The organism is Paraburkholderia polaris (assembly GCF_012927345.1).
Classification (GTDB): domain Bacteria; phylum Pseudomonadota; class Gammaproteobacteria; order Burkholderiales; family Burkholderiaceae; genus Paraburkholderia; species Paraburkholderia polaris.
On the sequence record NZ_JABBGJ010000024.1, the window covers coordinates 55,479 to 110,195 of the forward strand.

The window sequence follows — 54,717 nt, forward strand, 5'->3', positions numbered from 1 at the left end:
GCGACCCCGCTTCGAGGTTTCCAATGCGGGCGTCGCACGCTTGACGAGCGCGGCGAACGCGGCCGGCATGGCGGAGAAGGCGGCGCTGAATGCATCCGCGTCGAGTGCGTTGAGCGTTTGCCGTTGCGCGTGGCCGGCGTTCGCGACCAGTTGATCCAGCGCGCCGAAGCTCGCGAGCGTTTGATGAATCACGTGTTCGGCGGCGCCGCGTTCGGCCAGGTCGCCGAACACCGTCGCGCAGCGCGCGCCGTTCGCGCTGCAATCGGCTGCGACCTGTGCAAGACGCTGACGCGCTTCGTCGTCAGCGCCGCGTGCGTGCAGCATCAACGCGGTGCGCGGCGCGGCGATGCGCCGGGCCAGTGCGGCGCCGATGCCGGAGCCCGCGCCGGTGATCAGGACGACGCGATCGAGCTCGGCGCTCCTCATGCCAGCCGTGCTGCTCGCGTCACCGGTGCCGCTCATGTCGCTCACGGTGTTCACGCTGCAATCGCTTCGCCCGAGCGCTCGACGTCGAGCGTTTCGCCATGGAACGCCGCCAGCGATTCGCGATGCGCGACGCTGACGATCGCCGCCTTCGGCAGCCGCTCGGTGAACAGGTGATACAGACGTGCTTCGTTTTCCGCATCGAGCGCGCTGGTCGCTTCGTCGAGGAACAGATAGTCCGGCTTATGCAGCAGCACGCGCGCGCCGGCGAGACGTTGTTGTTCGCCCGGCGAGAGGACGCGTGTCCAGTGCCCCGATTCCTGCAGGCGGTCGGCATATTCCGACAGGTGGCAGGTGACGAGCGCTTCGCGGCATTCTTCGTCAGTGTAGGTGTCCGAAGAGGACGGATAGGTGAGCGCGGCTTTCAGCGTGCCGATCGGCATGTAGCTGACCTGCGGGATGAACATCATGCGCGCGTTGACCGGTGCGTCGATCGAGCCGTCGCCGAACGGCCACAAGCCTGCAAGCGCGCGCATCAGCGTGCTCTTGCCCGAGCCGGACGGACCACGCACCAGCCAGCGCGAGCCCGGCGTGATCGCGATATCGCGGATGCGTGACAGCGGGTTGCCATTCGGCAGCGCAAGCTGGAGGCCGTCGGTGACGAGCTTGTCTTCGTCGACAAAATGCAGCTTGATGCCGCCATGCGCGGTACCGGGCGACACCGATTCCTTCAGACGCGGCGCATGCACGATGCGCTTGAATTCACGCAACCGGTTCACGGTAGCGCGCCACTCGACCAGGGTGCCGTAACTGTTGATGAACCACGAAAACGAATCGCTGACGGTACCGAATGCGCTCGAAATCTGCATCAGCACGCCGAACGTGAACGCGCCCGCGAAGTAACGGGGTGCCGCCACGACCAGCGGAAAGATGATCGCGATCTGACCATAGAAGCTCAGCACGAAGGTGAGCCGCTTGGTGTACTTCATCACCTGCCACCAGTTGTCGCGGATGCGGGCGAACAGCGTGTGCGTGCTCTTCTTTTCGGTCTCCATGCCGTCGTAGAAGGCGATCTGCTCGGCATTTTCACGCAGACGGATCAGGCCGAAACGGAAATCCGCCTCGACTTTCTGCGCCTGGTAATTGATCGACACAAGCGGATGGCCGACCTTCTGGATGATCAGCGAGCCGACCACCGCGTACAGCGCCGCGGCCCACACCATGTAGCCCGGAATCTGCACCGGCATGCCGCCGAGCGAAACGGTCAGCGCGCCGGCCAGCGACCACAGGATCGTGATGAACGAGACCAGCGTGACGACCGTGGAGAGCAGATCGAGCGTCAGCGAGAGCGTGGTGGTGGCGAACGATTGCAGGTCGTCGCTGATCCGCTGGTCGGGGTTGTCGGCGAGCCGGTCGCGTTCGATCCGGTAGAAGGCGCTGTCGTGTAGCCACTCGTTGAGATAACGCGTGGTCAGCCACTGGCGCCAGCGAAAGCCGAGCATCTGGCGCAGATAGCGGCCATACACCGCGAGGATGATGAAGCCGAACGCGAGTCCCGAGAACACCATCAGCAACTGCGGGAAGTCGTGCACGTTCTTGGTCTGCAGCGCGTTGTAGAAGTCGGCGCTCCAGCGGTTCAGGCGCACGTTGATCCACACGACGAGCAGATTCATCACGATGATCGCGATGAGCAGCACCCACGCCGTTTTTCGTTCTTCGGAAACCCAGTAAGGTTTGATCAGGCTCCAGGCGGAGACTTTGTCGTCCGGCGGCAGCGCGGGTCTGGAAGCGGTATTCGGTGTCATGAGCATCCTGGTGAAGTGCTGGCCCATGTGGGCTGGCCCATGTCGGGCTGGCACCAGTTGGGCCGGCCCCACGGCGGGTTTGCGGTGCGTGACCCGGGCGTCGTGCTCGACGAACGCACGTCCGGGTGAGCGTCCGATTCTGGCGCGAAGCCCTTAAGTGAAAATTAATTTCCGTTCAGCGGCCTTGCCTCGGGGCCGCCGTCGCGCATGGCGGCTAAGCATGCAGCCCGCGCGTAGCTCCTGCGGCATCCGGTCTTGGCATTGTGCCAGAGCGCTGCGTTCGGCCGTATTGACGAATTGAAAGATGGTGCCGGATCAACTGCGCGCGATTGCATGGGCCACTGGTTTGCGGGCGCCGCGCCTTTTATGGTCTAATGACCTTCGACGAAACAGGGGTGCTTTGCCCACAGGCTGCGTGATTCTCACGCAGCGGCGGCGAGGCTGAGAGAGACCCTTTGCACCCGATCCGGGTAATACCGGCGCGGGAAGTTTCCGGAAGAAACCAGTCTTCCATTCCCCGCCGGGCGGCGTCCGTCATTGGACGCGCGTATTGCCCGGCCGGCCTCACCCGCCGGTTTCGTCCTGGGTACGTGCGTTTTTTTGCCGTACGGAAAGGATTCGATGACCGCCTATTCTTCATACATGTGTTTTGCTCGTCGCCACGCTCTCGCCGGTTATGTCGGCGCGCCGTGCTGCTTTAATGTTGCTTGCCGTTGCGACTCGGAGTGGGCGCGATGAACCGTCCTGCCCAACCTGATTTCGCCGTGCTTGGCGGCGGCCTGTGCGGGCGCCTCGTTGCATGGCGTCTCGCCGGGCAAGGGCATCGCGTGGCGCTCTATGAGCGCGGCGATGCCGCGGGTACCCAAGCCGCCGCCTGGGTTGCTGCCGCCATGTTGGCGCCGCTGGCCGAAGCCGCCAGTGCTGAACTGCTGATCACGCGCCTCGGCGCCAGTTCGCTCGACAGCTGGCCGCAAGTGCTGGCCGAATTGCCCGAACCGGTGTTCTTTCAGCGCAATGGCACGCTCGTCGTATGGCATCACGCCGACCGGACTGAAGCGCCGTTGTTCGAACGCCGCGTGCGCTCGAACGCACCTGCCGAATTGCTCGACGGCGGCTTCGTGACGCTTGCCGGTGCCCAGCTCGGCGCCGCCGAGCCCGCCTTGGCGGGTCGCTTCAATCAGGGCTGGCTGCTGCCGCGCGAAGGCCAACTGGATAACCGTCAGGTGCTCGCCGCGCTCGCTGCGGGTCTTGCCCAGCGCGGTGTCGAAACGCACTGGAATACGCCGGTCGACGATCATGCGCTACCGCCCGCGCGCGTCACGATCGACTGCCGGGGTTTGGGCGCGAAGTCCGTGCTGCCCACGCTGCGCGGCATCCGCGGCGAAGTCGCCCGAGTGCATGCGCCCGGTATCAAGCTGACGCGGCCGGTGCGGCTGCTGCACCCGCGCTATCCGCTGTATATCGCGCCGAAGCCGGACGATCTCTACGTGATCGGCGCGACCGAAGTGGAAGGCGAGGACATGTCGCCGGTCAGCGTGCGCTCGGCGCTCGAACTGCTGAGCGCGGCGTTTTCCGTGCATCCCGGCTTCGGCGAGGCACGCATCCTCGAACTGAATTCGCAGTGCCGCCCGACTTTGCCGGACCACCGTCCGGCTTTGCTGTGGGATGGCGCGCAGACGCTGCGCGTGAACGGCCTGTACCGGCACGGCTACATGATCGTGCCCGAAGTCGCCGATGAAGCCGTGCGCTTCGCCGCGGCGCTGCTCGACGGCCGCATTGGCGACGCCGATGCGTTCGCCGACTGGCAAAGTGCCGCGCGCTGGAGCGAGCTGTTTCAACTGGATTCCACGCGGGAACCGGCATGAGCGTTGCGCGCCTGTTGGTGAAATGACCACAGGCAAACAAGCTCGCGCCAAGCCGCTACCGCCATCGATTGAACCGTATTCGAACACCATGGACATTCATATCAATCAGAAGCCGTTGTCGCTGCCCGAAGGCGCGACTGTCGCCGATGCGCTCGCCGCGTTCGGCGCGCGTCCGCCGTTCGCGGTCGCGCTGAACGGCGATTTCGTCGCACGTACCCAGCATGCGGCGCGCGCGCTGCAGCCGGGCGACAAGCTCGATGTCGTGCAACCCGTGGCCGGCGGCTAAGTGCCGCGCCATGCATTGCCGGAGACCAGGACTATGCAAATGACTTCCCCCCAAACGGCCGACGCGCTCACGCTCTACGGCCAAACTTTCGCGAGCCGCGTGCTGCTCGGCACCTCGCGCTATCCGTCGCTGCAATCGCTGTCCGATTCGATCGACGCGGCGCAGCCCGGTATGGTGACCGTCGCGCTGCGCCGGCAAATGAACGAAGGCGGCGCCGAAGCTGGTTTCTTCGACCTGCTCAAGCGCCACGGCGTGCCGCTGTTGCCTAACACCGCCGGCTGCCTGACCGTCGGCGAGGCGGTGACGACCGCGCACATGGCGCGTGAAATCTTCGACACCGAGTGGATCAAGCTCGAACTGATCGGCGACGACTACACGTTGCAGCCTGATCCGGTCGGTCTGATCGAAGCAGCCACACAGTTGATCAAGGACGGTTTCAAGGTCCTGCCGTATTGCACCGAAGATCTCGTGATCGGCCGCCGTCTGCTCGATGCGGGCTGCGAGGCCCTGATGCCCTGGGGCGCGCCGATCGGCACCGGCAAGGGCGTGATCAATCCGTACGGCCTGCGGGTGTTGCGTGAACGCCTGCCAGATGTGCCGCTGATCGTCGACGCGGGCCTCGGCGTGCCGTCGCACGCGGCGCAAGTGATGGAGTGGGGCTTCGACGGCGTGCTGCTGAACACCGCCGTTTCGCAGGCGACCCATCCCGACGCGATGGCGCGCGCCTTTGCGCTGGGCGTCGAAGCGGGCCGCCAGGCTTTTCTGGCGGGGCCGATGGCCGAGCGCGAAAGCGCGCACGCGAGCACGCCGGTGGTCGGCATGCCGTTCTGGCATCAAGACGGGAGCGCCGCATGACGCAAACTTTGCCTTTGACCGGCCGCGACCTCTTCTGGCCGCCCGCCGATGAACTCACCGAAGCCGCCGAGCGGATCCGCGCCCGCCTGGGCGAGTGGCCGCCGACGCATGCGCCGTGGCGTATCTGCCTGACCGCGCCGGACGAGCCGAACGGCGGAGACCTGATCATCGTCGCCGACGCGCAGCAGCATGGCGAGCAGGTGGCGCGCTGGCTGGTGCAGGGCGCCGGCGTGATCGTCGCTGCGGAAAATACGGCGGCGCTCCATCTGGGCGGCGAGAAATACCGCCTGGAAGGTCATCTGGCGGAAGACTGGATTCCTGCGCTAGCTGCGTTTCTGGACTGCGGCTTCGATCCACATGACGCGCTGGTGCTCGCTCTGGCGTGGCGCGACGGCGACGAAACCAAAGCAGACGACGCATTTCCGGCGGATATCGCGCATTTCCCGCGCCTCGCCGGCCTGCCGGCCGCGCCGGCGCAAGCGTTCGCGCGTTGCCCCGACCGGCTGGGTCTCTATCCAGTGCTGCCGACCGCCGAGTGGGTCGAACGGGTAGTGGGCTTTGGCGTGAAAACGGTCCAGTTGCGCCGCAAATCGGCCGAGCCTGCCGACGAACTGAAGCGCGAAATCGCTCGCTGTGTCGTCGCGGGCCGTGAGCACGATGCCCAGGTTTTCATCAACGATCATTGGCAAGCCGCGCTGGAAGCGGGCGCCTACGGCGTCCACCTCGGCCAGGAAGACGTGCATACGGCCGATCTGTCGGCACTTGCCACCGCCGGCATCCGGCTCGGTCTGTCGACACACGGTTTCTACGAGATTCTGAAGGCTCTGCACTTCCGGCCCAGCTACATTGCCTTGGGCGCGGTGTTCCCGACCACCACCAAGGTCATGCCGACCGCGCCGCAGGGCCTCAAGCGTCTGGCACGCTATGTACGCCTGCTCGACGGCGTCGTACCGCTGGTGGCGATCGGCGGGATCGATCTGCAGGTGCTGCCGGACGTGCTGGCGACGGGCGTAGGCTGTGCGGCTGTGGTGCGCGCTGTGACCGAGGCCGCCGATCCGGCTGCCGCGGTTTCTGCGCTGCAACATGCGTTTACGCAATAATCGTCAAGTTCAGTAAAGGGACAGGGCACCTCACGGCAGCTTTTGCATGATGGCCCTATAATTCGGCCTTCCGTGTAAAAGGACTGTCAGTTTCGTGTCTTCCTCCCCCGAGACCTTACTCGAGCTGCGCGACGTCGACTTCGGTTATGGCGACCGGCTCGTCCTGTCGAAACTGAATCTGCGCTTCAAGCGTGGCCAGGTCGTCGCGGTTATGGGCGGCTCGGGTTGCGGCAAAACCACGGTGCTGCGTCTGATCGGCGGTCTGGTGCGCGCGCAGCGCGGCCAGATTCTGTTTCAAGGCCAGGACATCGGTGCACAAACGCGTGACGGCCTCTACGCGCTGCGCCGCAAAATGGGCATGTTGTTTCAGTTTGGCGCGCTGTTCACCGACATGTCGGTGTTCGAAAATGTTGCCTTCGCGCTGCGCGAGCACACCGACCTCCCCGAAGAACTGATTCGCGACCTCGTGTTGATGAAGCTCAACGCGGTCGGGTTGCGCGGCGCGCGCGACCTGGCGCCGTCGGAAATCTCGGGCGGCATGGCGCGGCGTGTGGCGCTGGCCCGGGCGATCGCGCTCGACCCCGAGCTGATGATGTACGACGAGCCGTTCGCCGGCCTCGATCCGATCTCGCTCGGCATCACCGCAAACCTGATTCGCGCGCTGAATCAGGCACTTGGCGCGACCTCGATCCTCGTCACGCACGACGTGCCGGAATCGTTCGCGATTGCCGATTACGTCTATTTCCTCGCCAACGGCGGGGTGCATGCCGAAGGCACGCCGGTCGAGCTGCGCGCGTCGACTGATCCTACGGTGCGCCAGTTCATCGACGGCGCGCCGGATGGCCCATTCAAATTTCACTACCCCAGCAAGACGCCGCTCGCGGCGGACTTCGGCATCGGCGGAGGTCAGTCATGATCAGTTCGATCGGCCGCTCGGTGCTCGACGGGTTGGGCACGGCCGGCTATGCCACGCGTTTCTTCTTCCGGCTGCTGCTCGAGTTTTTCCCGCTGCTGCGCCGGCCGCGCCTTGTCACGAAGCAGATCCTCTTCGTGGGTAATTATTCGCTGGTGATCATCGCCGTCTCGGGGCTGTTCGTCGGCTTCGTGCTTGGCTTGCAGGGCTATTACACGCTGAATCGCTACGGCTCCGAGCAGGCGTTGGGACTGCTGGTCGCGCTTTCGCTGGTGCGCGAACTCGGGCCAGTGGTCACGGCGCTCCTGTTCGCGGGCCGCGCCGGCACGTCGCTCACGGCCGAGATCGGCTTGATGAAGGCGGGTGAGCAATTGACCGCGATGGAAATGATGGCGGTGGATCCGGTCAAGGTGGTGGTGGCGCCGCGCCTGTGGGCGGGGATTATTTCCATGCCGATTCTGGCCGCGATTTTCAGTGCGGTCGGTGTGTTCGGCGGTTATGTGGTGGGCGTGCTGCTGATCGGCGTCGATTCCGGCGCGTTCTGGTCGCAGATGCAAGGCGGCGTCGATGTCTGGCGCGATGTCGGCGCCGGGGTCATCAAGAGCGTGGTGTTCGGCCTCGCGGTGACCTTCGTGGCGCTGTTTCAGGGCTACGAAGCCAAACCGACGCCGGAAGGCGTGTCGCGCGCTACGACCAGGACGGTTGTGTACGCGTCGCTTGCGGTGCTCGGCCTCGATTTTCTGCTGACCGCACTGATGTTCAGCTAAAACTGCGCTGCACGTTTTCGCTCAACGGGCGCGCCTCGGGTTGCGCGTGACGAAGAGCGGGAGCAGCGTGGCGGATTCACTTTGGGATGACGATGAAAAAGACTGCTCTCGACTTCTGGGTCGGCCTGTTCGTGGTGTTGGGTTTCGTGGCGTTGCTATTTCTCGCGCTAAAGGCCGGCAACATGAGCTCGTTGTCGTTTCAGGCAACGTACCCGGTCAAGCTCAAGTTCGACAATATCGGTGGACTGAAGGCTCGCGCACCGGTGAAGAGCGCGGGCGTGACGGTCGGCCGGGTTGCCTCGATCGGCTTTGACAGCAATGCGTATCAGGCTGTCGTCACGATCGACATCGACAAGCAATACCCGTTTCCGAAAGACACCTCGGCGAAGATCCTGACCTCGGGTCTGCTCGGCGAGCAATACATCGGGCTCGAACCCGGGGGCGATAGCGAGATGCTTAAAGCGGGTGACACGATTTCGATGACACAATCGGCGATCGTGCTGGAAAACCTGATCGGACAATTCCTGTATAGCAAGGCCGCGGACTCTGGCGCATCCAAGCCGGGCGCGGGTTCGGCCGCACCTGCGGCTGCCCCCGCCACGGCGCCCGCGCCGGCGGCGCCGACTTCGCCCGCCTCTGGCGCGGCCGGTCAATAAGGAGAATAAAAATGCAGACCCTACGCAAACGAGGCGTGCGCACCGTCCAGATAGCGACGTTCGCGCTGGCGGCTGCTACGCTCGCCGGCTGCTCGACTGTGCAGACGCCGACCAAGGGTGATCCGCTCGAGGGCTTGAACCGCACGATCTTCACCGTCAACGACAAGCTCGACCAGTACGCGCTGAAACCGGTCGCGAAGGGCTATGTCTGGGCGACGCCGCAACCGGTACGCGACAGCGTCACTAACTTTTTCTCGAACATCGGCGACGTCTACATCGCGGCGAACAACCTGCTGCAGTTGAAGATCACCGACGGCGTCGAAGACATCATGCGGATCGTGATCAACACGACGTTCGGTGTCGGCGGTCTGTTCGACGTGGCGACGCTCGCCAAGCTGCCCAAGCACGACAACGACCTCGGCCTGACGCTCGGCCACTATGGCGTGCCGGCGGGTCCGTACCTCGTGCTGCCGCTGTTCGGGCCGAGCACGGTGCGCGACGCGGTCGGCTCGATCGGCAACTACTATGTGAACCCGCTCAGCTACATTCATCCGGATGGTCTGAGCTGGGCGCTGTACGGCCTGAACGTGGTCAACACCCGCGCGAATCTGTTGAGCGCGAGCGACGTGCTGGAAGGCGCCGCGCTGGATAAGTATTCGTTCGTGCGCAACGCGTATCTGCAGCGTCGCCAGTATCTGCTGTCGGACGGCAAGCAGTCGCAGGGGCTGCCCAACTATGGCGACGAAGCGCCGCTGCCGAAGTACGACGACGTCGACGGCGGCGCGGCTGCGGCGCCGACAGGCGCGGCAGGCACGCAGGGCGCCGCCGCGAAAGCATCGGCCGCGTCCGGTACGGCCGCCGCAACGCCGCCGCAAGCTGCTTCGGCAACTGGCGCCACCACGGGTGCGACCGGCACGGCGGCTGCCCCCGAAGCCGCCTCCGGCAGCGCCGAAACGCCGCCGCTCGACCTGAACGGCGGTCCAGAAACGACGCAGATCCCGGCCGGCCAGTTGGTCCCGCCGACGCGTTTCAACTTCCCGTCATTTAAATTGCGTTGATCGTGCAGCCGTAACACCTCGATACGACTCTCGCAGTTTGCGCATGGATTGCTGCTGAACTCGCGTGCTAATGTCGGTTCAAACGGTTGCACTATTTTTAAGGCAAGGCTCGATATGAAAAAATTCTTCCTGATTCCGTTGTTTGCTGCGCTGTTCTCGTTCGTTAGTGCCGGTGCATCGGCACAAACGGTCGACTCCAATTCTCCGGACGGCCTGATCAAGACCGTCACGCAGCAGGTGATCGATGCGGTGCGCAGCGACAAGTCGATCCAGCAAGGCGATATTTCGCACATCACCCAGCTCGTCAACGAAAAGATCCTGCCGTACACCGATTTCCGCCGCACCACGCAGCTGGCGATGGGCCGCAACTGGCGCACCGCGACGCCGGAGCAGCAAAACGCCGTGGTCGAGCAGTTCAAGATGCTGCTGATCCGCACGTATTCGGGCGCGTTGGCGCAAGTGCGCGACCAGCAGATCCAGTACAAGCCGTTCCGCATGAACCCGGACGACACCGACACGGTGGTGCGCTCGGTGGTGATGAACAACGGCTCGCCGATCGAACTCGACTACCGTCTGTACAAGACGCCGAACGGCTGGCGCGTGTATGACATCAACGTGCTCGGCGCGTGGCTGATCCAGGCGTATCAGCAACAGTTCAACGAGCAGATCCAGCAGAAGGGCGTGGACGGACTGATCCAGTTCCTCACGCAGCGTAACCAGCAACTCGCCGCGGGCAAGCAGTCGTGAGCGAAGTGCTGAGTACCGTCGCAAGCCGCTTCGACAGCGGCGCGACGCTGACCCACGAGAGCGCGAAAGCCGCGTTCGAGGCGGGTTTGCAGCGCATCGCTGCGGGCGCGAACGGCGTGGATTGTGCGCCGCTCGCGCAATTCGACTCGTCCGCGCTTGCTGTCCTGCTCGCGTGGGAGCGTGCCGCCCAGGCACGCGGCATCGCGTTCGAGATCGTCAACCTGCCGGCTGGTCTCGCCAGCCTCGCACAAGCCTACGGCGTCGACACCCTTATCTGTCGACCGGAGTTAGCGCTTTAGCGCTTATGTCGATCCGGAGTTAATGCTTCAGCACCTACTCCGGTCCCACGCAGCGCACTCCGGCCCCATGCTGCTTGCAGCGCGCGCGACATTGACGCTCCAATAGCGTCACTTCCAATCGCCCCGGCCGAGCCGGGGCTGCCGATTTTTGCCCTATAATCAAACGTTTTTTGGGGCATATGACCGGCCCCAATTTCGTCCCTTCCAGCACTTTTGCGCCCCTTCAGGGCTCCTTTAGGCGCCGCGACGCACGCGGCCCACAGTCATGTCAGCCATAGAAATTCGTAACGTCAAGAAGCGCTACAAGGACTTGCAGGCGCTCAAGGGCGTCAGCCTCACGGTGGAAGAAGGCGAGTTCTTCGGACTGCTCGGTCCGAACGGCGCGGGCAAGACGACGCTCATCAGCATCCTCGCTGGTCTCGCGCGTGCCGATGAAGGCAGCATCGCGGTACGCGGCCATGACGTAGTCAGCGATTTCCGCGCCGCGCGCCGCGCGCTCGGTGTGGTGCCGCAGGAGCTCGTGTTCGATCCGTTTTTCACCGTGCGCGAAACCTTGCGCATCCAGTCCGGCTACTACGGGCTGCGCAATAACGACGCGTGGATCGACGAGATCATGGCCAATCTCGACCTCACCGACAAAGCCGACGCCAACATGCGCGCGCTGTCGGGCGGCATGAAGCGCCGTGTGCTCGTGGCCCAGGCGCTGGTGCACCGGCCGCCGGTGATCGTGCTGGATGAGCCGACCGCGGGCGTCGACGTCGAGCTGCGTCAAACCTTGTGGAAATTCATCTCGCGCCTGAATCGCGAAGGGCACACGATCGTGCTGACCACGCACTATCTGGAAGAAGCCGAATCGCTGTGCGACCGCATCGCGATGTTGCGGCGCGGCGAGGTCGTCGCGCTTGAGCGCACCAGCACGTTGCTGCAGCGCTTTGCCGGCATGCAGCTGTTCCTGCGCTTTGCACAAGGCGTGTTGCCGGCGGAGTTGCGTCCGCTCGAAGTGGAAAGCGGCGTGGGCAACGGCAACGGCCGTCAGCATCTGCTGCGTCTGGCGAGCTATGACGACGTCGAGCGGATTCTCGCGCAGTGCCGCGCAGCGGGTTGTACATTCGAAGAAATCGAGGTCCGCAAGGCTGACCTCGAAGATGTGTTCGTTCAGGTGATGAACGGTCCGGAAGTCATCGAGGGGCTTGCATGAGTGGCTTTCGCACGCTGTTTTACAAGGAAATCCTGCGGTTCTGGAAGGTGGCGTTCCAGACCGTGCTGGCGCCGGTTATTACCGCGCTGCTGTATCTGACGATTTTCGGCCACGCGTTGCGCGGTCACGTTCAGGTCTATCCGGGTGTCGAGTACACGAGCTTCCTGATCCCCGGCCTCGTGATGATGAGCGTGTTGCAGAACGCATTTGCGAATAGCTCGTCCTCATTGATCCAGTCGAAGATCACCGGCAACCTGGTGTTCGTGCTGCTGCCGCCGCTGTCGCACTACGAGATGTTCGGCGCGTATGTGCTCGCCGCCGTGGCACGTGGTCTGGCGGTCGGCTTCGGCGTGTTCATCGTGACGATCTGGTTCGTGCCGGTCAGCTTCAGCGCGCCGCTTTACATTATCGCGTTCGCGATTTTCGGCGCGGCGATTCTTGGCACGCTCGGTTTGATCGCCGGCATCTGGGCCGAAAAGTTCGATCAGCTTGCCGCATTTCAAAACTTTCTGATTATGCCGCTCACGTTCCTCTCGGGCGTGTTCTACTCGACGCATACGTTGCCACCTGTGTGGCGCGAAGTGTCTCGGCTCAATCCCTTTTTCTACATGATCGACGGCTTTCGCTACGGTTTCTTCGGGATGTCGGATATCAATCCGCTCGTGAGCCTTGCGATCGTTGCCGGTTTCTTTGTGGTGCTGGCCGTGGTGGCGATGCGCATGCTCGCCTCCGGCTACAAACTGCGCCACTGATCAGGAGCTTCTCTTATGTTGCCGACTCCCGAACAGGTCAAGCAATACATCGCGGCTGGGCTCGCTTGCCAGCATCTCGAAGTCGAGGGCGACGGTCAGCATTTCTTTGCGACCATCGTTTCGCCGAGCTTCGAAGGCAAGCGTTTGATCCAGCGCCATCAACTCGTGTATGCGGCGCTCGGCGACCGCATGCGCGAAGAAATCCACGCGCTCAGCATGAAGACGCTGACGCCCGCCGAATGGCAGAACGCGTAATCTGGAAATTTAGTGCGAATTACTCAAGAAGGGCGCGACGCCGGTAGCGGCGCGTCGAACACAGTCAAAGCAGACCCGGTTGAAGTCCGGGTCAATCAGGAACTGACAGGCATGGATAAACTCGTCATTGAAGGTGGCTACCCGCTGTCGGGTGAAGTCGTCGTCTCAGGTGCCAAGAACGCGGCGTTGCCGATCCTGTGCGCGGGTCTGCTCAGCGCGGAACCGGTGCATCTGGATAACGTGCCCGACTTGCAGGACGTGCGCACGATGCTCAAGCTGCTCGGCCAGATGGGCGTGCGCATCGAGAGCGGTGAGGGGCGAGTGTCCCTGGATGCGTCGAAGGTCGATAACCTCGTCGCGCCGTACGAAATGGTGAAGACCATGCGTGCGTCGATCCTCGTGCTCGGGCCGCTGCTTGCGCGGTTCGGTCACGCCAGGGTGTCGCTGCCGGGTGGCTGTGCCATCGGCGCGCGTCCGGTGGATCAGCACATCAAGGGGCTGCAGGCAATGGGCGCCGAGATCACGATCGAGCACGGCTTCATCGAAGCGCGGGCGAAGCGTCTGAAGGGCGCGCGCATCGTGACTGACATGATTACCGTCACCGGCACGGAAAACCTGCTGATGGCAGCGGTGTTGGCCGAAGGCGAGACGGTCATCGAAAACGCCGCGCGTGAGCCGGAAGTCGGCGACCTCGCGCATCTGCTGGTCTCGATGGGCGCCAAAATCGAAGGCATCGGCACCGACCGTCTGGTGATTCAGGGCGTCGACAAGCTGCATGGCGCGAAGCACACGGTGATTCCGGATCGCATTGAAGCCGGCACGTTCCTGTGCGCGGTCGCTGCGGCCGGCGGCGATGTCACGCTGCGTCGCGTGCGTCCGCTGATCCTTGAAGCCGTCACCGAAAAGCTGCGTGAAGCCGGCGTCTCGATCGAAGAGGGCGACGACTGGATGCGCGTGCGTATGGACAAGCGTCCGAGCGCGGTCAGCTTCCGCACGTCCGAATACCCCGCGTTCCCGACCGACATGCAAGCACAGTTCATGGCGCTCAACACGATCGCAGACGGCACCTCGCAAGCCGTCGAGACGATCTTCGAGAACCGCTTCATGCACGTGCAGGAATTGAACCGCCTCGGCGCGAACATCACGATCGACGGCAACACCGCGCTCGTGACCGGCGTCGAAAAGCTGTCCGGCGCAAAGGTGATGGCGACCGACCTGCGTGCTTCGGCGAGCCTCGTGATCGCGGCGCTGCGTGCCGAAGGCGAAACGCTGATCGACCGTATCTATCACCTGGATCGTGGTTACGACCGGATGGAGACCAAGCTCAACGCCATCGGTGCCAAGGTGCGCCGCATCGCCGGGAGCCAGGCATGAGTTCGATGCCGCAAACGTCGTCTTCGCCGGCCGTGAGCGCACCGCTTACGCTGGCTTTGTCGAAAGGGCGTATCTTCGAAGAGACGCTGCCGCTGCTCGCCGCAGCCGGTATCGAAGTTGCCGAAGATCCGGAAACCTCGCGCAAGCTGATTCTGCCCACGACGGACGCGAACCTGCGCGTGATCATCGTGCGCGCCACGGACGTGCCGACCTACGTCGAATACGGCGCAGCCGACTTCGGCGTGGCCGGCAAAGATGTGTTGCTCGAGCACGGCGGTAGCGGGCTGTATCAGCCGGTCGACCTGGATATCGCGCGTTGCCGGATGTCGGTCGCGGTGGCGGCCGGTTTCGACTACGCGAACGCGGTGCGCCAAGGCGCACGCTTGCGTGTGGCGACCAAGTACGTTGAAACCGCACGCGAGCATTTTGCCGCCAAGGGCGTGCACGTCGACCTGATCAAGCTGTACGGATCGATGGAACTGGCGCCGCTGGTCGGCCTTGCCGACGCGATCGTCGACTTGGTGAGTTCAGGCAATACCTTGCGCGCCAACAATCTTGTCGAGGTGGAAGAGATCATGCAGATTTCGTCGCGCCTAGTTGTGAACCAGGCGGCGCTGAAGCTCAAGCGCGCCGCGCTGCGGCCGATCCTCGATGCGTTCGAACGCGCGTCGAAGGCCGGCACTGCGGCGGCCTGAATAGTTTGACCACGCTCGTTTGACCACGCTTAAGCGCGCCTTACCGAAACGGATACCCGTATGTCTATCAAGATTCGCAAACTCGATTCCAGCGCGCCCGACTTTCAAAAGTCGCTGCACGCGGTGCTCGCGTTCGAGGCGAGCGAAGACGAAGCAATCGAGCGCTCGGTTGCGCAGATTCTGAACGACGTGAAGGCACGCGGCGACGCTGCGGTGCTCGAGTACACGAACCGCTTCGACCGTGTCGAGGCGAAGAGTGTCGAGGCGCTCGAGTTGCCGATGTCCGAACTGGAAGCGGCGCTCGAAAGCCTCGAGCCGAAGCGCCGTGCGGCGCTCGAAGCGGCGGCGGCGCGCGTGCGCGGTTACCACGAGAAGCAGAAGATCGAATGCGGCAGCCATAGCTGGCAGTACACGGAAGCCGACGGCACCGTGCTCGGCCAGAAGGTGACGCCGCTGGATCGCGCGGGTATCTATGTGCCGGGCGGCAAGGCCGCGTATCCGTCGTCGGTGCTGATGAACGCGATTCCGGCGCGCGTGGCCGGCGTGCGCGAAATCGTCATGGTCGTCCCGACGCCGGACGGCGTGAAAAATCCGCTGGTGCTGGCGGCAGCCTTGCTGGGCGGCGTGGATCGCGTGTTTACGATCGGCGGTGCGCAGGCGGTGGGCGCATTGGCGTACGGCACGGAAACGGTGCCTGCGGTCGACAAGATTTGCGGCCCGGGCAACGCCTATGTCGCGTCGGCCAAGCGCCGTGTGTTCGGCACGGTCGGGATCGACATGATCGCCGGGCCGTCGGAAATTCTCGTGCTGTGCGACGGCACGACGGACCCGCGCTGGATCGCGATGGACCTGTTCTCGCAGGCCGAGCACGACGAGCTCGCGCAATCCATCCTGCTGTGCCCGGACGATGCATTCATCGCCCGCGTGCACGACGCGATCAACGAACTGCTGCGGACCATGCCGCGCCAGGACGTGATCCGCGCGTCGCTCGAAGGCCGCGGTGCGCTGATCAAGGTGCGCGATATGGCCGAAGCCTGCGCGATCGCCAACGACATCGCACCGGAACACCTCGAAATCTCCGCGCTGGAGCCGCATCAATGGGGCAAGCTGATCCGCCATGCCGGTGCGATCTTCCTCGGCCGCTACACCAGCGAAAGCCTCGGCGACTACTGCGCGGGGCCGAACCACGTGCTGCCAACGTCTCGTACCGCACGGTTCTCGTCACCGTTGGGCGTCTACGATTTCTTCAAGCGTTCGAGTGTGATCGAGGTCAGTGCGGACGGCGCGCAGACGCTCGGCGAGATCGCCGCCGAACTCGCTTACGGCGAAGGCCTGCAGGCCCACGCCCGCAGCGCCGAATACCGGATGCGGCATAACGGCTGAAGCTGAGGCACCAGCGCCTGAATGCGGCGAACCCGATGAGGGAGCAGGCGGGCATCGAACCGAGGCCCGCGAAGTTCACCGACGGATTTCGCGTGGTTTCCCGTTAAATAACGACAATACAGACCAACCTGGCGCGGCCATCGTGGCGCCGATGCCAGGCCAGCATCTCCCTTGCGGACCGCTCCGCTGACTTATGACGACACCTCAAGACATCATCCGCCGCGACGTGCTCGCGATGACGAGCTATCCGGTTCCTGACGCCACGGGCTATATCAAGCTCGATGCGATGGAAAATCCGTTTCCGCTGCCACCGGTGCTCGCCGCGCATCTGGGCGAGCATCTGGCCGGTGTTGCGCTGAACCGCTACCCGGCGCCGCGCCCGGAAGCGCTGATCGAAAAGATCAAGCGCGTGATGGGTGTGCCCGCGGGTTGCGACGTGCTGCTCGGCAACGGTTCGGATGAAATCATCAGCATGGTGTCGGTGGCGTGCGCGAAGCCGGGCGCCAAGGTGCTCGCGCCGGTGCCGGGTTTCGTGATGTATCAGATGTCAGCGAAGCTGGCGAATCTGGAATTCATCGGCGTGCCGCTGAAGCCCGATTTCACGCTCGACACCGAAGCGATGCTGGCGGCGATCGCCGAGCACGAACCGGCGGTCGTCTATCTGGCCTATCCGAACAACCCGACCGGCACGCTGTACGACGACGCGGACATGGAGCGCATCATCGCCGCGGCGAACAAAAGCCTGGTGGTGATCGACGAGGCGTACCAGCCGTTTGCGCAGCAAAGCTGGCTGCCGCGCGCCGATGCGTTCGACAACGTCGTCGTGATGCGCACCGTGTCCAAGCTTGGTCTGGCCGGCATCCGCCTGGGTTATCTGGTCGGCAAGCCCGCCTGGCTGACCGAATTCGACAAGGTGCGCCCGCCCTACAACACCAATGTGCTGACGCAAGCCGCCGCCGATTTCCTGCTCGACCACGTCGATGTGCTCGACACCCAGGCGGCGCAATTGCGCGAAGAACGCACGAAACTCGCGCAAGCCGTGGGCCAATTGCCGGGCGCCGAAGTGTTCCCGAGCGCCGGCAACTTTCTGCTGGTGCGGGTGCCTGACGCATCGGTTATGTTCGAAACGCTGCTGGCCGCACGGGTTCTGATCAAAAACGTGAGTAAAATGCATCCATTGCTGGTCAATTGCGTGCGTTTGACCGTCGGTTCGCCCGAAGAAAACGCCCAATTGATCGCCGGACTGAAACTCGTGCTGCATTGAACGGCGTGCCAAATGGCCGCGTGAGCGCTTTTCCCAACTGCGAAAAGCGCGCGCGGCCCGCCGTTTTCCCATCCCACACTACTATCGCTTTCTAGCTAGATTCGAGGAATTACCATGCGCCTTGCGGAAGTCGTTCGCAATACCAGCGAAACGCAGATCCGTGTGAAGATCAATCTGGACGGCACCGGTCAGCAGAAGCTGGCCACCGGTGTGCCGTTTCTTGATCACATGCTCGACCAGATCGCACGGCACGGATTGTTCGATCTCGACATCGAAGCGCATGGCGACTTGCATATCGACGACCACCATACGGTCGAAGACGTCGGCATCACGCTCGGCCAGGCCGTCGCGAAGGCAATTGGCGACCGCAAGGGCATCCGCCGCTACGGTCATTCCTACGTGCCGCTTGACGAAGCGCTGTCGCGCGTCGTGATCGACTTTTCCGGCCGTCCGGGCCTCGAATTCCATGTGCCGTTCACGCGCGCGCGCATCGGCACGTTCGACGTCGATCTCTCCATTGAATTTTTCCGCGGCTTCGTGAACCATGCCGGCGTCACGCTGCATATCGACAACCTGCGTGGCCTGAACGCCCATCATCAGATGGAAACGGTGTTCAAGGCGTTCGGGCGTGCATTGCGCATGGCCGTCGAACTGGACGAACGCGCGGCGGGACAGATTCCGTCGACCAAGGGCAGCCTTTAAGCGCTCATTTACCAGCTCATTAAACAAGACTACGACCAGGACCGGCTGCGCTTCCACGCGGCCGGTGTGCGATGGACATTCTGAAGTCGTTTATTTCGCTGCTGGCGCTGATCAATCCGGTCGGCGCCATCCCGTTCTTCATGAGCCTGACGGCGCTGCAGAGCGACGCCGAGCGGCGCAGAACCATCCGCATCGCGGCGATTTCGGTGTTCTGTGTGATTGCGGTGACTACGCTGCTCGGACAGCAGATCATCAGCTTCTTCGGCATTTCGGTCGGGTCGCTCGAAGTGGGCGGCGGGATCATCATGCTGCTGATGGCGATCAACATGCTGAACGCGCAGATCGGCAACAGCCGTTCGACGCCGGAAGAGCGCCATGAAGCCGAGCAGAAGGACAACATCGCGGTCGTGCCGCTGGCGATCCCGCTGTTGACCGGCCCGGGCGCGATCAGCACCACGATCATCTATGCGGCCGGCTCGGTGCATTGGTACGACCGGCTGAGCCTGATTGCGATCGGCGCCGTGCTGGCGGCGATCTGTTTTTTTTCGCTGCGGCTCGCCGAACCGATTGCCCGTTGGGTAGGTCGCACAGGTATCAACATCGGTACGCGGCTCATGGGTTTGATGTTATCGGCGCTGGCGGTGGAATTCATCGTCGATGGATTGAAGGCATTGCTGCCTAACTTGAAATGAAAACTTCGATAGCGATTGTGGATTACGGAATGGGCAACCTGCGCTCGGTCGCCCAGGCATTGCGCCGCGCCGCGCCGGACGCGGACGTGGCGATCGTCGATCGGCCCGAAGCGATCCGCTCGGCTGATCGCGTGGTGCTGCCCGGTCAGGGCGCCATGCCCGACTGCATGCGCAGTCTGGCCGAATCCGGCCTGCAGGAAGCGGTCGTGGAAGCCTCGCGCTCCAAGCCGCTGATGGGTGTGTGCGTCGGCGAACAGATGTTGTTCGACTGGAGCGCCGAGGGCGATACGCCCGGCCTGGGTCTGTTGCCGGGAAAAGTGCTGCGCTTCGACCTGGAAGGCCAGGTGCAGGACGACGGCTCGCGCTTCAAGGTCCCGCAAATGGGCTGGAACCGCGTGCGCCAGGCCAAGCCGCATCCGCTGTGGGACGGCGTCGCGGACAACGCGTTCTTCTACTTCGTGCACAGCTATTACGTCGTACCGGACAACGCTGCCCACACGTCGGGCGAAACGGTGTACGGTGTGCCCTTTACCTCGGCGGTGGCGCGGGATAACATCTTCGCGACCCAATTCCACCCGGAAAAGAGCGCTGAAGCGGGGCTGCGCGTGTATCGCAACTTCGTGCACTGGAACCCGTGAGCGCCTTTCTTCATCCCGTTGCCGTGCGTCGTTCCGCCACAAGCGGGGCGTCGGCTGTACGCTACAACCGCAGCAAGACGATTTCGCTTCAATACGGCGCTCCGCAAGGGCGTCGAAAGAGTTGTACTAAACTAGCGAAACGGCGCTGTGGCGGGCTGGTTTGTCAGCCGCTGCCGCCGACCTTCAACCACCTCCCAGACAACACCCGATTGCTATGCTGCTGATTCCCGCCATCGACCTGAAAGATGGTCACTGTGTACGCCTCAAACAGGGCGATATGGACCAGGCGACGATATTTTCCGAGGAACCGGCGGCGATGGCCCGACATTGGGTCGACCGCGGCGCCCGTCGTCTGCACCTTGTCGACCTGAATGGCGCGTTCGCCGGCAAGCCGAGAAACGAAGACGCGATCCGCGCGATCATCGAGGAAGTAGGTGGCGAGATTCCCGTCCAGCTGGGCGGCGGCATCCGTGACCTGAACACGATCGAGCGCTATCTGGACGACGGTTTGTCGTACGTCATCATCGGCACGGCCGCGGTGAAGAATCCGGGCTTCCTGCAGGACGCGTGCACGGCTTTCGGTGGCCATATCATCGTCGGTCTGGATGCGAAAGACGGCAAGGTCGCCACCGACGGCTGGAGCAAGCTGACCGGTCATGAAGTGGTCGATCTGGGACGCAAGTTCGAGGACTACGGCTGCGAGTCGATCATCTACACCGACATCGGCCGCGACGGCATGCTGCAGGGCATCAACATCGAAGCGACGGTGCGTCTCGCACGCGCGGTGAAGATTCCGGTGATCGCGAGCGGCGGTTTGTCGAACCTTACGGACATCGAGTCGCTGTGCGAAGTCGAGGACGAAGGCATCGAAGGCGTGATCTGCGGCCGGGCGATCTACTCGGGCGATCTGGACTTCGCGGCGGCGCAAACCCTCGCGGACCGGCTGCGCGAATCGGACGACGCTTAAGGTTCGACGCCTGCAGCGTCGCATTCGCCGCGGAATCGGCGTTTAGAGCCGGGCGTAAAGCGGGCCTAAGCGGGCATCAAGCAGGCGTAAAAGCGGACGGCAAGCGGACGCGACGGCGCGTCCTGAAAGCGCGTCACGCCGCGTGCATGTGCCTTCGGCACATTTCCGGCCTGACGCGGCTTGCCGCGCCGGCACTGTGCCGCTCGTGAAGATTCAGGCGAGCGGCCTCATCAGCGGTATTGGCAGAATTGCAAGATCATGGCTCTAGCTAAACGCATCATCCCCTGTCTCGACGTCACGGCTGGACGCGTGGTCAAGGGCGTCAACTTCGTCGAACTGCGCGACGCGGGCGATCCGGTCGAAATCGCGCGCCGCTACGACGATCAGGGCGCCGACGAACTCACCTTCCTCGACATCACCGCCACCTCCGACCAGCGCGATCTGATCCTGCCGATCATCGAAGCGGTCGCCTCCCAGGTGTTCATTCCACTGACGGTCGGCGGCGGCGTGCGCGCTGTCGAAGACGTGCGGCGCCTGTTGAATGCGGGCGCGGACAAGATCAGCATGAACTCGTCGGCAGTTGCGAATCCGCAACTCGTGCGCGACGCGACGGACAAATACGGCTCGCAATGCATCGTCGTTGCAATCGACGCGAAGCGCGTGTCCGCGGACGGCGAACCGCCGCGCTGGGAAGTCTTCACGCATGGCGGCCGCAAGGCCACCGGTCTCGAAGCCGTCGAATGGGCGCGCAAGATGGCCGAACTGGGCGCGGGCGAAATCCTGTTGACGAGCATGGACCGCGACGGCACCAAGAGCGGCTTCGATCTTGCCCTCACACGGGCGGTGTCCGACGCGGTGTCGATTCCGGTGATCGCCTCGGGCGGCGTCGGCTCGCTGCAGCATCTGGCCGACGGCATCAAGAACGGCCACGCGGACGCGGTACTGGCCGCGAGCATCTTCCACTACGGCGAACACACCGTGGGCGAGGCCAAGCGCTTCATGGCCGATCAAGGCATTTCGGTGAGGTTGTGACGTGGTGAATCCCTCTGCAGTAGATTGGCTCGACAAGGTCAGGTGGGACGCGAACGGCCTCGTGCCGGTGATCGCGCAGGAAGCGTCGACCAACGACGTGCTGATGTTCGCGTGGATGAACCGCGAAGCCCTGACGAAAACGGTGGAATTGGGCCGCGCGGTGTACTTCTCGCGTTCGCGCCAGCGCCTGTGGTTCAAAGGCGAAGAGTCCGGCCACGTGCAGCACGTGCATGAAGTGCGGCTCGATTGCGACGAAGACGTCGTGCTGCTGAAGGTCGAGCAGGTGTCGGGCATCGCGTGCCACACCGGCCGTCATTCGTGCTTTTTCCAGAAATTCGAAGGCTCGGTTGAAGACGGCGGCTGGGTCGCCGTCGATCCCGTGTTGAAAGACCCCGAACACATCTACAAATGACGCAATCCACGCAATCCACGGAACCCTCTTCGTCCACCAACGACACGCTGCTGCGCCTCGCGGCCATCATCGACAGCCGCAAGGGTGGTGATCCGGACGTCTCGTACGTGTCGCGCCTGTTCCACAAGGGCGATGACGCGATTCTCAAGAAGATCGGCGAAGAAGCCACCGAAGTCGTGCTGGCCGCCAAAGACACGCGTCACGGCGGCGCACCGAAAGCGCTGGTCGGCGAAGTGGCGGACCTGTGGTTTCACTGCCTGGTGATGCTGTCGCATTTCGACCTGAGTCCGGCTGACGTGCTTGCCGAACTCGAGCGCCGTGAAGGCCTGTCGGGCATCGAGGAAAAGGCGTTGCGCAAGAGCCGCGAGCGCGAGGAGAACGGCGACTGATTGTCGCCACGTCTTGAAGTGGCGAACGTCGGCACCCACATTGCACTGAACGCATCGGATCGCATCCTCGGGAGGACGCAAGCATGGAGCAGTCGCATGGAAATTATCCGCCGCCGGTCTACCGCAACGCGATCGAGCCCGAGCGCGAACGCAGTCTGCGCACGCTCACGCATGTGCTGTACGCGCTGTATGCGGTCCATTGGCTGACGGGTGGTCTGACGATTCTGATCGCGATCATCATCAACTATGTGAAGCGGGCCGATGTGGTGGGCACGCCCTACGAGGCGCATTTCGAGTGGCAGATCCGCTCGTTCTGGATGGCCTTGCTGGGCTATGCGATCGGTGGCGTGTTGCTGTTCGTGGTGATCGGTATCCCGGTTCTGTGGGCCGTCAGCATCTGGATGTTGTACCGTATTATCAAGGGCTGGCTGTATCTGTACGATAACAAGCCGCTCGCGAATCCGCGGGGCTGGTTTTGAGTTGAGTCCGGTCGCGGCCGGGAGGGACATTAGCCGTGCCGCGCCACGCTCCGCGCTCTAGCCATACTGTGTCAGGAATACGATGAGTCACGACCCAAACTGCCTTTTCTGCAAGATCGCCGCCGGCGAGATTCCGTCGACCAAAGTCCATGAAGACGAAGAGTTTGTTGCCTTCCGCGACATCCGTCCGGCAGCTGAAACGCATGTACTGGTGATTCCCCGCAAGCACGTCGCCACGCTGTCGAATTGCACCGAAAGCGAGGCGCCGCTGCTTGGTAGAATGCTTGTTCTGGTGGCGCGTCTGGCCGACCAGCTCGGCGTGGCGTACACCGGTGGCGAAAGCGGTTTTCGTACGGTAATCAATACGGGTCCGGGCGGCGGGCAAGAGGTGTATCACCTGCACGCACACATCCTCGCAGGGCCGCGTCCGTGGCAGCGAATGGGCTGACGAACGGGCTGACAGAATGGGCTGACAGCGCGGGCTGATCGCGCGGGCTTACAAATAACCGCGGACTGCGAGGCGCGCGGCGAGTTTTGGTGGTCGACAATAGCTGGGTCGTGGTTTTTGCTGCACTGTAACGACGCCGACGCGATCGTCAGGTCAGAATGGCACACCGTGTCGCGGGTTGAATCGGAACTGCTCGCGGCAACGTATAGATGGAGCGTACGCGCTTCGATTCACGCCGCAAGGCGCACGAGTTTTGCCGCATCAAGGTGCGGTGTCGGGGTTAAGGAGAGTAGTCATGGGTTCGTTGAGCATTTGGCATTGGCTGATCGTGTTGCTGATCGTGGCGCTCGTGTTCGGCACGAAGAAACTGCGCAATATCGGCACCGATCTGGGTGGCGCGGTGAAGGGCTTCAAGGAAGGCATGAAGGAAGCCGAAACACCCGCAGGTGAAGCGCAGCAGCGCGAACTGCCGCGCAATGGCACGGTAGATGTGGATGCGAAGGAAAAGACGCCGCGTTCCGGCGATTACCGCTAAGCCGCGGCCCAACCGCGTTACTGACGGACACTCCACTTCATGCTGGACCTCGGTCTAACCAAGATGGCGCTGATCGGCGTCGTCGCGCTGGTCGTACTCGGGCCTGAGCGCTTGCCTCGCGTCGCCCGCACGGCCGGCGCGCTGTTCGGCCGCGCGCAGCGGTATATCAACGACGTGAAGGCCGAAGTCACCCGCGAAATCGAACTCGACGAATTGCGTCGCATGAAAACCGAGTTCGAAGCGGCGGCGAGCAACGTCGAAACGAGCGTTCAGGACAATCTGCGCAAGCATGAAACCGAACTGAACGACGCGTGGAATAGCGGCACGTCGGTGTCGCCGAGCATTGCCGGCGGCGCGCTTGAAGATGTCGGCAATTCGTCGTGGCAGATCAGCACGCCACCGGCAGGCCCCAAACGCAAGAACTGGCGCGTCAAGCAGACGGCCATGCCCACCTGGTACAAGCGCGCCACCACGCGCCGCACGCGCGTGCAGTCGGGGGCGGCGCGCGTGGCCCGGCATACGCCGACCACCATGCGTCGTCCGACGCGGTTCTTCTGATGATCAGAACGACAATCTCTAACCGAGGGCCGGCGTGAGCGACCCCCAGCAAACCCAGGACGAAGGCACTGAAGAGACCTTCATTTCCCACCTCGTTGAATTGCGCGACCGTATCATTCGCGCCGGCCTTGCCGTCATCGTGGTGTTTGTCGGGCTCGTGTATTGGGCGCCGGACATCTTCCGGCTGCTGGCGCGGCCCTTGATGCAGAATCTGCCGAAGGACGGCAAGATGATCGTCACCGACGTCACCGGCTCGTTTTTCGTGCCGATGAAGGTGACCATGATGGTTGCCTTCGTGATCGCGCTGCCGGTCGTGCTGTATCAGATCTGGGCGTTCGTCGCGCCGGGTCTGTATCAGCATGAGAAGAAGCTGGTCGGGCCGCTGGTGGGCAGCAGCTACACGCTGTTCCTGTGCGGCATGGCGTTCGCGTATTTCGTGGTGTTTCCGACCATCTTCCGTGTAATGGCGCACTACAACGCGCCGCTCGGCGCGGAGATGAACACCGATATCGACAACTATCTGAGCTTCGTGCTGACCATGTTCCTCGCGTTCGGGGTGACGTTCGAAGTGCCGATTGTCGTGGTGTTGCTGGTCCGCATGAACGTGCTGACCATCAAGAAGCTCAAGGAAATCCGTCCGTATGTGATCGTCGGCGCTTTCGTGATTTCGGCGGTAGTGACGCCGCCGGACGTGTTCTCGCAGCTGATTCTGGCGATTCCGCTGATCGTGCTGTACGAAGCGGGCATCATCGCGGCGCGGTTGATTGTCGGCAAGCAGCAGGTAGTCGTCGAAGATGCGAGTCCGCCGAATTGAAGTAGTGCGCATCGGGCACTTGTCGCGCTAGCGGGAAGGCCGAGCGCAAACAAAAAGGGCAGTCCATTGCGGACTGCCCTTTTTGTCTTTGGCGGCGGTGCCGTTTGGCTTGCCGTGTTGCTGGCTGCTTTGGCCAACGGCGTCGTCTTATCTCCCGCTTCGGCTAGCGCCACCTTGCTGCTGTGGCTGTGCATCAAATTAACCGCCGCCGTGCTGCTGGCCACCGCCCCCGTTTCAACCGCCGCCATGCTGCCGACTGCCGCTCCGTATTCAACCGCCGTCGTCGTCCTGCTGATCGCCGCCGCCGTTGTCTTCGGCTGGTTGCTTCGGCGGAGGCGGGCGCTTGCCGATGGTCACGTCAAGATCCATTTCGCGGCTCTTGCGCACCAGGTGAACCTTCGCCGCCGTGCCCGGCTTGATCTGCGCGATGACATTCAACAGACGCGTGGTGTCGGTGATCTCCTGGCCGTTCACGCTCACCAGGATGTCGCCCGGCTTGATGCCCGCACGGTCGGCCGGTCCGTTCTTCAGGACGCCCGCGACAATCGCGCCCGACTTCTGCTCAAGCCCAAACGATTCGGCGATTTCCGGCGTCACGTCTTGCGGCTCCACGCCAATCCAGCCGCGCGTGACCGAGCCCGTCGTGATGATGCTCTCGAGCACGCTGCGCGCGGTCGAGACAGGAATCGCAAAGCCGATGCCGAGCGAGCCGCCCGAGCGCGAATAGATGGCGGTATTGATGCCGAGCAGATTGCCGTTCACGTCGACCAGCGCGCCGCCGGAGTTACCCGGGTTGATGGCCGCGTCGGTCTGAATGAAGTTTTCGAACGTGTTGATGCCGAGGTGATTGCGCCCGAGCGCGCTGACAATGCCCATGGTCACCGTCTGGCCGACGCCGAACGGGTTGCCGATCGCCAGCACCACGTCGCCCACGCGCGTCTGGTCCATGCGGCCGAGCGTGATGGTGGGCAGGTTGGTCATGTTGACCTTTAGCACGGCCAGATCGGTCTCAGGATCGACACCGATCACCTTTGCATTGGTGGTGCGGCCGTCGGCGAGCGCGATTTCGATCTGATCGGCGCCGTCTACGACGTGCTGGTTCGTTAGAATGTAACCTTCCGAACTCACTATCACCCCCGAGCCGAGATTCGACGCGGGTTGCTCCTGCTGCTTGCCTTTGTTCTTGTCGCCGAAGAAGTAGCGGAACAACGGATCTTTCGCGCGCGGATCGGGCGGCAGTGAGCCATCCTTGCTGGAGAACACATTGACCACCGCGGGCATGGCCTTTTGCGCGGCGTCTGCATAGGACGCCTGGGCGGGGCCCGTGCCGATGCCTGGCGCCACTTCCCGAAGGGCGACGATCGGTTCGGCGAGTTGCTTGCCGAATTGCCCTTGACGCTGGAGCCACTGCGGTTTGAGGGTCGCAACGATGAACATCAGCGCCAACAGCACAGTCACCGCTTGGGCAAAGAACAGCCAAAAGCGTCTAAGCATCTGAAGACTAGAGGTTTATATGGATCGGATCGAACTTGAATTGTACTTGAACAATCTCCTTGAAACCGCGCGCTTCAAGGACTATTGCCCCAATGGATTGCAGGTGGAAGGGCGCCGCAAGATCAATAAGCTCGCGACCGGCGTGACGGCTTCGGTGGCCTTCCTCGAGGCCGCGCTCGACTGGGGCGCGGACGCAGTGCTGGTCCATCACGGCTACTTCTGGCGCAACGAGGCGCCGCAAATCACCGGGCGCAAACACGCGCGGCTGAAGCTGCTGATCGCCAACGACTTGAACCTGTTCGCCTATCACCTGCCGCTCGACGACCATCCTGAGTTCGGCAACAACGCGCAGATCGGCGCGAAGATGGGCTGGATCAGCGACGCTCGCTTCGGCGAGAACGATCTCGGCTGGCTCGCCACGTTTCCGATGCCGATCACGCTCGCCCATTTCACCGCGCAAGTCGAGCAGACGCTCGGCCGCACGCCACTCGTGTTCGGCGACCCGGATCGCGAACTGCGCCGAGTGGGCTGGTGCACGGGCGCCGCGCAAGGCATGTTCGACGCCGCCATCAATGCCGGCGCTGACGTCTACCTGACCGGCGAAGTGTCGGAGTCGGTGATGCACACCTCGGCGGAAAGCGGTGTAGCGTTCCTCGCCGCCGGCCATCACGCGACCGAGCGTTTCGGCGTGCAGGCGGTGGGCAAGCATCTGTCCGAGTCGTTCGATATCGAACACGTGTTTATCGATATCCCTAATCCCGTTTGAATTGAAACGCGGCATTAGATAAGGAAAAGGCACGAATAACGCAGAGGGCACTTAAAAGGAGGTGCAAAAAAGTTTGCGATCCGTACGGAGAAACCCTGACTTATCAAGGGCTTCGCACGGTTTTTGGCAATGGGGCCTTGTAAATGCCGACTCCATTCGCGCAAACTAGCGGCGGTAGAAGCGACGTGAAGGAAAAATCCAACTCAGAAGTGGGGCGTGTAATGCGAGACAAGGAAGATGAACGCGTCGACGGCGGCCGCCGTACCTGGCTGATAGCGACGACCGTAGCGGGTGGCATAGGAGGCGTTGCCACTGTCGTACCCTTTGTTAGTTCGTTTGCACCATCTGAAAAGGCCAAGGCGGCAGGCGCCCCGGTCGAAGTCGATATCAGTGATCTCAAGCCCGGCGACATGAAGACAGTCGCCTGGCGCGGTAAGCCCGTCTGGATCATTAACCGCACCGACAGAATGCTCGCCGATGTCCAGAAAGCCGATAACGAAGTAGCGGATCCCCACACCAAAAATCCTTTTTCGATGCCGTTGCCGGAGTACTGCAACAACGAATTCCGTTCACGCACCGATCACAAGAACCTTTTCGTCGCCGTCGCCGTGTGCACCCATCTGGGCTGTACGCCGACGCCGCGCTTCCAGGAGGGCGCGCAGCCCAATCTTCCAGACGACTGGCCAGGCGGCTTTCTGTGCCCTTGCCACGGCTCGACCTATGACATGGCCGGCCGCGTCTTCAAGAACAAACCTGCGCCGCAGAACCTCGACATCCCGCCTTACATGTTCACCACGGCCACCAGCCTCGTGATCGGCAAGGACGAGAAAGGAGAAGCGTAATGGCGATCGAACACGAAGTAGAGACGACCGGGCTGGTCGGCTGGATCGACCGGCGCTTTCCTCTGACGTCCACCTGGAAGAAGCACGTTTCCGAGTACTACGCGCCGAAGAACTTCAACTTCTGGTACTTCTTCGGTTCGCTCGCGCTGCTGGTGCTGGTCAATCAGATCGTCACCGGCATCTTCCTCACGATGAACTACAAGCCCGACGCGACGCTCGCGTTCTCGTCGGTCGAGTACATCATGCGCGAGGTGCCGTGGGGCTGGCTGATCCGCTATATGCACTCCACGGGCGCGTCGATGTTCTTCGTCGTCGTGTATCTGCATATGTTCCGCGGGCTGCTGTACGGCTCGTATCGCAAGCCACGCGAACTGGTATGGGTCTTCGGCTGCGCGATCTTTCTGTGCCTGATGGCCGAGGCGTTTTTCGGCTACCTCCTGCCGTGGGGACAGATGTCGTTCTGGGGGGCGCAGGTGATCGTCAACCTGTTCTCGGCGATTCCGTTCATCGGGCCGGATCTGTCGCTGTGGATTCGCGGCGACTACGTCGTCTCGGACGTCACGCTGAACCGCTTTTTCGCGTTCCACGTGATCGCAATTCCGCTGGTGCTGATCGGCCTCGTGGTCGCTCACCTGGTGGCGCTGCATGAGGTGGGCTCGAACAACCCGGACGGCATCGAGATCAAGGCGAAGAAGGACCCGGACGGCATCCCGCTCGACGGTATCCCGTTCCATCCGTACTACTCCGTGCACGACTTCATGGGCGTGACGGTGTTCCTGTTCATCTTCGCGGCAATCATCTTCTTCGCACCGGAGATGGGTGGGTATTTCCTTGAGGCGAACAACTTCATTCCCGCCAATCCGCTGCAAACGCCGCAGGAAATTGCGCCGGTATGGTATTTCACGGCGTTCTATGCGATGTTGCGGGCCACCACCGATCCATTCAAGATCGTACTGATGATTATCGTCGCGCTGCTCGGTCTGTTCGCGCTGGTGCGCGCGCGCGGCAAATGGAAGCTCGGCTTGCCGGTGCTCGCGGTGCTGGTGGTTCTGGCGATGGCGTTCACCGAATCGAAGTTCTGGGGTGTGGTGGTGATGGGCGGCGCGGTGATCTCGCTGTTCTTCCTGCCGTGGCTCGACCGCTCGCCGGTGAAGTCGATCCGTTACCGGCCGTTTTTTCACAAGGTGTTCTACGGGATCTTCGTGCTCGCTTTCCTGACGTTGGGCTTCCTCGGCACCAAACCGCCGTCGCCCGCCTCGACGTTGATTGCTCAGGTGTGTGCGCTGATCTACTTCGCGTTTTTCCTCGGTATGCCCGTCTGGACGCGGCTTGGCACGTTCAAGCAGCCGCCCGAGCGGGTGCGGTTCAAGCCCCACTAATCGCGAGCCAGGAGAACACGAAATGAAAAAACTGCTTTCGACGTGCGCGCTGATCGGCGCGACACTGCTCGCGGTGCTGGCCGGACCGGCGCACGCGGACGAGAATTTCCCTCTCGACCGCGCGCCCGATAACGCGGAGAATTTTGCTTCGTTGCAGCACGGCGCACAATTGTTTGTAAACTATTGCCTGAATTGCCACAGCGCGAATCTGATGCGCTACAGCCGGCTGACCGACCTCGGCATTACGCCGAACGAAATCCAGTCGAACCTGCTGTTCTCGACGGATAAAGTCGGCAACACCATGACCGTGGCGATGCGTCCGGACGACGCGAAAGCGTGGTTCGGCGCGAGTCCGCCGGATTTGTCGGTGGAAGCGCGGGCGCGTGGCAAGGACTGGCTGTACACGTATCTGCGCAGCTTCTATCGCGACAATACGCGGCCGACCGGCTGGAACAATCTGGTGTATGAGAACGTGAGCATGCCTCACGTGCTGTGGCAGCTTCAGGGGCAACGTACTGCGAAGTTTGGTGACGAAACCGACGAAAAAACAGGCGAAACGGTGCACAAGTTTGTCGGCTTCCAACAGGTCACGCCGGGGACAATGTCGCCGGTAGATTATGATTCTGCTGTGGCCGACCTCGTGTCGTACCTGTCATGGATGTCCGAACCGACGCAGAAAACCCGCAAACAGCTTGGCGTGTGGGTGCTGCTGTTCCTCGGCGTCCTGAGCTTTTTCGCTTGGCGATTGAACGCTGCGTACTGGAAACATATCAAATAATCACGCTGTCACCGGCGTGGGGCCGGCGCCAGGAAAAACCTGTTGAACGGTTTTTCCGCGCGCTGGCCTTTCAGCTTTTTGAGGAAACGTAAACATGATGGTTCTGTATTCCGGCACAACTTGCCCGTTCTCCCAGCGCTGCCGGCTGGTGTTGTTCGAAAAGGGCATGGACTTCGAGATCCGCGACGTCGACCTGTTTAACAAGCCGGAAGACATCGCTGTGATGAATCCGTATGGTCAGGTGCCGATTCTCGTCGAACGGGACCTGATTCTGTACGAATCGAACATCATCAACGAGTACATCGACGAGCGCTTCCCGCACCCGCAACTGATGCCGGCCGATCCGGTTCAGCGTGCCCGTGCCCGTCTGTTCCTGCTCAACTTCGAAAAGGAGCTGTTCGTCCACGTCGGCACCCTCGAAAACGAAAAGGGCAAGGCCGCTGAGAAGAATCACGAGAAGGCGCGTCTCGCGATTCGCGATCGCCTGACGCAGCTCGCACCGATCTTCCTGAAGAACAAGTACATGCTTGGCGAAGAGTTCTCGATGCTGGACGTCGCGATCGCGCCGTTGCTGTGGCGTCTGGATCACTACGGCATCGAGCTGTCGAAGAACGCTGCACCGCTGATGAAGTACGCCGAGCGCATTTTCAGCCGCCCGGCATATATCGAAGCGCTGACGCCTTCGGAAAAGGTGATGCGTCGTTGAGTTTGGCTTTGGGGTGAGGGCGCCGCGTCTCGATTGTTTTCCGTGTGCGCCCAAACCCGGTAAGAGGACTGTTGATGCAAGAGATTTCCACCAAGCCTTATCTGCTGCGCGCGCTGTACGAGTGGTGCACGGATAACGGCTACACGCCGCATATTGCGGTCCGGGTCGACAATCAGACGCGCGTGCCGCGGCAGTTCGTGCGCGATAACGAGATCGTGTTGAACATCAGCTTCGAGGCGACCAGCCAGCTGCAGATGGGCAACGAATGGATCGAGTTCAGCGCGCGCTTCTCCGGCAAGTCGCACAAGATCGAAGTGCCGATCGCGAATATTCTTGCGATCTACGCGCGCGAAAACGGCCAGGGCATGGCGTTCCCGGTCGAATCGGCGGGCGGCGAAGCGCGGGATTCAGGCGCCGACGCGGAACCGGCAGACGAAACCGAGTCGCCGGCGGGGCCCGTCAGCGTGGCGCCGCGTGCGGTCGAAACGTCGCCTTCCGCTGCTGATGCCGCCAAAGCCGAAAGCGCGACGGACGGTCCGCAACCTGACGATGACGGATCAAAAGGTGGCGGAAGGGCTCGCCTCAAGATCGTAAAATGAAGTAGAATCACGGCCTCATGCCGGCTTAGCTCATCAGGTAGAGCGCTTGACTTGTAATCATGAGGTGGCGGGTTCGAGTCCTGCAGCCGGCACCAGTTGTACGAAAACGGGTTTCTGAAAAATTTCAGAAACCCGTTTTTTTCATTTGTCGAGCGAGAACGCTCGTCGGGGCACGGTCGGAGGGGGGCAAAACGGTCGCTTTTGCCCAGATCTATTTCACCTTGTCGATTTTGGACATTTTTGTCTACGAATGCCTCACGCCGCGAACACGAGGCAGGAAGGTGAGGTTGAACCCTCTAGTCAACGTGCGATGGCGCAAATCGTCGTGTGTCATGCTGATCATGAACCGTCCCTTCTATGACAATCGATTGATCTGACAGTAGTTTTGGTGCTCGTCAGTGTCGATTGCGCCGGATCGCCGCAGCACGCGCCAGGCGCGAGTCACTGGATCACGCGTGATCGTGAATTGCGCCCGCGAACCCGGTTGGGAGAGGTACTATTCGGGCGTCAGTCGGCATCACGATCAGTCACTCCGGCGGGCAACGCCCCCCGAGACGCGACGTTTCACCGCGTCACTCCCGCAACACAGACCCCACCTTCATCATGACCAGCCCCGCAACCATCACCTGGCCCGAAGCCGACGGCCCCCGTTCCGCGCGTTGGCGCTCCGAAGCCGCGGTGCCTCCGCCCAAGCGCGTAGTCGTCGCGGACGACCGCACGACCGCCGACTCGGCCTATCGCCTCGCGTGCGAAGGTACGGCTCTGTTGTGGAACGGCGATTTTCAGAACGCCCGCCAATTGCTGCAGGCGGTCACGCGCCGGCTGGAGCGCAAGCCGCGCAAGCAGGGCGAAACGCCGATCGACGCGTTCAACCTGCATCGTCAGGCACAGTCGCAACGTGCCCGCACGCTCGGCATGATTCTGATTCCGCTCGACGCCGCGTACGGTATCCCGCTTCGCCGCGCGCCTGAAGTGCAGCAGGCCTGCATCGAAACCTACGGGCCCTCGACCGACGAACCCTCTGTCGTGTCGCTGCGCGAATTGCTCGGGCTAATTGGTGCGCACGAGTGGCGCAAGAAGGGCGTGGAAATTCCCGCGCTGGGTGAGCGCATCCATCCGCACTACGCCGTGTTTTCGCCGGTGCGCGGTGAATATGTGGATCTGGTCGCGCGCGCGCCGTTGCCGTCTTTGAACAAGGCGTTCGATATCGGCACCGGCACGGGCGTGCTGGCCGCGCTGCTCGCCAAACGCGGCGTGAAGAAAATCGTCGCGACCGACCAGGACCCGCGAGCGCTTGCCTGTGCGCGAGAAAACCTCACGCGTCTTGGCTACGATCAGCAAGTCGAGCTTGTGCAGGCCGATCTGTTTCCGGAGGGCCGTGCGCCGCTGGTGGTCTGCAATCCGCCGTGGGTGCCGGCGCGACCCGCATCGCCGATTGAATACGCGATCTACGATTCGGAAAGCCGTATGTTGCTCGGCTTCCTGAACGGCCTGGCGGAGCATTTGTCGCCGGGCGGGGAAGGCTGGCTGATCATGTCGGATTTCGCCGAGCATCTCGGTTTGCGTACGCGCGAGTGGCTGCTCGCCGCCATCGAAAAGGCGGGGCTGACTGTGGTCGGCCGCGAAGATATTCGTCCGCGGCACCCAAAGTCGACCGATGAAACCGACGCGCTGCATACGGCGCGCATGGCTGAACTGACGTCGCTCTGGCGTTTGAAAGCGCGCTAATGATGACGCGCGATGACGCGCAATAAGGCGCCGCTGAAGAGTGGCGTGTCAGACCGGTACGCCGCGCGCCTCGAGATACGCTAATGCGCCGCGTCCGGCCGCCAGCCCGCTGGCGAAGCAGGCGGTGAGTAGATAACCGCCGGTCGGCGCTTCCCAGTCGAGCATTTCGCCCGCGCAAAACGCGCCGGGCAGACGCTCGATCATCAAATGCGTGTCGAGCGCTTCAAAGGGAACTCCGCCGGCCGTACTGATCGCTTCCGCGATCGGCCGGGCGCGCGTGAGCCGCACCGGCAACGCCTTGATTGCGTGCGCGAGACCATTTGCATCGGCGAAGGCTTCCTTCGACAGAATCTCATGCAGCAAGGCCAGTTTTACGCCGCTAATACCGATTCTGCCATGCAGGTGAGTCGACATGGAACGCGAACCGCGCGGTCGCGTGACTTCGCCCACCACACGCTCCAACGTCAAGCCTGGCGCTAGATCCAGCGTGATCGTGACGTCGCCGTCGGCGAGAATCCGCTCCCGGATAACAGCCGACAGCGCATAAATCAGGCTCCCTTCGAGGCCTGTTTCGGTCAGAAGTATTTCACCTTGTCGATTGTGGACTTTATTGTCTACATCGGTGAGCATGATGGCCACTGATTTCACCGGCTGGCCGGCGAAACGCTCACGCAGATAGAGGCTCCAGTCGGCATCGAAGCCGCAGTTCGCGGGCTGCAACGGCGTCACCGGCACCCCGCGAGCGCTCAGGAGCGGCACCCAGGCGGCGTCCGATCCGAGCCGCGGCCAACTCGCACCGCCGAGTGCGAACACCACGGCGTCGCAGGTCACGCGTTGCTCGCCGTCGGGTGTGGCGAAGCGCAACGTATGCGCGGCGGTGTCGCCGCCATCGTTGTCCCAACCGGTCCACTTGTGGCGCATGTGAAAGCGCACGCCGGCTTCCCGCAACCGATGCAACCACGCACGCAACATCGGCGCTGCTTTCATATCGGTCGGAAAAACGCGCCCGGAACTGCCGACGAACGTTTCAACGCCAAGCCCATGCAACCATGCCCGCAAGGCGTCGGGACCGAACGTGTCGAGTAGCGGCGCGATCTGTTCGCGGCGCGCGCCGTAGCGGCCAAGAAACGGTTCGAGCGGTTCCGAATGCGTGATGTTCATGCCGCCTTTGCCCGCCATCAGGAATTTGCGGCCAACTGACGGCATCGCGTCGTAGACGTCGACCTGTACGCCATGCCGGGCGAGCGCCTCGGCGGCCATCAAGCCGGCGGGGCCGCCGCCGATTACGGCGACGCGGGTGGAATCGAAGGAGGAAGACATGCGGTCCTGCGGATGAGCGGAGGGGCGGCGCGCCGGCTTGATCTGACGATCGGGCGGCGCGAAGGGCGCTATTTTCACACCGTGGGCAGCGCAGGGCAAACGGGCGGCCGCATGCCGGATCAGCCGGCTGAAAAACGCTGGGTTCGGGCGATTTCGTATCCGCCCAATTTGCGCCCGCTTCTTTGCAATCCGCACGCGCGAACTATACTTTTCAAACACCTTCCATCGGTCGCAATCCGCGCCTTCCGCGTCAAACTAACCCGCCGTTTTCATTCCGCCCGACGTTGCCAATGCTGCCACGCCGCGGCGCGCGACGTGGTCTGCGCGCCTGCTGTTCGTTTGGATGTTTCGACGTTTGATCAAGGAGATTGCCATGACTCGCAAATACATCGACTGCCGCGAGTTCCCGAGCGAAATGAATTGCACCGTTGCTCTATCCGCCGACAGCGAGAGCGAATTGCTCGACGCGGCCGTGCAGCATGCCGTGACGGTGCACAAACATACGGACTCGCCGGAACTGCGCGCGCAGCTCAAGACGCTGTTTCACGACGGCACGCCACCGGCCGAGGCACCGCGCGCGTGATTCGTTGTCCTTCTCCCTGCGGACGGAGGGAGGCTGACCGTTCGAGCGGCGGTGAGCCGCTCGAACGGGTCAGAGCGTTGCGTAGGCGTCTTAGCCCGGGTAAGCCTCATCCACCTTCAGGCCGGCTAGCTTGAAAATGACCCGCAGCGTTTGCGGTTTGATGTCGCGACGCGAAGCAAGCGTCGTCATCACGAAGTCGAGCACTTTCGCGTACTTAAGCATGGTCAGACACGTTTCCATGTCGACGCTGCCATCGCGCATGACTTCGGCCAGCCGCAGCATTTCGGTGGAAATGTCACGTGCCATTTCCAGTTCGAGCTGCTGCTTTTCCGACCACGCGGGCGCGGCGGTGAGCTTCGCCAGCATTTCCTGAAACTTCTGCTCGACGTTTCCGTTGGGTACCGTGTCCATCGCTGCCTCTTCTATTATCCAGGCGCGCGTCCGTTTGAGATCGCGGCGCGCCGCTGGTTACGTAACGTTCGGTCCGTGTTCCGGGACCGTCCTCCCCACATGCCTTCGGTTCGCGTGATCAAAGCCACGGCCGGCAGCCTGTTGTTATGCGCGGCACGGCTTACGCCATCGGGTAAGCCGGCCCGCAAGATGCTTTCAAGCCACGTCGGAAAATGTCCCGCATACTGCTTTTCGAGCAGGAAGTGTTCCAGGTTTGTGGCGTTTCTCGCATGGTCGACGCAGCTCCTTAGGTGAGCGGCCTGCGCTTTCGGTAAACTGGCAGCAACTTTTCCTCTTTTCCGTCATCTGTCGCACGTTCGCGTAGCAATCGATGGCGGTCCCCGGTCCCCACGATGTCCAGCAAAACCCACGAAATCCGTCCGAACCAGTCCGTCGAGTTGTTGAAGGAACTCCATATCCTGACGCGCGACGGCAAGATGAACCAGGACAGCCGCCGCAAGCTGAAGCAGGTCTATCACCTGTTCCAGTTCATCGAGCCGCTGCTGAAAGACCTCAAGGACCAGCAGGGCGCGGTGACGCTCGTCGACCACGGCGCGGGCAAGTCATACTTAGGTTTTATCCTGTATGACCTTTTCTTCAAGGAGTTTCAGGACGCCGCTGGTGGTGCGTCGCACATTTACGGCATTGAGACGCGCGAGGACCTCGTGACGAAATCCGAGGAGCTGGCCGAGCGGCTGGGCTTCAAGGGGATGTCGTTCCTGAATTTGTCGGTAGCGGAGTCGATTACGTCGGAGCGTTTGCCGGCGCAGATCGATATCGTGACGGCGCTGCACGCGTGCAATACCGCGACTGACGACGCGCTCCGGTTTGCGCTGGAAAAGCATGCGAAGTACATCGTGGTCGTGCCGTGTTGCCAGGCTGAGGTGGCGGGGGTTCTACGGCAGAACAAGGGTAAATCGCTGGGAAATGCTTTGACCGAGATCTGGCGGCATCCGCTGCATACCCGGGAATTTGGAAGCCAGATTACTAATGTGCTGCGCTGCTTGCAGCTGGAAGCACATGGTTATCAGGTGAGTGTGACCGAGCTGGTCGGGTGGGAGCATTCGATGAAGAATGAACTGATCATTGCGCAGTTCAAGGATCTGCCGAGGCGGCGGCCGGCCGAGAGGCTGAATGAAGTGATGGAGACGCTCGGGATCGAGGAGTTGAAAGAAAGGTTTTTTGTCCCTGCCTGATCTGTTCTACGGCGGTGGCTTTTTCATAGCCACCGCGCGAACTACATTTTCATCAGGTCGTTCCAGCCTTTAAGACCGATTCGCCGAAGGGTCTCCTGATTCCGCTCATAAATATCTTCCGCATCGGGAAAAGCCTGAACCGCCCGTTCAATACTGTCCTCGCGAAGCAGATGCAAAATCGGATAAGGCGCCCGATTCGTATAATTCTCAATATCGTCGGGCTCACTGCCTTCAAACTGATAATGAGGGTGAAAGCTCGCAATCTGAATAATGCCTTCCAGCCGAAGTTGCTTGATCATTCTTTCGGCAAAAAACAGGCAATCGTTATAGTCGAGAAAATCACCGAGCGCCCGCGGTAAAACCAGAAGCGTGGTATCCACCGCTTCAGGATTCGCTGCGACGAGCGTCTGAATCTCGGTTTCGAGATCGGTTAAAACCCCTTCCATATCCACAGCGTCGCTCACGACATAGCGAATCTGCTCCTTCACATGCACAGCCTTGGCAAAAGGACACAAATTGAGCCCAATCACGGCCTGTGTCAGCCAATGACGAGTGGTGGCAATAACAGTATCATGAGATTCGGCAGGCGACGACATGGCAAGCAGCGAAAAGGGAAAGTGCCATTCTAACGGCGCGGAACGGCACCGATCCGCGCCCCACCGCAATAGGACGGCAAAAACCTTAGCGCGCCGGCGACCCGCCGCATGCTGCGGCGATCAACTGCGCCGCCACCTTCGGGGCGGCAAGAATCGGCCCGCAGCCCGGGCCGTAGGTCTGGCTGGCCGCGTACACGCCTTCGATCATCAAACCCAGCCCGTTGGCCAGCGCCACAGGATCATCGGCGCCTGCCGTGGTCGTCAGTTCCAAAAGCCGCGCCATTAGCCGCTCCTTGTTGCGGAAGACGAATTGCCGCGCCGGATGCGTCGCGTCGGGAAACTCCACCGATACATTCACGAAAGGACAGCCGCGGTAGTCGTCGATCGATGCACGCACCGCCAGGTCGTCGAAATATTGCTGAAGCTGCTTCGCCGGCTCGCCTGGATGCTTCGCAAAGCTCTTCTCCACGTAGCCGAAGAACTGCTCGTCCTTTTGCTCCAGATACGCCATCACCAATTCGTCCTTCGACGAAAACTGGCGGTACAAACTCATCTTGTTCACGCCCGCGCGCTCCACGACCGCGTCGACGCCAACCGCCCGCACACCCTCGCGATAAAACAGTTCGGCCGCGGCGCGTAACAGATGCTGCTGCGCCTGCGGGCCGGCTGTCTGCGTGCCGCGCGCGCGCCGTGCACCGGCTGCCTTGGGGGTTTCACTGTCGGACATGGAATGCCACCTGGATTGAATTGACGCCTTGACATGTTACCGACCAGTAACTAAGATCGCAACACCCATTGTGACTGATCTGTCACAAGTCCTTTACCGAAGTCGTAACAATGCGAGCGGCGGCCTGCGGGCAGGCGTCGATTGGAGAACCGATGAACTGGGCAGCGAGACTGATTGGCGGACGTTTCCACTACGGCTGGTTGACCGTGGCGGTGGTGTTTCTGGTGCTACTGGCGGCGGCCGGCACGCGCGCCACGCCAAGCGTGATGATGGTGCCGCTGGAGCATCAATTCGGCTGGAGCCGCGCGACGATTTCGCTCGCGATCTCCGTGAACATCGCGCTCTACGGCCTGATGGGGCCCTTCGCGGCCGCGGCGATGCAGCGCTTTGGCGTGCGTCCTACTCTGCTGATCGCGCTCGGCACGATGGCGGCGGGCGTGGCGTTGTCGTCGCTGATGACGCATCCATGGCAGATGGTTCTGATCTGGGGCGTGATGGTCGGCGGCTCGACCGGGGTGGCGGCGCTATCGCTGTCCGCGACGGTCGTAACGCGCTGGTTCACGACACATCGCGGCCTCGTGATGGGGATTCTCACCGCCAGTTCGGCGACCGGCCAACTGGTGTTCCTGCCGATGCTCGCGGCCATCGCCGAACATTACGGCTGGCGCCAGGTCGTGTGGGTCGTCGCGGGCGCGGCGGCGATCGTCTTGCCACTGGTCGCGTTTCTGTTGCCGGAGCGGCCCGCCGATATGCAGCTGCGCCCGTTCGGCGAACCGGCCAACGCGCCGATCTCCACTACCCTGACCAAACAGAATCCGCTGGCCATTGCCTTCGGCACGCTCGCCATGGCGAGCAAGACGCGTGATTTCTGGCTGCTGTTCTTCAGCTTCTTTATCTGCGGCGCGAGCACCAATGGTTACGTCGGCACGCACCTGATCGCCATGTGTGGCGACTACGGCATGACCGAAGTGCAGGGCGCATCCTTGCTCGCCGCAATGGGCATCTTCGATCTGTTCGGCACGACGCTGTCGGGCTGGTTGTCGGACCGCTTCAATAGCCGCGTGTTGCTGTTCTGGTACTACGGTCTGCGCGGTTTGTCGCTGATGTATCTGCCGCACGCGTTCGGCATCGATTTCTTCGGCCTGCCATTGTTCGCGGTGTTCTACGGACTTGACTGGATCGCCACCGTGCCGCCCACCGTGCGTCTCGCGACCGATGTCTACGGCAAGGAAGCGGCGCCGGTCGTGTTCGGCTGGGTGGTCGCCGGCCACCAGCTCGGTGCGGCCTTCGCGGCGCTCGGCGCGGGCATGCTGCGCGCGAGTCTCGGCACGTACACGGTGGCGTCGATGATTTCTGGCGGGCTGTGCCTGGTTGCCGCCGTGATCGTGCTGCGGATCAACCGGCCGGCCAAGGTGCCGGAGCCACAAGCGGTGTGAAGCTGAGCCCCTGTGCGCGGTAAACAAAGTGAACCAGCGCAAACGGCCTCATAGGGGGCCGTTTGCCATTGCAGCCAGCGTGAAAACACGTGAAAACAACTACGCACTTGTTGGAGCGCGAGCGGCTCAGCCCGGTTATGCTATGACACCCCGGGCAAATGCCCGTCGATCATGAATTTCGACCGAGAGAAGCGCATGACCAACAAACCCGCCCCTACCGCAGTTGCCATTCACGAGCTGATTGCAGGTCGCTGGAGCCCGCGCGCGTATTCGAGCGAGCCGGTGAGCCGCGAGAATCTGCATGCGGTGCTCGAAGCGGCACGCTGGGCGCCGTCTTCGTATAACGCGCAACCGTGGCGTTTCCTCGTATTCGACCGCAGCGTCGATGAAGTCTCTTTCAAGCAGGCGTTCGCCACGCTGGTGCCGTTCAACCAGGGTTGGAATGCGTCGGCGCCGGTGTTGATCGCGGTGACCACGCATACGCTCACCAACAAGGGCGAAGTGAACCGTTGCGCGCCGTACGACGCGGGTGCCGCGGCGATGGCGCTGGTGCTGCAGGCGCATGCGCTCGGTCTCGCCGCACATCAGATGAGCGGCTTCGATCCGAACGCGTTCCGCACGGCATTCAAGCTGCCGAATGACGTCGACGTGATCGCCATCATTTCGCTCGGCCATTACGGCGACGTCGACAAGCTCGATCCGGTGCTGCGCGAGCGCGAGAAGTCGGTGCGTCAGCGTTTGCCGCTTGCCGACATTGCTTATGGCGGTGGCTGGAAGAAAGTGTTCTGAGCGCCTTGCAGCCCTGGTGGTGAAAAAACGCGCGGCGCTGATCGCGCATTTTTTTATTCTGCACGGCCCTTGACGCTCAGGGCGCGGGGCTTATTTCCTGCCGTTGCCGATGCATCAATGCGCGTAGGTCGTCCTCCGCCCTCCGCGATACTCAATGCGCGGGGCTCACTCCCCGCCGTTGCTGACGGTTCAATGCGCGTGGGTCCGTCCTCCGCCCTCCGCGATACGCAAGGCGCGGGGGCTCATTCCCCGCCGTTGGTCACGCTTCAATGCGCGTGGTCGTGCTCCGCCTTCCGCGATACTTAAGGCGCGTGGTTCATTCCGCGCCGTCCGCCACGCTCGAAAGCGGCGTGGCGACATTCTCAAGCGACTTGCGCTCTGCATCTATGCCCCAGATCGCGGCGATCGCTGCAGCGGCGAGCATCAGCCCCGAGCCGACCAGATAGCCCAAAAACACTTCGCTGCGCTGATGCGTGTCGATCAGACGGCCGAAGAACGCCGGGCCGATGATGCCGCCCAGCGCTGTGCCGAACGCGTAGAACACCGCGATCGCCAGCGCGCGGATTTCCAGCGGAAACGATTCGCTGACTGTCAGATACGCCGAACTCGCCGCTGCCGAGGCGAAGAAGAAGACCACCATCCACGCGATCGTCTGCGTTATGACGGTGAGCATCTGCTGCTCGAACAGGTAGCCGCTTAGTGTCAGCAGGATGCCGGACAGAGCGTAAGTCGTGGCGATCATCTTGCGTCGCCCGATGACGTCGAAGAGCCGGCCGAGCACCAGCGGTCCAAGAAAGTTGCCAAGCGCGAACGGCAACAGATACCAGCCGATATGGTCGCCGGGCACCTGGTAGAAATCGGTCAGCACTAGCGCATAGGTGAAAAAGATCGCGTTGTAGAAGAACGCCTGCGCGGTCATCAACGACAGGCCGACCAGCGCGCGTCGCCGGTGCACGTTGAACAGCGTGTGAAACACCTCGCGCAGCGGCGTATGGTCGCGCGCTCGCAGTCTTAGCCGCGTGAGGTCATCGTCGGCGAGTGCATGGCCTGCGTCGCGAAAGCGAGTTTCGATACCGTCGACGATCGAGCGCGCGTCGCGTTCGCCGCCGTGCGTAAGCAACCAGCGCGGACTTTCGGGCACCCAGATGCGCATCGGTAAAATCGCTAGTGCCAGCACCGCGCCGATGAAGAAACAGGCGCGCCAGCCCCAGTCCCCCGGCAGCAGATTCGGATCGAGGAGGATCAGCGAGCCCGCCGCGCCGAGTCCCGCGCCGACCCAGAAGGTGCCGTTGATGCCGAGATCGGTCCAGCCTCGCACCCGCGCGGGCGTGAATTCCTGGATCGTCGAATTGATCGCCGTATATTCGCCGCCGATGCCTGCGCCGGTGAGAAAGCGAAACAGCAGAAAGCTGGCGAGATTCCACGAAAAAGCGGTCGCCGCGGTGGCGGCCAGATACAACGCGAGCGTGATGAAAAACAGCTTGCGACGGCCGAGCCGGTCGGTCAGCCAGCCGAAGCCGAGCGCGCCGAGCACGGCGCCGGCAATGTAGGCGCTGCCGGCGAGTCCCACGTCGGCGTTGGTAAAGCGCAAGGATGGGCTAGACTTCAACGCACTTGCGACAGCGCCCGCCAGCGTGACTTCGAGACCGTCCAGCAGCCACGTCACGCCTAGCGCGACGACGATCAGCGAATGAAAGCGTCCCCACGGCAAACGGTCGAGCCGCGAGGGCAGGTCGGTTTCAATGACGGCGGCTTTTTTCTCGTGGACAACGGCGGTAGGCGGCGCGCTCATTGCTGCTAGTCTCCTGATTACCGAAAATTGGCGGCGTATCCTGTCGAATTCAGCAATTTTTGTTCCGTCGGGCGGATTTGGGACATTGTTGCGGGCGTCACGGAAAGCGTCAGTTGATGCTGATTGGGCTTTCGTGATACAAAGCCGCTCCCCTTTCTGTCCGCGCCAGCCGTGAGCGGCGATTCCTGCCATGAACTATTGCGCGATTGACTTCGGTACTTCCAATTCGGCCGTGGCCGTCCCCGACGGCGCTGCGCTTAGGCTTGCGCCGGTCGAGGGCGCCTATACCACGCTACCGACCGCCGTCTTTTTCAACACCGACGAAAACACCCGCGAGTTCGGGCGCGCGGCGCTGGCTGCGTACATCGACGGTTTCGACGGCCGTTTGATGCGCTCGATGAAAAGTATTCTCGGCTCGCCGCTCGCCGAGAATTCGACCGATCTCGGCGATGGCTCGGCGATCAAATACACGGACATCATCGCGATTTTCGTCGACCACCTGAAGCGCTCGGCCGAGAAGAGCGCCGGCGGTCCGATCAGCCGCGCTGTGCTGGGCCGCCCGGTATTCTTCGTCGACGATGATCCGCGCGCGGACCAGATGGCGCAGCAGCAGCTCGAAGCGGCGGCGCGTTCAGTCGGATTGCGGGAGATTCACTTTCAGTATGAGCCGATCGCGGCCGCGTTCGACTACGAATCGCATCTGACGGAAGAGGGACTCGTGCTGGTGGCCGACATCGGCGGCGGTACGTCGGACTTTTCGCTGGTGCGGGTGGGGCCGGAGCGGATGACGCGCGTCGAGCGTAAAGACGACGTGCTGGCTCACCACGGTGTGCACGTTGCGGGCACGGATTTCGACCGCCGCGTCGAACTAGTGACGATCCTGCGCGAACTCGGCTATCAGACGCTCGACCCCGAGGGCCGTGAGATTCCGAACCGCATCTATTTCGACCTGGCGACCTGGCACCTGATCAACACCGTCTACGCACCGAAGCGCGTCAGCGAACTCGCGCTCATGCGGCATCTGTTTATCCAGAGCAAACATCACGACCGCCTGATGCGCGTTGTGGAGCGCCGCTTGGGGCATGCATTGGCTGCGCATGCGGAAGAAGCGAAGATCGGCGTGGCGGCGGGCGGCGAGACCGTGATCGACCTCGACGAGGTGGAAGACGACCTGCGCCTCGCATTCGACGAAGCGCAACTCATCAAGGCCGGTCAGGACGAGACGCAACGTATCGTGCAAGCGGCGCGCGACACGGTGCAGGCAGCCGGTGTGGCTCCGCGCGACGTCAACGCGATTTACTTCACAGGTGGCTCGACCGGTTTGGCGTTTCTATCGGGTGCATTGGCGGCGGCATTTCCCGATGCCAAAGCGGTATTCGGCGATCGTCTTGCCAGCGTCGCGACAGGTCTCGGTATTCACGCGCGGCGTCTGTTCGGATAACCAAACTTATCAAATGCATACTGCGAAGATAATCGCCGCATACAGTTGCGACGGATATAAAAAAACCCCGCCGAGGCGGGGTTTTTTGCGTCCAGAAGGAAGCGTGCTTGCTTACGCCGGCTTGATGTTAGCAGCTTGCTTGCCCTTCGGGCCCGTCTTCACTTCAAACGTAACCTTTTGGTTTTCTTGCAGCGTCTTGAAGCCTTCCGTGCGGATTTCCGAGAAATGCGCGAACAGATCTTCGCCACCGCCGTCCGGCGTGATGAAGCCAAAGCCCTTTGCGTCATTGAACCACTTGACGGTACCGGTTTCCATATTACTTGTTCCTAAAGATGGTAAATAAGGCCGAAGCCCAATGGGTGCGCATGAAAATCAAGGAAGGGGGTAATGGGACCAACCGGAGTACCGTTGATGGGCGAACTACGAAAGACCAATTCACTCGCCGCTTGAAATCCTGCCCGAACGTTATACGGCGATTTCGGGCGAAGGTCAACACTCTCATCCCAATTTTACAAAAATTTGATGGATTGGCGTAAAAATTGCTTACAAACCTTGCTATTCGCTCAAAAATTTTGCTAGGGAGAACCCTTAGTTCCGCTGCATCGCGGGGGTGCAACCGTTAAACTACGCGCCGCGCGTCGGTTGCACCTGATTTCGACCGCCGCGCCCGGATGTGCGTCACCTCGTTTCCAACGCCACAAGCGCTGTCACGCGGTGCCGACATGGTTCTGATGCAATCTGCACGGGACCGGAGCAAGTGCTAAAGCACGTAACTCTGGTCGACATACGGTGTATGGGACCAGAGTAAATGCTTTGCATGGGGCCAGAGTAAGCGCTAAAGCGCTAACTCTGGCCGACAGCTAAAGCGCTAACTCTGGTCGACACAGGAGAAGATGTGAAAAGTTCTATACAACGGAACATCGGGCCGGTCGCACTGCTGCTGACCGGCTTGGGTTCGATCATCGGATCGGGCTGGCTGTTCGGCGCGTGGAAGGCTGCAAAGATTGCTGGGCCGGCTTCCATTTGTGCATGGATCATCGGCGCGGTCGTGATTCTGGCGATCGCACTGACTTACGCTGAACTCGGCGCGATGTTCCCGGAGTCTGGCGGCATGGTGCGTTACGCACGCTATTCGCACGGCGCGCTGGTGGGCTTCATCAGTGCGTGGGCCAACTGGATCGCCATTGTCTCGGTGATTCCAATCGAGGCTGAAGCATCCATTCAATATATGAGTACCTGGCCGTATCCATGGGCGCATGCGCTATTCGTGGACGGGTCATTAACCACCAACGGCCTATTACTGTCCGCAGCCTTGGTAATCATTTACTTCCTGCTGAACTACTGGGGCGTGAAACTGTTCGCGCGCGCTAATTCGGCGATCACGGTCTTCAAGTTCCTGATTCCGGGTGCGACGATCCTCGGCTTGATGCTGACGGGCTTCCACAAGGAAAACTTCGGCGAAGTGAGTACCTTTGCGCCGTACGGCTGGTCGGCTGTGCTGACGGCGGTATCGACGAGCGGTATCGTGTTCGCCTTCAACGGTTTCCAGAGTCCGATCAACCTCGCGGGTGAAGCGCGCAATCCGGCCAAGAGCGTGCCGTTCGCGGTGATCGGCTCGATCCTGCTGGCGCTGGTGATCTACGTGCTGCTGCAGATCGCGTATATCGGCGCGGTGAGCCCCGGCGACGTGATGAAGGGCTGGAGTCACTTCAACTTCGCTTCGCCGTTCGCCGAACTGGCGATTGCGCTGAACCTGAACTGGCTGGCTATCCTGCTGTACGTCGACGCGTTCGTCAGCCCGAGCGGCACCGGCACGACCTACATGGCGACCACCACGCGCATGATCTACGCAATGGAGCGCAACAACACGATGCCGAAGATGTTCGGCAACGTGCACCCGTTCTACGGCGTGCCGCGTCAGGCGATGTGGTTCAACCTGCTGGTTTCGTTCATTTTCCTGTTCTTCTTCCGTGGCTGGAGTTCGTTGGCGGCAGTGATCTCGGTCGCGACCGTGATTTCGTACCTGACTGGCCCGATCAGCCTGATGGCGCTGCGCCGCGCGGCGACGGATCTGGAGCGCCCGCTGCACATTGTGGGCATGAAGATCATTGCGCCGTTCGCTTTCGTGTGTGCGTCGCTGATCCTGTACTGGGCGAAGTGGCCGCTGACCGGCGAAATCATTCTGTTGATGGTCGTCGCGCTGCCGGTCTACTTCTACTTCCAGGCGAAGTCGGGTTTCAGCGGCTGGGGGCGTGACCTGAAGGCTGCATGGTGGCTCGTGGCCTACCTGCCGGTGATGGCGATTCTGTCGCTGATCGGCAGCAAGGAGTTCGGTGGCCGCGGCGTTCTGCCCTACGGCTGGGACATGTTGGTGGTGGCCTTGTTCTCGCTGGTGTTCTACTTCTGGGGCGTAAATAGCGGCTACCGTTCGGAATACCTCGAAGAGCGTCAGACGCACGACGAAGTGCTCGAAGGTATGGGCGCACATTAAATTGCTGCGCTGAGTCTTGCGTCGGATCGCCGGATCGCCGGACCGCCGGACCGCCGGGTCGCCGGATCGTCATGGTCCGGGACATCACGAAAAAAGCCCGCCTGACTTGCTCAGGCGGGCTTTTTTGTTTGCGGCGCTTCGACCGTGGTTTGGCGCTTAGATCGCGTGGCGCTAGTGTTGCGTAGACGTGGCGTTGGCGTTGGCGTTGGCGTTGACGTTGACCTTGACGTTGACCTTGACGTTGAATCAGGCGGTGCCGAACACGTAATTCGTCATGGCGAGCGAGCGCTGATAGGTTCCGAGCGACTGGATCGCCAGCGAATAATCGTCGTCCGCCGCACCCAGTGCCGCAAATACGGGCAGCAGGTGCTCGTCGGTCGGATGCATCAACACCGCGTGTGGTGCCTGACGGCGGTAGTCGAGTACCGCGTCGATGTCGTGCGCGGCGAGCCTGGCCTCGAACCAGTCGGTGAATTCGGCCACGCGCGGATCGGCGTCTTCCGGGCGCGCGGAAAAGTCGGCAGCGCGCAGGTTGTGCGTGATCTGGCCTGAGCCGATCACCATGACGCCGTCGTCTTTCAGCGAGCGTAGCGCGCGACCCACTCGGAAGTGATGGGCGGCGTCCATGTGCGGCTGGATCGACAACTGTGCGACCGGCACGTCGGCTTCCGGGAACATCAGCAGCATCGGCACCCACGCGCCGTGATCGAGCCCATGCGGCTCGGCGGTGGTGAGGATGCCGTGTTCGCCGAGCAGCACAGCGGCACGGCGCGCCACATCGTGCGCGCCCGGGGCCGGATATTGAATCTCATACAACTGACGCGGGAAGCCGTAGAAATCGTGGATGGTTTCCGGCGCGGTGGATGTGCTCGCCACCGGCTGCGCCGTGCCCCAATGGGCCGACAGCATCAGCACGGCCTCAGGGCGCGGCAATTGCGCCGACAGCACGCCGAATTCGGCGGACGGCAGGGACGGGTCGATCGGCAGCGTAGGCGCGCCGTGGGAGAGGAAAAGCGACGGTAAGCGATTCATGGCAGCAACGCCGCCGCGGGAACGCGGCGCGAAAGTGGGGTTGCTATCAATATAGGTGCGCACCGACGTTTGATAAACGGGTGAAAACGGAATTGATTGTGTCGCCGGTGTTGTTAATTGGAGCGGTCTCGATGGCTCCCGGCGCTCTTGGCCGGCTGGATTTTCCCCAAGAGTGCCAGTCCGGGTCTTTCTGGCTGATCAAGGCACGCGGCCGCGACGACACGGACCGCGTCTAACGTGGCAAAGCACGGAGAGGAACGCCTTGGGCTGGGCACCGTACAGCGCATCGGCATGCGGCCGCGTGCGCTATTCCTGGTCGCGTAGTCCTTGCCACGCCGGCGACATAGCCGGCCCCAAAGCGAAGAGATCCAACACACGCGCCACCGTGTGATCGACCATTTCGTCGATCGTCGCGGGCTGGTTATAGAAAGCAGGCAAGGGCGGAAAGATTACGCCGCCCATTTCGGTGACGGCCGTCATGTTGCGCAGGTGCGCGAGATTGAACGGCGTTTCGCGCACGAGGAGTACGAGCCGACGGCGTTCTTTAAGCGTGACGTCGGCGGCACGGGTGATCAGGTTGTCGGAAAAACCATGTGCGACGCTTGCCAGCGTCTTCATCGAGCAGGGGGCGACCACCATGCCGTCGGTGGCAAACGAGCCGGACGCGATGCTTGCGCCGACGTCGCGCACCGAATGGACGACATCCGCGAGCGGATGCACGTCTTCTTTGCTCAACTGGAGTTCGTGCTGGATATTAAGCCAGCCCGCGCTCGAAATCAGGAGATGGCTCTCGACGCCGCCGAGCCTGCGCAACGTCTCGAGCAACCGGATGCCGTAGATCGCGCCGGTCGCGCCGGTGATCGCAACGATCAGCCGGCGTGGCGCCGCAGCGCGTGTTTCCATGGCTCGCGGCGCCTTTTCGGAGGGCAACAAACGTTCGGACGGCGGACGTTCAGGCCGCGGCGAACAGTTGCTGCAGTTCGCCCGATTCGTACATTTCCATCATGATGTCCGAGCCGCCGACGAATTCGCCCTTCACGTACAGCTGCGGAATGGTCGGCCAGTTCGAGAACTGCTTGATGCCCTGGCGGACTTCGTCGTCTTCGAGTACGTTGACCGTTTTGATTTCGTTGACGCCGCACGCCTTCAGGATCTGGATGGCGCGGCCGGAAAAGCCGCACATCGGGAACTGAGCGGTGCCCTTCATGAAGAGTACGACGTTGTTTTCGTCGACGATTTGCTTGATGCGTTGTTGCGTATCCATGACTGACCTTGCGGTTCCGTTATGTGTAGGGAATAGGCTGAAATGATAGCGGATTTCGGTACAGCCGGCCGAGGACCGCTTCGTCACCTCGGCGATTGAGGCTATCCATCGAGGTCAGCCGGGCCACATTCCGCCGCTGATTCGCTCGATGCCGGCAAGGTCCTGTTTCGAGTGGACTTGCACGAAACCTTGCGCCGACAGCAGACCGCGCACCGCTTCCGCCTGATCGTACCCGTGTTCGATCCACAATACGCCGTTGGCGGCCAAAGGTGTGGGCGCGCCAGCCACGATCTGACGGATCGCGCTGAGCCCGTCGGCTTCGTCGGTGAGCGCGCCGCGCGGCTCGAAGCGCAGATCGCCTTCCGACAGATGCGGATCGCCGCTCGCGATATACGGCGGATTGCTGACGATCACGTTAAAGCGCAATGCTGTGTCGAGCGAGTCGTACCAGTCGCTTTGCTGCAATACCATGGCGCCGCCGGGGCGTTTGGCATCCAGCAGCCGTGCGGCGTTGCGTGCGGCCACCGCCAGCGCTTCGGCGGAACGGTCCAGCGCCCAGACCTGCGTGTCAGGCCGCATCGACGCAATCGCTACGGCAATCGCGCCGGTGCCGGTGCCCAGATCGAGCACACGTGGCCGCGAGATGTTTTCCAGCGCCGCCAACGCCGTTTCGACCAGTAATTCGGTTTCGGGACGTGGAATCAGCACGTCCGGCGTTACTTCGAAATCAAGCCCAAAAAATTCGCGCGCGCCGACCAGTTGGGCCACCGGCTCACCGGCGACACGCCGCGCTTCCAGGACACGGTATCGTTCGACTACCGCGCCGTCGAGCGTTTCATCGCTGCGCGTAATCAATTGCGTATGCCGCCAGCCGAGCACGTGCGTGAGCAGAATCCGCGCTTCGAGCGGCGACAGTAGCGAGGCGCGCAACAGCGCGGCGGGCGTGACCGGATCCATCATCCGCGCTTAATCCGCGTCGCCCAGCGATGCCAGCAACTCGGCCTGATGCTCGCTGACCAGGGCTGCGATCAATTCGTCGAGATCGCCGTCCATGATTGCGTCGAGGCGATAGAGCGTCAGATTGATCCGGTGATCCGTCAGACGCCCTTGCGGGAAGTTGTAGGTGCGAATCCGCTCCGAGCGATCGCCCGAGCCGATCAGGCTCTTCCGTGTGGCGGCTTCCTTCGCCTGCTGCTCATGCGACTGCTTGTCCTTGATGCGCGCGGCCAGAACCTTCAGCGCACGATCCTTGTTCTTGTGCTGCGACCGGTCGTCCTGACATTCGACGACGATGCCCGTCGGCAAGTGCGTGACGCGCACGGCCGAGTCCGTCTTGTTGATGTGCTGCCCGCCCGCGCCGGACGCGCGGAACGTGTCGATGCGCAGATCGGCCGGATTGATCTCGACTTCGCCGATTTCGTCCGCTTCCGGCATCACCGCGACGGTGCACGCCGACGTGTGAATGCGGCCCTGCGTTTCGGTGGCCGGCACGCGTTGCACGCGATGGCCGCCCGATTCGAACTTGAGCTTGGAATACGCCGCTTCGCCGGCGATCCGCACGATCACTTCCTTGTAGCCGCCGAGGTCCGATTCGCTCGCCGACATCATCTCCACCTGCCAGCGATTGCGCTCGGCAAAGCGTAGGTACATGCGCAACAAATCGCCCGCGAACAGCGCCGATTCGTCGCCGCCCGTGCCGGCACGGATTTCGAGGAAGATGTTGCGGTCGTCGTTCGGATCTTTCGGCAGCAGCATTTTCTGCAATTCAGCGCCGAGTTTTTCCATCCGCTCGCGCGCAGCGCGAATTTCTTCTTCCGCGAAGTCGCGCATCGACGCGTCCGCCAGCAGTTCCTGCGCGGTCGCCGCGTCGTTCATCGCCTGGCGCCACAGCGCGTAATGCTCGACGACCGGCCCAAGCTCGGCGTGTTCACGCGTGAGCTTGCGGTATTGGTCGAGATTCGAGGTGATGTCCTCGCGGCTCAACAGGTCGTTCAGTTCGGCCAGCCGGGTAGTGAGCTGGTCGAGCTTGCGTTGCATGCTCGTTTTCATCGGACGGGTTTCGGAGCGGACTCCGGCAAGGACGGCGACTAGGGGAGTGGGCAGATGCCCTGGGCAGAAGCATGTCGCGGGCCACTCAGGATGGCGCGGACGGTGCGGCAGTGGCTGTGCCGCTAACGCTCCGTAGAACCGGAGTGTTTGTAGAAACCGCCCATCAACTCGATGAGCGTGTCACGGTTCTCACTGCTCGCGCGATTGAGCGCGTGGGTGGGGCCGTGGATCAGTTTGTTGGTGAGCGATTGCGACAGCGCCTCGAGTACCGCTGCCGGGTCGTCGCCGCGTGCGAGCATTTTCTGCGCGCGTTCGACTTCGGCGCGACGCAGCACGTCGGCCTGCGTATGCATGTGACGGATCACCGGCACGATGCTGCGCGCGTCGAGCCATTGCATGAAATTCTGTACACGCGTTTCGATGATCGCCTCGGCCTGCGCGACCGCGGCTTGCCGCGACGCATTGCCTTCGCGCACGATCGCGCCGAGATCGTCGACGGTGTACAGGAACACGTCTTCGAGCTGGCCGACTTCGGGTTCGATATCACGCGGCACGGCCAGATCGACCATGAAAATCGGCCGGTGACGGCGCGCTTTCACGGCCCGCTCGACCGCGCCCAGACCGATGATCGGCAGGGTGGAAGCGGTACACGACACGATGATGTCGAACTCGTGCATGCGCGCGGGCAGTTCCGAGAGCGGAATGGCCCGGCCGTTGAAGCGTTCGGCGAGGCGGGTACCGCGCTCGGCGGTGCGATTGGCGACGACGAGCTCACATGGCTGCTGCGCCGCGAAGTGCGTAGCGCACAACTCGATCATTTCGCCCGCGCCGATGAACAGCACGCGCTGGTTCGAGACTTTGTCGAAAATCCGCTGCGCGAGCCGCACGGCGGCCGCCGCCATGGAAACCGACTGCGCGCCGATTTCGGTCGTGCTGCGCACTTCCTTCGCAACGGCGAAGGTGCGCTGGAACAACTGGTTCAGGTAGGTGCCGAGCGCCCCGGCTTCAGACGCCGTGCGTACCGCATCCTTCATTTGTCCGACGATTTGCGTCTCGCCCAGCACCATCGAATCCAGCCCCGACGCGACGCGGAACGCGTGGCGCACGGCTTCCGACTGCGGCAGCGCGTAGACGTGCGGCGCGAGTTCGTCGATGGGCAGGTTGTGGTACTTCGAGAACCACTGGATCGCGGCTTCACGCGCGGCCTGGTCGTCGGTCACGCAGTAGAGTTCGGTGCGGTTACAGGTGGACAGAATCGCCGCTTCCGGCGCCGTGCGGGCGGTGCGGCCGAGCCAGACGCTCTTGAAGGTGTCCAGTGCAGGCTTGATCTGTTCGAGCGGAAACGCCACGCGTTCGCGCAAGGCGACAGGCGCAGTGTGGTGATTGATTCCGATCGTTAGAAGCTGCATATGGGGAGCTATGGTTTAGCCCAATATTATAGCGTTTTCACGATTCTTTCATTCTGCGCGCGTCATCCGGCCTCCACAACGGCTTCCGGCGCGACCGCGTCAAGTTGATAACCGTAGCCGTAAAGCGGTGTCAGGCAATAACCGTGCTCCGGGCGCAACTGCAATTTGGTCCGCACGCGCGATGCATGGGTGTCGACCGTGCGCGACCTTACGTCGCGGCGGCGTGTCCAGACGGTTTCGAGAATATGCGCGCGCGACACCGGTCGTGACAGATTGGTAAATAGCAGCAGCGCAAAGCGGAATTCCTTCGGCGTCAGGGCGACGGTTTGATTACGGAATGTGACGGCAAACTGCGCCGCATCGAACGCATAGCCGCCGATCGTGTCGCGCCGCCGGTTAGGTGGTCGCCGTAAGCCCGCGCGGCGCAGCAGCGCTTCTACCCGGGCCAGCATTTCCGGGCCGCGGACGGGTTTGATCAGGCAGTCGTCGGCGCCGGCGTGCAGCGCTGCAACGATCTGGCTTTCGCGTGGCTCCGACAGCAGCACGATCACCGGCAAGCCAGGCAGGATGGAGCGGGCGCGCGGGATCACGTCTTCGGCGGAATGGTCGCCGGCCCAGTTCTCGGTGATGAGAAGATCGAAGAATTCGTCGTCGGCGCGATGCAGGAACGGTGCGCTCGCGGTGAAGTGCTGGCACATATGGCCGCCGGCAAAGATCAGCCGGCCGACCAATGTGGCGTGCCGAAGATCCGGCTCGATAAGGGCGATTCGCATGGCGCGCTTTCAGCCTGGCAATTACCAGAGGTCAGGCTTCTCCGTAAGGCTTACAGCTTGCCTAACATCACCCCGACCCCTAAACTCAACCGCTATGCGGAAAGCGCCGTGCTGAACCTCTATAGTTAATGAGACAAAAATGCTAGCTGTCTTGGCCCCGTGCGCCCATGAGACGAATCTGAAACTGCGCGAGGCCTGCCGCTGATGGGGTGGCCTGGAATCGTGGTGCTGGGCGCGGTGATCGGTCTCGCGGGCTGGTGGCTGCATCCGCTGCGCCGTTCGAGCCGCGCCCAATGGTGGGTGGCGTTACTGGCCGGCTTACTGGGGGCGGGTGTCGCGCGCATGGCCGGCAACGTGGTTGGTCTCTTTCATGATGGCGATACGCTCGAATGGCCGGTATGTACCGCCGTCGCGCTGGTCGCCGTTGCCGTGACGGTCGGCTTGCTTTCCCGTCGATGAATATTTGCAGGTGACTCCGATGAATGCCCGACTTCCCGAAACCTCCTCCATCCCCGAACGGCTCGCGACATTGCGCAATGCGATGGCGCGCGAAGGCGTAGCCGCCTATCTGGTGCCGTCCGCAGATCCGCATCTTTCCGAATATCTACCCGGGCGCTGGCAAGGCCGGCAGTGGTTGTCGGGCTTCACCGGCTCGGCCGGCACGCTGGTCGTGACCGCCGATTTCGCCGGCGTATGGACCGACAGCCGCTATTGGGAGCAAGCCAACGCGCAACTGGCCGGGACCGGCGTTCAGTTGATGAAGATGACCGGCGGTCAGCAGACCGCGCCGCATTTCGAATGGCTTGCGCAGAACGTCGCGACCGGCGGCACGGTCGGTGTGGACGGCGCCGTGCTCGGTGTGTCGGCGGCGCGTGCACTGAGCCAGGCGCTCACCGCGCGCGGCGTGAAGCTGCGCACCGACGTCGATCTGTTCGACGCGATCTGGCCGCAGCGCCCGTCGCTGCCCGCTGCCGCCGTGTTTGAGCATGCCGCGCCGCACGCGAGCGTCGCCCGTTCGGAAAAGCTCGCGCAGATTCGCCGCGCGATGGCGGAGAAGGACGCGCAGTGGCACTTCATTTCCACGCTTGACGACCTTGCATGGCTGTTGAATCTGCGCGGCGCCGATGTCAGCTACAACCCGGTGTTCGTTGCGCACGCGCTGATCGGTCCGGAGAGCGCGTCGCTCTTCGTCGCCGACGGCAAGGTGCCGCAGGCGTTGGCCGATGCGCTTGCGCGTGACGGCATCAGCATCGAGCCGTATGCGAAGGCGGCCGAAGCGCTGGCCGCGCTGCCGGCCGACAGCACGCTGCTGATCGACCCGCGCCGCATTACATATGGCTCGCTGCAGTTGGTGCCGTCCACGGTGAAGGTCGTGGAGGCGGTCAATCCGTCCACCTTCTTCAAGTCGCGCAAGACCGAGGCAGAAGCGGAGCATGTGCGCGAGACGATGGAACAGGACGGCGCGGCTCTCGCCGAATTCTTCGCGTGGTTCGAAGGCGCGTTGGGCCGCGAACCGATCACCGAGCTGACGATCGACGAGCGTCTGACGGCAGCCCGCGCGCGCCGTCCGGGATTCGTGTCGCTGAGCTTTGCGACAATCGCCGGCTTCAACGCGAACGGCGCGATGCCGCACTACCGCGCGACCGCTGACTCGCATTCGGTGATCGAGGGCAATGGCCTGTTGCTGATCGATTCGGGCGCGCAATATCTGAGCGG

60 protein-coding genes, 1 tRNA gene and 1 riboswitch (2 of these 62 running past the window's edge) are annotated in these 54,717 nt (G+C 62.4%); of the genes, 45 read left to right on the forward strand and 16 right to left on the reverse strand.

The annotated features are described in order from the left end of the window. Positions 1–426 carry the 5' portion of an SDR family NAD(P)-dependent oxidoreductase gene (locus HHL24_RS22360; protein ID WP_169487637.1) on the reverse strand. It extends 348 nt beyond the left edge of the window, so 426 of the gene's 774 nt are visible here — the first part of the coding sequence; it begins with the start codon at positions 424–426; the stop codon falls past the left edge of the window. Between the two features lie 50 nt (positions 427–476). Further along, positions 477–2,228, reverse strand: coding sequence for an ABC transporter ATP-binding protein/permease (locus tag HHL24_RS22365; RefSeq protein WP_169487561.1), 1,752 nt, complete (start codon positions 2,226–2,228; stop codon positions 477–479). A gap of 381 nt (positions 2,229–2,609) precedes the next feature. Beyond that, positions 2,610–2,733, forward strand: a riboswitch (TPP riboswitch). Positions 2,734–2,962: 229 nt separating this feature from the next. On the opposite strand from HHL24_RS22365, the gene HHL24_RS22370 reads away from it, so the two are divergent. The 29 genes from HHL24_RS22370 to tatC all read left to right on the forward strand — a co-directional run bounded on the left by HHL24_RS22370 (position 2,963) and on the right by tatC (position 25,361). Beyond that, complete coding sequence (locus HHL24_RS22370; RefSeq protein WP_169487562.1) at positions 2,963–4,093, forward strand: FAD-dependent oxidoreductase; 1,131 nt, start codon at positions 2,963–2,965, stop codon at positions 4,091–4,093. 88 nt (positions 4,094–4,181) lie between these two features. Continuing rightward, entirely contained in the window at positions 4,182–4,379 is a 198-nt protein-coding gene (gene thiS, locus HHL24_RS22375; protein WP_028199627.1) for a sulfur carrier protein ThiS, read from the forward strand. A gap of 39 nt (positions 4,380–4,418) precedes the next feature. Beyond that, positions 4,419–5,234: a thiazole synthase gene (locus tag HHL24_RS22380; protein ID WP_169487563.1), complete on the forward strand. Its 816-nt coding sequence runs from the start codon at positions 4,419–4,421 to the stop codon at positions 5,232–5,234. Continuing rightward, a complete protein-coding gene (gene thiE, locus HHL24_RS22385) occupies positions 5,231–6,334 on the forward strand; it encodes a thiamine phosphate synthase (RefSeq protein ID WP_169487564.1) in 1,104 nt (367 codons plus the stop codon). Before HHL24_RS22380 ends, thiE begins: the two co-directional genes overlap by 4 nt. A 94-nt stretch (positions 6,335–6,428) precedes the next feature. Continuing rightward, positions 6,429–7,250 (forward strand): ABC transporter ATP-binding protein, encoded by an 822-nt coding sequence (locus HHL24_RS22390; RefSeq protein ID WP_169487565.1) that lies wholly within the window; start codon positions 6,429–6,431, stop codon positions 7,248–7,250. Next, the gene (gene mlaE / locus HHL24_RS22395) at positions 7,247–8,014 is read left to right on the forward strand and encodes a lipid asymmetry maintenance ABC transporter permease subunit MlaE (RefSeq protein WP_169487566.1); all 768 of its coding nucleotides are present in this window, start codon (positions 7,247–7,249) and stop codon (positions 8,012–8,014) included. The genes HHL24_RS22390 and mlaE overlap by 4 nt, the downstream gene beginning before the upstream one ends. A 92-nt stretch (positions 8,015–8,106) precedes the next feature. After that, positions 8,107–8,670, forward strand: a complete 564-nt coding sequence (gene mlaD / locus HHL24_RS22400; protein WP_169487567.1) for an outer membrane lipid asymmetry maintenance protein MlaD — start codon at positions 8,107–8,109, stop codon at positions 8,668–8,670. Between the two features lie 11 nt (positions 8,671–8,681). Beyond that, positions 8,682–9,728: an MlaA family lipoprotein gene (locus HHL24_RS22405; protein WP_169487568.1), complete on the forward strand. Its 1,047-nt coding sequence runs from the start codon at positions 8,682–8,684 to the stop codon at positions 9,726–9,728. Between the two features lie 114 nt (positions 9,729–9,842). Then, positions 9,843–10,475 (forward strand): MlaC/ttg2D family ABC transporter substrate-binding protein, encoded by a 633-nt coding sequence (locus HHL24_RS22410; RefSeq protein ID WP_169487569.1) that lies wholly within the window; start codon positions 9,843–9,845, stop codon positions 10,473–10,475. Next, positions 10,472–10,774, forward strand: a complete 303-nt coding sequence (locus HHL24_RS22415; RefSeq protein WP_169487570.1) for an STAS domain-containing protein — start codon at positions 10,472–10,474, stop codon at positions 10,772–10,774. Before HHL24_RS22410 ends, HHL24_RS22415 begins: the two co-directional genes overlap by 4 nt. 265 nt (positions 10,775–11,039) lie before the next feature. After that, the gene (locus HHL24_RS22420) at positions 11,040–11,972 is read left to right on the forward strand and encodes an ABC transporter ATP-binding protein (RefSeq protein WP_169487571.1); all 933 of its coding nucleotides are present in this window, start codon (positions 11,040–11,042) and stop codon (positions 11,970–11,972) included. Next, positions 11,969–12,724, forward strand: coding sequence for an ABC transporter permease (locus tag HHL24_RS22425; protein ID WP_169487572.1), 756 nt, complete (start codon positions 11,969–11,971; stop codon positions 12,722–12,724). The genes HHL24_RS22420 and HHL24_RS22425 overlap by 4 nt, the downstream gene beginning before the upstream one ends. A gap of 15 nt (positions 12,725–12,739) precedes the next feature. Beyond that, positions 12,740–12,979, forward strand: coding sequence for a BolA family protein (locus tag HHL24_RS22430; protein WP_006052280.1), 240 nt, complete (start codon positions 12,740–12,742; stop codon positions 12,977–12,979). A gap of 111 nt (positions 12,980–13,090) precedes the next feature. Continuing rightward, a complete protein-coding gene (gene murA, locus HHL24_RS22435) occupies positions 13,091–14,353 on the forward strand; it encodes a UDP-N-acetylglucosamine 1-carboxyvinyltransferase (RefSeq protein WP_169487638.1) in 1,263 nt (420 codons plus the stop codon). Next, the gene (hisG, locus tag HHL24_RS22440) at positions 14,350–15,048 is read left to right on the forward strand and encodes an ATP phosphoribosyltransferase (protein ID WP_115781172.1); all 699 of its coding nucleotides are present in this window, start codon (positions 14,350–14,352) and stop codon (positions 15,046–15,048) included. The genes murA and hisG overlap by 4 nt, the downstream gene beginning before the upstream one ends. Positions 15,049–15,108: 60 nt before the next feature. After that, the gene (gene hisD, locus HHL24_RS22445) at positions 15,109–16,431 is read left to right on the forward strand and encodes a histidinol dehydrogenase (protein WP_169487573.1); all 1,323 of its coding nucleotides are present in this window, start codon (positions 15,109–15,111) and stop codon (positions 16,429–16,431) included. A gap of 193 nt (positions 16,432–16,624) precedes the next feature. Continuing rightward, positions 16,625–17,695 carry a histidinol-phosphate transaminase gene (gene hisC, locus HHL24_RS22450; RefSeq protein ID WP_169487574.1) on the forward strand — a complete coding sequence of 357 codons (1,071 nt, stop codon included), beginning with the start codon at positions 16,625–16,627 and terminating at the stop codon, positions 17,693–17,695. Positions 17,696–17,809: 114 nt separating this feature from the next. Continuing rightward, on the forward strand, positions 17,810–18,397 hold the full coding sequence (gene hisB, locus HHL24_RS22455) for an imidazoleglycerol-phosphate dehydratase HisB (protein WP_169487575.1): 588 nt from the start codon (positions 17,810–17,812) through the stop codon (positions 18,395–18,397). Between the two features lie 71 nt (positions 18,398–18,468). Continuing rightward, positions 18,469–19,089: a MarC family protein gene (locus HHL24_RS22460; protein WP_169487576.1), complete on the forward strand. Its 621-nt coding sequence runs from the start codon at positions 18,469–18,471 to the stop codon at positions 19,087–19,089. Beyond that, positions 19,086–19,727: an imidazole glycerol phosphate synthase subunit HisH gene (hisH, locus tag HHL24_RS22465; RefSeq protein ID WP_169487577.1), complete on the forward strand. Its 642-nt coding sequence runs from the start codon at positions 19,086–19,088 to the stop codon at positions 19,725–19,727. The genes HHL24_RS22460 and hisH overlap by 4 nt, the downstream gene beginning before the upstream one ends. A gap of 214 nt (positions 19,728–19,941) precedes the next feature. Continuing rightward, entirely contained in the window at positions 19,942–20,694 is a 753-nt protein-coding gene (gene hisA / locus HHL24_RS22470) for a 1-(5-phosphoribosyl)-5-[(5-phosphoribosylamino)methylideneamino]imidazole-4-carboxamide isomerase (protein ID WP_169487578.1), read from the forward strand. 258 nt (positions 20,695–20,952) lie between these two features. Beyond that, positions 20,953–21,726: an imidazole glycerol phosphate synthase subunit HisF gene (gene hisF, locus HHL24_RS22475; RefSeq protein WP_169487579.1), complete on the forward strand. Its 774-nt coding sequence runs from the start codon at positions 20,953–20,955 to the stop codon at positions 21,724–21,726. Position 21,727: 1 nt separating this feature from the next. After that, entirely contained in the window at positions 21,728–22,138 is a 411-nt protein-coding gene (gene hisI, locus HHL24_RS22480) for a phosphoribosyl-AMP cyclohydrolase (RefSeq protein WP_329606721.1), read from the forward strand. Further along, on the forward strand, positions 22,135–22,527 hold the full coding sequence (locus HHL24_RS22485) for a phosphoribosyl-ATP diphosphatase (RefSeq protein WP_169487580.1): 393 nt from the start codon (positions 22,135–22,137) through the stop codon (positions 22,525–22,527). The genes hisI and HHL24_RS22485 overlap by 4 nt, the downstream gene beginning before the upstream one ends. An 83-nt stretch (positions 22,528–22,610) precedes the next feature. Next, the gene (locus HHL24_RS22490; RefSeq protein WP_169487581.1) at positions 22,611–23,006 is read left to right on the forward strand and encodes a DUF4870 family protein; all 396 of its coding nucleotides are present in this window, start codon (positions 22,611–22,613) and stop codon (positions 23,004–23,006) included. 82 nt (positions 23,007–23,088) lie between these two features. After that, positions 23,089–23,454, forward strand: a complete 366-nt coding sequence (locus HHL24_RS22495) for a histidine triad nucleotide-binding protein (protein WP_154560996.1) — start codon at positions 23,089–23,091, stop codon at positions 23,452–23,454. Positions 23,455–23,749: 295 nt separating this feature from the next. Beyond that, positions 23,750–23,989 carry a Sec-independent protein translocase subunit TatA gene (gene tatA, locus HHL24_RS22500; RefSeq protein ID WP_028199650.1) on the forward strand — a complete coding sequence of 80 codons (240 nt, stop codon included), beginning with the start codon at positions 23,750–23,752 and terminating at the stop codon, positions 23,987–23,989. Between the two features lie 39 nt (positions 23,990–24,028). Next, positions 24,029–24,547, forward strand: a complete 519-nt coding sequence (gene tatB / locus HHL24_RS22505) for a Sec-independent protein translocase protein TatB (protein ID WP_169487582.1) — start codon at positions 24,029–24,031, stop codon at positions 24,545–24,547. Between the two features lie 34 nt (positions 24,548–24,581). Continuing rightward, positions 24,582–25,361 (forward strand): twin-arginine translocase subunit TatC, encoded by a 780-nt coding sequence (gene tatC / locus HHL24_RS22510; RefSeq protein ID WP_169487583.1) that lies wholly within the window; start codon positions 24,582–24,584, stop codon positions 25,359–25,361. 270 nt (positions 25,362–25,631) lie between these two features. Here the strand turns inward: tatC and HHL24_RS22515 are convergent, their stop codons facing one another. Next, positions 25,632–26,855 (reverse strand): Do family serine endopeptidase, encoded by a 1,224-nt coding sequence (locus HHL24_RS22515; protein WP_169487584.1) that lies wholly within the window; start codon positions 26,853–26,855, stop codon positions 25,632–25,634. Between the two features lie 19 nt (positions 26,856–26,874). Here HHL24_RS22515 and HHL24_RS22520 point away from each other — a divergent pair, with 19 nt between their 5' ends. The 8 genes from HHL24_RS22520 to HHL24_RS22555 all read left to right on the forward strand — a co-directional run bounded on the left by HHL24_RS22520 (position 26,875) and on the right by HHL24_RS22555 (position 33,653). Further along, positions 26,875–27,621: a Nif3-like dinuclear metal center hexameric protein gene (locus HHL24_RS22520; RefSeq protein WP_169487585.1), complete on the forward strand. Its 747-nt coding sequence runs from the start codon at positions 26,875–26,877 to the stop codon at positions 27,619–27,621. Positions 27,622–27,842: 221 nt separating this feature from the next. Then, complete coding sequence (gene petA / locus HHL24_RS22525) at positions 27,843–28,463, forward strand: ubiquinol-cytochrome c reductase iron-sulfur subunit (RefSeq protein WP_105511149.1); 621 nt, start codon at positions 27,843–27,845, stop codon at positions 28,461–28,463. Then, on the forward strand, positions 28,463–29,842 hold the full coding sequence (locus HHL24_RS22530) for a cytochrome b (protein WP_169487586.1): 1,380 nt from the start codon (positions 28,463–28,465) through the stop codon (positions 29,840–29,842). The genes petA and HHL24_RS22530 overlap by 1 nt, the downstream gene beginning before the upstream one ends. Positions 29,843–29,864: 22 nt before the next feature. Continuing rightward, entirely contained in the window at positions 29,865–30,620 is a 756-nt protein-coding gene (locus HHL24_RS22535; protein ID WP_169487587.1) for a cytochrome c1, read from the forward strand. A 94-nt stretch (positions 30,621–30,714) separates the two neighbouring features. Then, entirely contained in the window at positions 30,715–31,326 is a 612-nt protein-coding gene (locus tag HHL24_RS22540; RefSeq protein WP_006052302.1) for a glutathione S-transferase N-terminal domain-containing protein, read from the forward strand. 74 nt (positions 31,327–31,400) lie between these two features. Further along, a complete protein-coding gene (locus HHL24_RS22545; RefSeq protein ID WP_169487588.1) occupies positions 31,401–31,925 on the forward strand; it encodes a ClpXP protease specificity-enhancing factor in 525 nt (174 codons plus the stop codon). A gap of 19 nt (positions 31,926–31,944) precedes the next feature. Continuing rightward, positions 31,945–32,020: transfer RNA gene (locus tag HHL24_RS22550), tRNA-Thr, on the forward strand. Positions 32,021–32,528: 508 nt separating this feature from the next. Then, the gene (locus tag HHL24_RS22555; protein WP_169487589.1) at positions 32,529–33,653 is read left to right on the forward strand and encodes a methyltransferase; all 1,125 of its coding nucleotides are present in this window, start codon (positions 32,529–32,531) and stop codon (positions 33,651–33,653) included. Between the two features lie 48 nt (positions 33,654–33,701). On the opposite strand, the gene HHL24_RS22560 is transcribed toward HHL24_RS22555, so the two are convergent. Then, on the reverse strand, positions 33,702–34,973 hold the full coding sequence (locus tag HHL24_RS22560) for a TIGR03862 family flavoprotein (protein WP_169487590.1): 1,272 nt from the start codon (positions 34,971–34,973) through the stop codon (positions 33,702–33,704). A gap of 373 nt (positions 34,974–35,346) precedes the next feature. On the opposite strand from HHL24_RS22560, the gene HHL24_RS22565 reads away from it, so the two are divergent. Beyond that, positions 35,347–35,556: a DUF1059 domain-containing protein gene (locus tag HHL24_RS22565; RefSeq protein ID WP_169487591.1), complete on the forward strand. Its 210-nt coding sequence runs from the start codon at positions 35,347–35,349 to the stop codon at positions 35,554–35,556. Between the two features lie 90 nt (positions 35,557–35,646). On the opposite strand, the gene HHL24_RS22570 is transcribed toward HHL24_RS22565, so the two are convergent. Then, positions 35,647–35,967, reverse strand: a complete 321-nt coding sequence (locus HHL24_RS22570) for a type II toxin-antitoxin system HicA family toxin (protein ID WP_074282059.1) — start codon at positions 35,965–35,967, stop codon at positions 35,647–35,649. Positions 35,968–36,359: 392 nt separating this feature from the next. On the opposite strand from HHL24_RS22570, the gene HHL24_RS22575 reads away from it, so the two are divergent. Beyond that, the gene (locus HHL24_RS22575) at positions 36,360–37,202 is read left to right on the forward strand and encodes a class I SAM-dependent methyltransferase (RefSeq protein ID WP_169487592.1); all 843 of its coding nucleotides are present in this window, start codon (positions 36,360–36,362) and stop codon (positions 37,200–37,202) included. Positions 37,203–37,243: 41 nt separating this feature from the next. Here HHL24_RS22575 and HHL24_RS22580 read toward each other — a convergent pair whose 3' ends face one another. Next, entirely contained in the window at positions 37,244–37,798 is a 555-nt protein-coding gene (locus tag HHL24_RS22580) for a DUF1415 domain-containing protein (RefSeq protein WP_169487593.1), read from the reverse strand. An 85-nt stretch (positions 37,799–37,883) separates the two neighbouring features. Continuing rightward, complete coding sequence (locus tag HHL24_RS22585) at positions 37,884–38,525, reverse strand: TetR/AcrR family transcriptional regulator (RefSeq protein ID WP_169487594.1); 642 nt, start codon at positions 38,523–38,525, stop codon at positions 37,884–37,886. Positions 38,526–38,677: 152 nt separating this feature from the next. Between HHL24_RS22585 and HHL24_RS22590 the strand changes: the two genes are divergently transcribed. Together HHL24_RS22590 and HHL24_RS22595 are read left to right on the forward strand one after the other, a co-directional pair. Beyond that, positions 38,678–39,961 (forward strand): MFS transporter, encoded by a 1,284-nt coding sequence (locus HHL24_RS22590; RefSeq protein ID WP_169487595.1) that lies wholly within the window; start codon positions 38,678–38,680, stop codon positions 39,959–39,961. Positions 39,962–40,156: 195 nt separating this feature from the next. After that, complete coding sequence (locus tag HHL24_RS22595; protein ID WP_206002974.1) at positions 40,157–40,750, forward strand: nitroreductase family protein; 594 nt, start codon at positions 40,157–40,159, stop codon at positions 40,748–40,750. Positions 40,751–41,066: 316 nt separating this feature from the next. Here HHL24_RS22595 and HHL24_RS22600 read toward each other — a convergent pair whose 3' ends face one another. Continuing rightward, a complete protein-coding gene (locus HHL24_RS22600) occupies positions 41,067–42,542 on the reverse strand; it encodes an MFS transporter (RefSeq protein WP_169487597.1) in 1,476 nt (491 codons plus the stop codon). Positions 42,543–42,732: 190 nt separating this feature from the next. Here HHL24_RS22600 and HHL24_RS22605 point away from each other — a divergent pair, with 190 nt between their 5' ends. Beyond that, positions 42,733–43,983 carry an Hsp70 family protein gene (locus tag HHL24_RS22605; protein ID WP_169487598.1) on the forward strand — a complete coding sequence of 417 codons (1,251 nt, stop codon included), beginning with the start codon at positions 42,733–42,735 and terminating at the stop codon, positions 43,981–43,983. A 111-nt stretch (positions 43,984–44,094) separates the two neighbouring features. Here HHL24_RS22605 and HHL24_RS22610 read toward each other — a convergent pair whose 3' ends face one another. Next, complete coding sequence (locus HHL24_RS22610) at positions 44,095–44,298, reverse strand: cold-shock protein (protein ID WP_060858913.1); 204 nt, start codon at positions 44,296–44,298, stop codon at positions 44,095–44,097. Between the two features lie 580 nt (positions 44,299–44,878). Between HHL24_RS22610 and HHL24_RS22615 the strand changes: the two genes are divergently transcribed. Continuing rightward, positions 44,879–46,474 carry an APC family permease gene (locus tag HHL24_RS22615; protein ID WP_169487599.1) on the forward strand — a complete coding sequence of 532 codons (1,596 nt, stop codon included), beginning with the start codon at positions 44,879–44,881 and terminating at the stop codon, positions 46,472–46,474. 246 nt (positions 46,475–46,720) lie between these two features. Here the strand turns inward: HHL24_RS22615 and HHL24_RS22620 are convergent, their stop codons facing one another. The 7 genes from HHL24_RS22620 to HHL24_RS22650 form a co-directional block, all read right to left on the reverse strand. After that, positions 46,721–47,506: a DODA-type extradiol aromatic ring-opening family dioxygenase gene (locus HHL24_RS22620; protein WP_169487600.1), complete on the reverse strand. Its 786-nt coding sequence runs from the start codon at positions 47,504–47,506 to the stop codon at positions 46,721–46,723. Between the two features lie 306 nt (positions 47,507–47,812). Continuing rightward, the gene (locus tag HHL24_RS22625; RefSeq protein ID WP_169487601.1) at positions 47,813–48,409 is read right to left on the reverse strand and encodes a UbiX family flavin prenyltransferase; all 597 of its coding nucleotides are present in this window, start codon (positions 48,407–48,409) and stop codon (positions 47,813–47,815) included. A gap of 49 nt (positions 48,410–48,458) precedes the next feature. Continuing rightward, positions 48,459–48,770 carry a Grx4 family monothiol glutaredoxin gene (gene grxD / locus HHL24_RS22630; RefSeq protein ID WP_120289307.1) on the reverse strand — a complete coding sequence of 104 codons (312 nt, stop codon included), beginning with the start codon at positions 48,768–48,770 and terminating at the stop codon, positions 48,459–48,461. Positions 48,771–48,884: 114 nt separating this feature from the next. Next, entirely contained in the window at positions 48,885–49,730 is an 846-nt protein-coding gene (gene prmC / locus HHL24_RS22635; protein WP_407947520.1) for a peptide chain release factor N(5)-glutamine methyltransferase, read from the reverse strand. Between the two features lie 6 nt (positions 49,731–49,736). Continuing rightward, positions 49,737–50,819 carry a peptide chain release factor 1 gene (prfA, locus tag HHL24_RS22640; RefSeq protein WP_169487602.1) on the reverse strand — a complete coding sequence of 361 codons (1,083 nt, stop codon included), beginning with the start codon at positions 50,817–50,819 and terminating at the stop codon, positions 49,737–49,739. A 122-nt stretch (positions 50,820–50,941) separates the two neighbouring features. Continuing rightward, a complete protein-coding gene (hemA, locus tag HHL24_RS22645) occupies positions 50,942–52,228 on the reverse strand; it encodes a glutamyl-tRNA reductase (RefSeq protein WP_169487603.1) in 1,287 nt (428 codons plus the stop codon). 62 nt (positions 52,229–52,290) lie between these two features. Continuing rightward, the gene (locus HHL24_RS22650) at positions 52,291–53,001 is read right to left on the reverse strand and encodes a response regulator transcription factor (protein ID WP_169487604.1); all 711 of its coding nucleotides are present in this window, start codon (positions 52,999–53,001) and stop codon (positions 52,291–52,293) included. 204 nt (positions 53,002–53,205) lie between these two features. Between HHL24_RS22650 and HHL24_RS22655 the strand changes: the two genes are divergently transcribed. Then, a complete protein-coding gene (locus HHL24_RS22655) occupies positions 53,206–53,460 on the forward strand; it encodes a hypothetical protein (protein ID WP_169487605.1) in 255 nt (84 codons plus the stop codon). Between the two features lie 19 nt (positions 53,461–53,479). Beyond that, on the forward strand, positions 53,480–54,717 hold the 5' portion of the coding sequence (locus HHL24_RS22660; RefSeq protein ID WP_169487606.1) for an aminopeptidase P family protein. It continues 577 nt past the right edge of the window; the window shows 1,238 of its 1,815 coding nt (coding positions 1–1,238); it begins with the start codon at positions 53,480–53,482; the stop codon falls past the right edge of the window.

What these genes read in the sequence shown, in the direction of transcription:
- HHL24_RS22365 (WP_169487561.1), bottom strand. Translation starts at nt 2,228, where the DNA reads ATGACACCGAATACCGCTTCCAGACCCGCGCTGCCGCCGGACGACAAA.
- HHL24_RS22370 (WP_169487562.1), top strand. Translation starts at nt 2,963, where the DNA reads ATGAACCGTCCTGCCCAACCTGATTTCGCCGTGCTTGGCGGCGGCCTG.
- thiS (WP_028199627.1), top strand. Translation starts at nt 4,182, where the DNA reads ATGGACATTCATATCAATCAGAAGCCGTTGTCGCTGCCCGAAGGCGCG.
- HHL24_RS22380 (WP_169487563.1), top strand. Translation starts at nt 4,419, where the DNA reads ATGACTTCCCCCCAAACGGCCGACGCGCTCACGCTCTACGGCCAAACT.
- thiE (WP_169487564.1), top strand. Translation starts at nt 5,231, where the DNA reads ATGACGCAAACTTTGCCTTTGACCGGCCGCGACCTCTTCTGGCCGCCC.
- mlaE (WP_169487566.1), top strand. Translation starts at nt 7,247, where the DNA reads ATGATCAGTTCGATCGGCCGCTCGGTGCTCGACGGGTTGGGCACGGCC.
- mlaD (WP_169487567.1), top strand. Translation starts at nt 8,107, where the DNA reads ATGAAAAAGACTGCTCTCGACTTCTGGGTCGGCCTGTTCGTGGTGTTG.
- HHL24_RS22405 (WP_169487568.1), top strand. Translation starts at nt 8,682, where the DNA reads ATGCAGACCCTACGCAAACGAGGCGTGCGCACCGTCCAGATAGCGACG.
- HHL24_RS22410 (WP_169487569.1), top strand. Translation starts at nt 9,843, where the DNA reads ATGAAAAAATTCTTCCTGATTCCGTTGTTTGCTGCGCTGTTCTCGTTC.
- HHL24_RS22420 (WP_169487571.1), top strand. Translation starts at nt 11,040, where the DNA reads ATGTCAGCCATAGAAATTCGTAACGTCAAGAAGCGCTACAAGGACTTG.
- HHL24_RS22425 (WP_169487572.1), top strand. Translation starts at nt 11,969, where the DNA reads ATGAGTGGCTTTCGCACGCTGTTTTACAAGGAAATCCTGCGGTTCTGG.
- HHL24_RS22430 (WP_006052280.1), top strand. Translation starts at nt 12,740, where the DNA reads ATGTTGCCGACTCCCGAACAGGTCAAGCAATACATCGCGGCTGGGCTC.
- murA (WP_169487638.1), top strand. Translation starts at nt 13,091, where the DNA reads ATGGATAAACTCGTCATTGAAGGTGGCTACCCGCTGTCGGGTGAAGTC.
- hisG (WP_115781172.1), top strand. Translation starts at nt 14,350, where the DNA reads ATGAGTTCGATGCCGCAAACGTCGTCTTCGCCGGCCGTGAGCGCACCG.
- hisD (WP_169487573.1), top strand. Translation starts at nt 15,109, where the DNA reads ATGTCTATCAAGATTCGCAAACTCGATTCCAGCGCGCCCGACTTTCAA.
- hisC (WP_169487574.1), top strand. Translation starts at nt 16,625, where the DNA reads ATGACGACACCTCAAGACATCATCCGCCGCGACGTGCTCGCGATGACG.
- hisB (WP_169487575.1), top strand. Translation starts at nt 17,810, where the DNA reads ATGCGCCTTGCGGAAGTCGTTCGCAATACCAGCGAAACGCAGATCCGT.
- HHL24_RS22460 (WP_169487576.1), top strand. Translation starts at nt 18,469, where the DNA reads ATGGACATTCTGAAGTCGTTTATTTCGCTGCTGGCGCTGATCAATCCG.
- hisH (WP_169487577.1), top strand. Translation starts at nt 19,086, where the DNA reads ATGAAAACTTCGATAGCGATTGTGGATTACGGAATGGGCAACCTGCGC.
- hisA (WP_169487578.1), top strand. Translation starts at nt 19,942, where the DNA reads ATGCTGCTGATTCCCGCCATCGACCTGAAAGATGGTCACTGTGTACGC.
- hisF (WP_169487579.1), top strand. Translation starts at nt 20,953, where the DNA reads ATGGCTCTAGCTAAACGCATCATCCCCTGTCTCGACGTCACGGCTGGA.
- HHL24_RS22485 (WP_169487580.1), top strand. Translation starts at nt 22,135, where the DNA reads ATGACGCAATCCACGCAATCCACGGAACCCTCTTCGTCCACCAACGAC.
- HHL24_RS22490 (WP_169487581.1), top strand. Translation starts at nt 22,611, where the DNA reads ATGGAGCAGTCGCATGGAAATTATCCGCCGCCGGTCTACCGCAACGCG.
- HHL24_RS22495 (WP_154560996.1), top strand. Translation starts at nt 23,089, where the DNA reads ATGAGTCACGACCCAAACTGCCTTTTCTGCAAGATCGCCGCCGGCGAG.
- tatA (WP_028199650.1), top strand. Translation starts at nt 23,750, where the DNA reads ATGGGTTCGTTGAGCATTTGGCATTGGCTGATCGTGTTGCTGATCGTG.
- tatB (WP_169487582.1), top strand. Translation starts at nt 24,029, where the DNA reads ATGCTGGACCTCGGTCTAACCAAGATGGCGCTGATCGGCGTCGTCGCG.
- HHL24_RS22515 (WP_169487584.1), bottom strand. Translation starts at nt 26,855, where the DNA reads ATGCTTAGACGCTTTTGGCTGTTCTTTGCCCAAGCGGTGACTGTGCTG.
- HHL24_RS22520 (WP_169487585.1), top strand. Translation starts at nt 26,875, where the DNA reads ATGGATCGGATCGAACTTGAATTGTACTTGAACAATCTCCTTGAAACC.
- petA (WP_105511149.1), top strand. Translation starts at nt 27,843, where the DNA reads ATGCGAGACAAGGAAGATGAACGCGTCGACGGCGGCCGCCGTACCTGG.
- HHL24_RS22530 (WP_169487586.1), top strand. Translation starts at nt 28,463, where the DNA reads ATGGCGATCGAACACGAAGTAGAGACGACCGGGCTGGTCGGCTGGATC.
- HHL24_RS22535 (WP_169487587.1), top strand. Translation starts at nt 29,865, where the DNA reads ATGAAAAAACTGCTTTCGACGTGCGCGCTGATCGGCGCGACACTGCTC.
- HHL24_RS22540 (WP_006052302.1), top strand. Translation starts at nt 30,715, where the DNA reads ATGATGGTTCTGTATTCCGGCACAACTTGCCCGTTCTCCCAGCGCTGC.
- HHL24_RS22545 (WP_169487588.1), top strand. Translation starts at nt 31,401, where the DNA reads ATGCAAGAGATTTCCACCAAGCCTTATCTGCTGCGCGCGCTGTACGAG.
- HHL24_RS22555 (WP_169487589.1), top strand. Translation starts at nt 32,529, where the DNA reads ATGACCAGCCCCGCAACCATCACCTGGCCCGAAGCCGACGGCCCCCGT.
- HHL24_RS22560 (WP_169487590.1), bottom strand. Translation starts at nt 34,973, where the DNA reads ATGTCTTCCTCCTTCGATTCCACCCGCGTCGCCGTAATCGGCGGCGGC.
- HHL24_RS22565 (WP_169487591.1), top strand. Translation starts at nt 35,347, where the DNA reads ATGACTCGCAAATACATCGACTGCCGCGAGTTCCCGAGCGAAATGAAT.
- HHL24_RS22570 (WP_074282059.1), bottom strand. Translation starts at nt 35,967, where the DNA reads ATGGACACGGTACCCAACGGAAACGTCGAGCAGAAGTTTCAGGAAATG.
- HHL24_RS22575 (WP_169487592.1), top strand. Translation starts at nt 36,360, where the DNA reads ATGTCCAGCAAAACCCACGAAATCCGTCCGAACCAGTCCGTCGAGTTG.
- HHL24_RS22580 (WP_169487593.1), bottom strand. Translation starts at nt 37,798, where the DNA reads ATGTCGTCGCCTGCCGAATCTCATGATACTGTTATTGCCACCACTCGT.
- HHL24_RS22585 (WP_169487594.1), bottom strand. Translation starts at nt 38,525, where the DNA reads ATGTCCGACAGTGAAACCCCCAAGGCAGCCGGTGCACGGCGCGCGCGC.
- HHL24_RS22590 (WP_169487595.1), top strand. Translation starts at nt 38,678, where the DNA reads ATGAACTGGGCAGCGAGACTGATTGGCGGACGTTTCCACTACGGCTGG.
- HHL24_RS22595 (WP_206002974.1), top strand. Translation starts at nt 40,157, where the DNA reads ATGACCAACAAACCCGCCCCTACCGCAGTTGCCATTCACGAGCTGATT.
- HHL24_RS22600 (WP_169487597.1), bottom strand. Translation starts at nt 42,542, where the DNA reads ATGAGCGCGCCGCCTACCGCCGTTGTCCACGAGAAAAAAGCCGCCGTC.
- HHL24_RS22605 (WP_169487598.1), top strand. Translation starts at nt 42,733, where the DNA reads ATGAACTATTGCGCGATTGACTTCGGTACTTCCAATTCGGCCGTGGCC.
- HHL24_RS22610 (WP_060858913.1), bottom strand. Translation starts at nt 44,298, where the DNA reads ATGGAAACCGGTACCGTCAAGTGGTTCAATGACGCAAAGGGCTTTGGC.
- HHL24_RS22620 (WP_169487600.1), bottom strand. Translation starts at nt 47,506, where the DNA reads ATGAATCGCTTACCGTCGCTTTTCCTCTCCCACGGCGCGCCTACGCTG.
- HHL24_RS22625 (WP_169487601.1), bottom strand. Translation starts at nt 48,409, where the DNA reads ATGGAAACACGCGCTGCGGCGCCACGCCGGCTGATCGTTGCGATCACC.
- grxD (WP_120289307.1), bottom strand. Translation starts at nt 48,770, where the DNA reads ATGGATACGCAACAACGCATCAAGCAAATCGTCGACGAAAACAACGTC.
- prmC (WP_407947520.1), bottom strand. Translation starts at nt 49,730, where the DNA reads ATGATGGATCCGGTCACGCCCGCCGCGCTGTTGCGCGCCTCGCTACTG.
- prfA (WP_169487602.1), bottom strand. Translation starts at nt 50,819, where the DNA reads ATGAAAACGAGCATGCAACGCAAGCTCGACCAGCTCACTACCCGGCTG.
- hemA (WP_169487603.1), bottom strand. Translation starts at nt 52,228, where the DNA reads ATGCAGCTTCTAACGATCGGAATCAATCACCACACTGCGCCTGTCGCC.
- HHL24_RS22650 (WP_169487604.1), bottom strand. Translation starts at nt 53,001, where the DNA reads ATGCGAATCGCCCTTATCGAGCCGGATCTTCGGCACGCCACATTGGTC.
- HHL24_RS22655 (WP_169487605.1), top strand. Translation starts at nt 53,206, where the DNA reads ATGGGGTGGCCTGGAATCGTGGTGCTGGGCGCGGTGATCGGTCTCGCG.